At 39.2% G+C, this 56,029-nt stretch carries 72 protein-coding genes and 2 other annotated features (1 of these 74 cut by a window edge); of the genes, 2 read left to right on the forward strand and 70 right to left on the reverse strand.

The genetic code is table 11. The features are described from left to right. Nucleotides 1-133: 133 nt before the first annotated feature. Nucleotides 134-352 carry a hypothetical protein gene (locus tag AC3WTI_RS27450; protein ID WP_000900296.1) on the reverse strand — a complete coding sequence of 73 codons (219 nt, stop codon included), beginning with the start codon at nt 350-352 and terminating at the stop codon, nt 134-136. A 159-nt stretch (nt 353-511) separates the two neighbouring features. Here AC3WTI_RS27450 and pdaB point away from each other — a divergent pair, with 159 nt between their 5' ends. Next, complete coding sequence (gene pdaB, locus AC3WTI_RS27455) at nt 512-1,276, forward strand: polysaccharide deacetylase family sporulation protein PdaB (protein WP_097842105.1); 765 nt, start codon at nt 512-514, stop codon at nt 1,274-1,276. Between the two features lie 91 nt (nt 1,277-1,367). Here pdaB and kbaA read toward each other — a convergent pair whose 3' ends face one another. Beyond that, nucleotides 1,368-1,979, reverse strand: a complete 612-nt coding sequence (gene kbaA, locus AC3WTI_RS27460; RefSeq protein WP_492304478.1) for a KinB signaling pathway activation protein KbaA — start codon at nt 1,977-1,979, stop codon at nt 1,368-1,370. 139 nt (nt 1,980-2,118) lie between these two features. Here kbaA and gerD point away from each other — a divergent pair, with 139 nt between their 5' ends. After that, nucleotides 2,119-2,736: a spore germination protein GerD gene (gene gerD, locus AC3WTI_RS27465; RefSeq protein ID WP_097842106.1), complete on the forward strand. Its 618-nt coding sequence runs from the start codon at nt 2,119-2,121 to the stop codon at nt 2,734-2,736. Nucleotides 2,737-2,789: 53 nt separating this feature from the next. Here the strand turns inward: gerD and AC3WTI_RS27470 are convergent, their stop codons facing one another. From AC3WTI_RS27470 to mcsB, 68 genes are all read right to left on the reverse strand, one after another. Next, nucleotides 2,790-3,857 (reverse strand): Mrp/NBP35 family ATP-binding protein, encoded by a 1,068-nt coding sequence (locus tag AC3WTI_RS27470; RefSeq protein WP_087955359.1) that lies wholly within the window; start codon nt 3,855-3,857, stop codon nt 2,790-2,792. A gap of 142 nt (nt 3,858-3,999) precedes the next feature. Further along, nucleotides 4,000-4,713, reverse strand: coding sequence for an N-acetylmuramoyl-L-alanine amidase CwlD (gene cwlD / locus AC3WTI_RS27475; RefSeq protein WP_087955358.1), 714 nt, complete (start codon nt 4,711-4,713; stop codon nt 4,000-4,002). A 66-nt stretch (nt 4,714-4,779) separates the two neighbouring features. After that, nucleotides 4,780-5,208, reverse strand: coding sequence for a DUF2521 family protein (locus AC3WTI_RS27480; RefSeq protein WP_048526371.1), 429 nt, complete (start codon nt 5,206-5,208; stop codon nt 4,780-4,782). Nucleotides 5,209-5,370: 162 nt separating this feature from the next. Continuing rightward, nucleotides 5,371-5,763, reverse strand: coding sequence for a 30S ribosomal protein S9 (rpsI, locus tag AC3WTI_RS27485; protein ID WP_098582993.1), 393 nt, complete (start codon nt 5,761-5,763; stop codon nt 5,371-5,373). Nucleotides 5,764-5,784: 21 nt separating this feature from the next. After that, nucleotides 5,785-6,222: a 50S ribosomal protein L13 gene (gene rplM, locus AC3WTI_RS27490; RefSeq protein WP_001260793.1), complete on the reverse strand. Its 438-nt coding sequence runs from the start codon at nt 6,220-6,222 to the stop codon at nt 5,785-5,787. Nucleotides 6,223-6,374: 152 nt separating this feature from the next. Continuing rightward, entirely contained in the window at nt 6,375-7,118 is a 744-nt protein-coding gene (gene truA / locus AC3WTI_RS27495; protein WP_097842111.1) for a tRNA pseudouridine(38-40) synthase TruA, read from the reverse strand. 14 nt (nt 7,119-7,132) lie between these two features. After that, nucleotides 7,133-7,927 carry an energy-coupling factor transporter transmembrane component T family protein gene (locus AC3WTI_RS27500; RefSeq protein ID WP_001186532.1) on the reverse strand — a complete coding sequence of 265 codons (795 nt, stop codon included), beginning with the start codon at nt 7,925-7,927 and terminating at the stop codon, nt 7,133-7,135. After that, complete coding sequence (locus tag AC3WTI_RS27505) at nt 7,915-8,796, reverse strand: energy-coupling factor ABC transporter ATP-binding protein (protein WP_000406519.1); 882 nt, start codon at nt 8,794-8,796, stop codon at nt 7,915-7,917. The genes AC3WTI_RS27500 and AC3WTI_RS27505 overlap by 13 nt, the downstream gene beginning before the upstream one ends. Continuing rightward, entirely contained in the window at nt 8,772-9,614 is an 843-nt protein-coding gene (locus AC3WTI_RS27510; protein WP_142305940.1) for an energy-coupling factor ABC transporter ATP-binding protein, read from the reverse strand. The genes AC3WTI_RS27505 and AC3WTI_RS27510 overlap by 25 nt, the downstream gene beginning before the upstream one ends. Nucleotides 9,615-9,717: 103 nt before the next feature. Further along, nucleotides 9,718-10,080 (reverse strand): 50S ribosomal protein L17, encoded by a 363-nt coding sequence (rplQ, locus tag AC3WTI_RS27515; protein ID WP_000331490.1) that lies wholly within the window; start codon nt 10,078-10,080, stop codon nt 9,718-9,720. A gap of 35 nt (nt 10,081-10,115) precedes the next feature. Then, complete coding sequence (locus AC3WTI_RS27520; RefSeq protein ID WP_000569643.1) at nt 10,116-11,060, reverse strand: DNA-directed RNA polymerase subunit alpha; 945 nt, start codon at nt 11,058-11,060, stop codon at nt 10,116-10,118. Nucleotides 11,061-11,240: 180 nt separating this feature from the next. Then, complete coding sequence (gene rpsK, locus AC3WTI_RS27525; protein WP_000101798.1) at nt 11,241-11,630, reverse strand: 30S ribosomal protein S11; 390 nt, start codon at nt 11,628-11,630, stop codon at nt 11,241-11,243. Nucleotides 11,631-11,654: 24 nt separating this feature from the next. Next, the gene (gene rpsM / locus AC3WTI_RS27530; RefSeq protein WP_000090788.1) at nt 11,655-12,020 is read right to left on the reverse strand and encodes a 30S ribosomal protein S13; all 366 of its coding nucleotides are present in this window, start codon (nt 12,018-12,020) and stop codon (nt 11,655-11,657) included. A gap of 21 nt (nt 12,021-12,041) precedes the next feature. Beyond that, the gene (gene rpmJ / locus AC3WTI_RS27535; protein ID WP_000868344.1) at nt 12,042-12,155 is read right to left on the reverse strand and encodes a 50S ribosomal protein L36; all 114 of its coding nucleotides are present in this window, start codon (nt 12,153-12,155) and stop codon (nt 12,042-12,044) included. 35 nt (nt 12,156-12,190) lie between these two features. Beyond that, the gene (infA, locus tag AC3WTI_RS27540; protein ID WP_001029884.1) at nt 12,191-12,409 is read right to left on the reverse strand and encodes a translation initiation factor IF-1; all 219 of its coding nucleotides are present in this window, start codon (nt 12,407-12,409) and stop codon (nt 12,191-12,193) included. Nucleotides 12,410-12,477: 68 nt separating this feature from the next. Further along, nucleotides 12,478-13,224 (reverse strand): type I methionyl aminopeptidase, encoded by a 747-nt coding sequence (map, locus tag AC3WTI_RS27545; RefSeq protein WP_000582539.1) that lies wholly within the window; start codon nt 13,222-13,224, stop codon nt 12,478-12,480. After that, nucleotides 13,224-13,874: an adenylate kinase gene (locus AC3WTI_RS27550; RefSeq protein WP_048526368.1), complete on the reverse strand. Its 651-nt coding sequence runs from the start codon at nt 13,872-13,874 to the stop codon at nt 13,224-13,226. The genes map and AC3WTI_RS27550 overlap by 1 nt, the downstream gene beginning before the upstream one ends. Before the next feature lie 56 nt (nt 13,875-13,930). Continuing rightward, nucleotides 13,931-15,232 (reverse strand): preprotein translocase subunit SecY, encoded by a 1,302-nt coding sequence (secY, locus tag AC3WTI_RS27555; protein WP_000490117.1) that lies wholly within the window; start codon nt 15,230-15,232, stop codon nt 13,931-13,933. Next, nucleotides 15,232-15,672, reverse strand: coding sequence for a 50S ribosomal protein L15 (rplO, locus tag AC3WTI_RS27560; RefSeq protein ID WP_000766080.1), 441 nt, complete (start codon nt 15,670-15,672; stop codon nt 15,232-15,234). Before rplO ends, secY begins: the two co-directional genes overlap by 1 nt. Nucleotides 15,673-15,705: 33 nt before the next feature. Next, nucleotides 15,706-15,888, reverse strand: a complete 183-nt coding sequence (gene rpmD, locus AC3WTI_RS27565) for a 50S ribosomal protein L30 (protein WP_001085234.1) — start codon at nt 15,886-15,888, stop codon at nt 15,706-15,708. A 13-nt stretch (nt 15,889-15,901) separates the two neighbouring features. Continuing rightward, nucleotides 15,902-16,402 carry a 30S ribosomal protein S5 gene (gene rpsE / locus AC3WTI_RS27570; RefSeq protein ID WP_000554646.1) on the reverse strand — a complete coding sequence of 167 codons (501 nt, stop codon included), beginning with the start codon at nt 16,400-16,402 and terminating at the stop codon, nt 15,902-15,904. Between the two features lie 21 nt (nt 16,403-16,423). Continuing rightward, nucleotides 16,424-16,786 (reverse strand): 50S ribosomal protein L18, encoded by a 363-nt coding sequence (rplR, locus tag AC3WTI_RS27575; protein ID WP_000628818.1) that lies wholly within the window; start codon nt 16,784-16,786, stop codon nt 16,424-16,426. A 31-nt stretch (nt 16,787-16,817) separates the two neighbouring features. Beyond that, nucleotides 16,818-17,357 carry a 50S ribosomal protein L6 gene (gene rplF, locus AC3WTI_RS27580; protein WP_000086558.1) on the reverse strand — a complete coding sequence of 180 codons (540 nt, stop codon included), beginning with the start codon at nt 17,355-17,357 and terminating at the stop codon, nt 16,818-16,820. Nucleotides 17,358-17,389: 32 nt separating this feature from the next. Next, on the reverse strand, nt 17,390-17,788 hold the full coding sequence (gene rpsH, locus AC3WTI_RS27585) for a 30S ribosomal protein S8 (protein ID WP_000245511.1): 399 nt from the start codon (nt 17,786-17,788) through the stop codon (nt 17,390-17,392). Nucleotides 17,789-17,817: 29 nt separating this feature from the next. After that, nucleotides 17,818-18,003, reverse strand: coding sequence for a 30S ribosomal protein S14 (gene rpsN / locus AC3WTI_RS27590; RefSeq protein WP_001085700.1), 186 nt, complete (start codon nt 18,001-18,003; stop codon nt 17,818-17,820). Nucleotides 18,004-18,036: 33 nt separating this feature from the next. Further along, nucleotides 18,037-18,576 (reverse strand): 50S ribosomal protein L5, encoded by a 540-nt coding sequence (rplE, locus tag AC3WTI_RS27595; RefSeq protein WP_001080829.1) that lies wholly within the window; start codon nt 18,574-18,576, stop codon nt 18,037-18,039. Between the two features lie 26 nt (nt 18,577-18,602). Then, the gene (rplX, locus tag AC3WTI_RS27600; RefSeq protein ID WP_000558200.1) at nt 18,603-18,914 is read right to left on the reverse strand and encodes a 50S ribosomal protein L24; all 312 of its coding nucleotides are present in this window, start codon (nt 18,912-18,914) and stop codon (nt 18,603-18,605) included. Between the two features lie 38 nt (nt 18,915-18,952). Beyond that, nucleotides 18,953-19,321 carry a 50S ribosomal protein L14 gene (rplN, locus tag AC3WTI_RS27605; RefSeq protein ID WP_000615912.1) on the reverse strand — a complete coding sequence of 123 codons (369 nt, stop codon included), beginning with the start codon at nt 19,319-19,321 and terminating at the stop codon, nt 18,953-18,955. 43 nt (nt 19,322-19,364) lie between these two features. After that, on the reverse strand, nt 19,365-19,628 hold the full coding sequence (gene rpsQ, locus AC3WTI_RS27610) for a 30S ribosomal protein S17 (RefSeq protein ID WP_000004106.1): 264 nt from the start codon (nt 19,626-19,628) through the stop codon (nt 19,365-19,367). A 20-nt stretch (nt 19,629-19,648) separates the two neighbouring features. Continuing rightward, nucleotides 19,649-19,849 (reverse strand): 50S ribosomal protein L29, encoded by a 201-nt coding sequence (gene rpmC / locus AC3WTI_RS27615; protein ID WP_000855718.1) that lies wholly within the window; start codon nt 19,847-19,849, stop codon nt 19,649-19,651. Next, nucleotides 19,839-20,273 carry a 50S ribosomal protein L16 gene (gene rplP / locus AC3WTI_RS27620; RefSeq protein WP_000928969.1) on the reverse strand — a complete coding sequence of 145 codons (435 nt, stop codon included), beginning with the start codon at nt 20,271-20,273 and terminating at the stop codon, nt 19,839-19,841. The genes rpmC and rplP overlap by 11 nt, the downstream gene beginning before the upstream one ends. A gap of 1 nt (nt 20,274) precedes the next feature. Then, nucleotides 20,275-20,934 carry a 30S ribosomal protein S3 gene (rpsC, locus tag AC3WTI_RS27625; RefSeq protein ID WP_000529956.1) on the reverse strand — a complete coding sequence of 220 codons (660 nt, stop codon included), beginning with the start codon at nt 20,932-20,934 and terminating at the stop codon, nt 20,275-20,277. Nucleotides 20,935-20,937: 3 nt separating this feature from the next. Continuing rightward, a complete protein-coding gene (gene rplV, locus AC3WTI_RS27630) occupies nt 20,938-21,279 on the reverse strand; it encodes a 50S ribosomal protein L22 (RefSeq protein WP_001148024.1) in 342 nt (113 codons plus the stop codon). A gap of 17 nt (nt 21,280-21,296) precedes the next feature. Further along, a complete protein-coding gene (gene rpsS / locus AC3WTI_RS27635; RefSeq protein ID WP_000124454.1) occupies nt 21,297-21,575 on the reverse strand; it encodes a 30S ribosomal protein S19 in 279 nt (92 codons plus the stop codon). Between the two features lie 60 nt (nt 21,576-21,635). Next, the gene (rplB, locus tag AC3WTI_RS27640) at nt 21,636-22,466 is read right to left on the reverse strand and encodes a 50S ribosomal protein L2 (RefSeq protein WP_000511582.1); all 831 of its coding nucleotides are present in this window, start codon (nt 22,464-22,466) and stop codon (nt 21,636-21,638) included. Between the two features lie 28 nt (nt 22,467-22,494). Further along, complete coding sequence (gene rplW / locus AC3WTI_RS27645; protein ID WP_001205558.1) at nt 22,495-22,785, reverse strand: 50S ribosomal protein L23; 291 nt, start codon at nt 22,783-22,785, stop codon at nt 22,495-22,497. Then, nucleotides 22,785-23,408, reverse strand: coding sequence for a 50S ribosomal protein L4 (rplD, locus tag AC3WTI_RS27650; RefSeq protein WP_001127258.1), 624 nt, complete (start codon nt 23,406-23,408; stop codon nt 22,785-22,787). The genes rplW and rplD overlap by 1 nt, the downstream gene beginning before the upstream one ends. Before the next feature lie 25 nt (nt 23,409-23,433). Beyond that, nucleotides 23,434-24,066 carry a 50S ribosomal protein L3 gene (gene rplC / locus AC3WTI_RS27655; RefSeq protein ID WP_048526367.1) on the reverse strand — a complete coding sequence of 211 codons (633 nt, stop codon included), beginning with the start codon at nt 24,064-24,066 and terminating at the stop codon, nt 23,434-23,436. A gap of 34 nt (nt 24,067-24,100) precedes the next feature. Continuing rightward, nucleotides 24,101-24,409, reverse strand: coding sequence for a 30S ribosomal protein S10 (gene rpsJ / locus AC3WTI_RS27660; RefSeq protein WP_001040596.1), 309 nt, complete (start codon nt 24,407-24,409; stop codon nt 24,101-24,103). Nucleotides 24,410-24,808: 399 nt separating this feature from the next. Further along, on the reverse strand, nt 24,809-25,996 hold the full coding sequence (gene tuf, locus AC3WTI_RS27665; protein ID WP_001029614.1) for an elongation factor Tu: 1,188 nt from the start codon (nt 25,994-25,996) through the stop codon (nt 24,809-24,811). Between the two features lie 117 nt (nt 25,997-26,113). Beyond that, on the reverse strand, nt 26,114-28,192 hold the full coding sequence (gene fusA, locus AC3WTI_RS27670) for an elongation factor G (protein ID WP_000090370.1): 2,079 nt from the start codon (nt 28,190-28,192) through the stop codon (nt 26,114-26,116). 208 nt (nt 28,193-28,400) lie between these two features. Then, a complete protein-coding gene (rpsG, locus tag AC3WTI_RS27675; protein WP_001137493.1) occupies nt 28,401-28,871 on the reverse strand; it encodes a 30S ribosomal protein S7 in 471 nt (156 codons plus the stop codon). A gap of 29 nt (nt 28,872-28,900) precedes the next feature. Next, the gene (rpsL, locus tag AC3WTI_RS27680) at nt 28,901-29,323 is read right to left on the reverse strand and encodes a 30S ribosomal protein S12 (protein WP_001142341.1); all 423 of its coding nucleotides are present in this window, start codon (nt 29,321-29,323) and stop codon (nt 28,901-28,903) included. A gap of 114 nt (nt 29,324-29,437) precedes the next feature. Further along, nucleotides 29,438-29,686, reverse strand: a complete 249-nt coding sequence (locus AC3WTI_RS27685) for a 50S ribosomal protein L7ae-like protein (RefSeq protein ID WP_016089671.1) — start codon at nt 29,684-29,686, stop codon at nt 29,438-29,440. A gap of 113 nt (nt 29,687-29,799) precedes the next feature. Next, the gene (gene rpoC / locus AC3WTI_RS27690) at nt 29,800-33,411 is read right to left on the reverse strand and encodes a DNA-directed RNA polymerase subunit beta' (RefSeq protein ID WP_087955356.1); all 3,612 of its coding nucleotides are present in this window, start codon (nt 33,409-33,411) and stop codon (nt 29,800-29,802) included. Nucleotides 33,412-33,448: 37 nt separating this feature from the next. Then, a complete protein-coding gene (gene rpoB / locus AC3WTI_RS27695; protein WP_029439122.1) occupies nt 33,449-36,982 on the reverse strand; it encodes a DNA-directed RNA polymerase subunit beta in 3,534 nt (1,177 codons plus the stop codon). Nucleotides 36,983-37,274: 292 nt separating this feature from the next. Further along, nucleotides 37,275-37,874, reverse strand: coding sequence for a class I SAM-dependent methyltransferase (locus AC3WTI_RS27700; protein WP_087955355.1), 600 nt, complete (start codon nt 37,872-37,874; stop codon nt 37,275-37,277). 76 nt (nt 37,875-37,950) lie between these two features. Then, the gene (gene rplL / locus AC3WTI_RS27705; protein ID WP_000159736.1) at nt 37,951-38,310 is read right to left on the reverse strand and encodes a 50S ribosomal protein L7/L12; all 360 of its coding nucleotides are present in this window, start codon (nt 38,308-38,310) and stop codon (nt 37,951-37,953) included. A 67-nt stretch (nt 38,311-38,377) separates the two neighbouring features. Continuing rightward, a complete protein-coding gene (gene rplJ, locus AC3WTI_RS27710) occupies nt 38,378-38,878 on the reverse strand; it encodes a 50S ribosomal protein L10 (RefSeq protein WP_000048716.1) in 501 nt (166 codons plus the stop codon). Between the two features lie 39 nt (nt 38,879-38,917). After that, nucleotides 38,918-39,061 (reverse strand) — a sequence feature (ribosomal protein L10 leader region). Nucleotides 39,062-39,110: 49 nt separating this feature from the next. Further along, complete coding sequence (rplA, locus tag AC3WTI_RS27715) at nt 39,111-39,803, reverse strand: 50S ribosomal protein L1 (protein ID WP_002020168.1); 693 nt, start codon at nt 39,801-39,803, stop codon at nt 39,111-39,113. 177 nt (nt 39,804-39,980) lie between these two features. Then, complete coding sequence (gene rplK, locus AC3WTI_RS27720) at nt 39,981-40,406, reverse strand: 50S ribosomal protein L11 (RefSeq protein ID WP_001085872.1); 426 nt, start codon at nt 40,404-40,406, stop codon at nt 39,981-39,983. A 167-nt stretch (nt 40,407-40,573) separates the two neighbouring features. Continuing rightward, complete coding sequence (gene nusG, locus AC3WTI_RS27725) at nt 40,574-41,107, reverse strand: transcription termination/antitermination protein NusG (RefSeq protein WP_000415794.1); 534 nt, start codon at nt 41,105-41,107, stop codon at nt 40,574-40,576. A gap of 131 nt (nt 41,108-41,238) precedes the next feature. Next, nucleotides 41,239-41,418, reverse strand: coding sequence for a preprotein translocase subunit SecE (gene secE / locus AC3WTI_RS27730; RefSeq protein WP_001241321.1), 180 nt, complete (start codon nt 41,416-41,418; stop codon nt 41,239-41,241). Nucleotides 41,419-41,450: 32 nt separating this feature from the next. Next, nucleotides 41,451-41,597 (reverse strand): 50S ribosomal protein L33, encoded by a 147-nt coding sequence (rpmG, locus tag AC3WTI_RS27735; RefSeq protein ID WP_002070160.1) that lies wholly within the window; start codon nt 41,595-41,597, stop codon nt 41,451-41,453. Between the two features lie 128 nt (nt 41,598-41,725). Continuing rightward, nucleotides 41,726-42,385 (reverse strand): RNA polymerase factor sigma-70, encoded by a 660-nt coding sequence (locus AC3WTI_RS27740; protein ID WP_000387198.1) that lies wholly within the window; start codon nt 42,383-42,385, stop codon nt 41,726-41,728. A gap of 67 nt (nt 42,386-42,452) precedes the next feature. Continuing rightward, nucleotides 42,453-42,965 carry an NYN domain-containing protein gene (locus AC3WTI_RS27745; RefSeq protein WP_000997883.1) on the reverse strand — a complete coding sequence of 171 codons (513 nt, stop codon included), beginning with the start codon at nt 42,963-42,965 and terminating at the stop codon, nt 42,453-42,455. Between the two features lie 3 nt (nt 42,966-42,968). Further along, complete coding sequence (gene rlmB, locus AC3WTI_RS27750) at nt 42,969-43,712, reverse strand: 23S rRNA (guanosine(2251)-2'-O)-methyltransferase RlmB (RefSeq protein WP_048526363.1); 744 nt, start codon at nt 43,710-43,712, stop codon at nt 42,969-42,971. Then, nucleotides 43,709-44,116 (reverse strand): Mini-ribonuclease 3, encoded by a 408-nt coding sequence (locus AC3WTI_RS27755; RefSeq protein ID WP_000564261.1) that lies wholly within the window; start codon nt 44,114-44,116, stop codon nt 43,709-43,711. The genes rlmB and AC3WTI_RS27755 overlap by 4 nt, the downstream gene beginning before the upstream one ends. Nucleotides 44,117-44,118: 2 nt before the next feature. Continuing rightward, nucleotides 44,119-45,516, reverse strand: a complete 1,398-nt coding sequence (gene cysS / locus AC3WTI_RS27760; RefSeq protein ID WP_016089674.1) for a cysteine--tRNA ligase — start codon at nt 45,514-45,516, stop codon at nt 44,119-44,121. Then, nucleotides 45,497-46,162, reverse strand: a complete 666-nt coding sequence (cysE, locus tag AC3WTI_RS27765; protein WP_087955352.1) for a serine O-acetyltransferase — start codon at nt 46,160-46,162, stop codon at nt 45,497-45,499. The genes cysS and cysE overlap by 20 nt, the downstream gene beginning before the upstream one ends. A gap of 138 nt (nt 46,163-46,300) precedes the next feature. After that, nucleotides 46,301-46,546: a binding site (T-box leader), on the reverse strand. Nucleotides 46,547-46,593: 47 nt separating this feature from the next. Beyond that, nucleotides 46,594-48,051 (reverse strand): glutamate--tRNA ligase, encoded by a 1,458-nt coding sequence (gene gltX, locus AC3WTI_RS27770; RefSeq protein WP_097842108.1) that lies wholly within the window; start codon nt 48,049-48,051, stop codon nt 46,594-46,596. A gap of 89 nt (nt 48,052-48,140) precedes the next feature. After that, complete coding sequence (gene ispF, locus AC3WTI_RS27775; protein ID WP_253621464.1) at nt 48,141-48,617, reverse strand: 2-C-methyl-D-erythritol 2,4-cyclodiphosphate synthase; 477 nt, start codon at nt 48,615-48,617, stop codon at nt 48,141-48,143. A 115-nt stretch (nt 48,618-48,732) separates the two neighbouring features. Continuing rightward, a complete protein-coding gene (gene ispD / locus AC3WTI_RS27780; RefSeq protein ID WP_087955350.1) occupies nt 48,733-49,413 on the reverse strand; it encodes a 2-C-methyl-D-erythritol 4-phosphate cytidylyltransferase in 681 nt (226 codons plus the stop codon). Nucleotides 49,414-49,429: 16 nt separating this feature from the next. Beyond that, nucleotides 49,430-50,539, reverse strand: a complete 1,110-nt coding sequence (locus AC3WTI_RS27785) for a PIN/TRAM domain-containing protein (RefSeq protein WP_087955349.1) — start codon at nt 50,537-50,539, stop codon at nt 49,430-49,432. A gap of 160 nt (nt 50,540-50,699) precedes the next feature. Next, complete coding sequence (gene disA, locus AC3WTI_RS27790; RefSeq protein WP_000392167.1) at nt 50,700-51,773, reverse strand: DNA integrity scanning diadenylate cyclase DisA; 1,074 nt, start codon at nt 51,771-51,773, stop codon at nt 50,700-50,702. Between the two features lie 3 nt (nt 51,774-51,776). Beyond that, the gene (radA, locus tag AC3WTI_RS27795; protein WP_061678381.1) at nt 51,777-53,153 is read right to left on the reverse strand and encodes a DNA repair protein RadA; all 1,377 of its coding nucleotides are present in this window, start codon (nt 53,151-53,153) and stop codon (nt 51,777-51,779) included. A gap of 96 nt (nt 53,154-53,249) precedes the next feature. Then, a complete protein-coding gene (clpC, locus tag AC3WTI_RS27800; RefSeq protein WP_000971179.1) occupies nt 53,250-55,685 on the reverse strand; it encodes an ATP-dependent protease ATP-binding subunit ClpC in 2,436 nt (811 codons plus the stop codon). A 22-nt stretch (nt 55,686-55,707) separates the two neighbouring features. Beyond that, nucleotides 55,708-56,029: the 3' portion of a protein-arginine kinase McsB gene (mcsB, locus tag AC3WTI_RS27805; protein WP_087955348.1), read on the reverse strand. 743 nt of this gene lie beyond the right edge of the window; only the last 322 of its 1,065 coding nucleotides appear in the window; its start codon lies beyond the right edge, outside the window; its stop codon occupies nt 55,708-55,710.

A 56,029-nucleotide genomic window follows, 5' to 3' on the forward strand; every position in this document is an offset into this window, starting at 1 on the left:
GACTTCCTTATGTTAACATCTTCATTTTTCAATGTCAACTAAGTTTTTCATTTTCTTTTTTGTCGTTTTCTGCGTTTGCGCATCAGCGACGGTTATTAATTTATCATATAATAACTACTAACGTCAACACTTTTTAATAAAAAGTTCTTTTTCTTACATAACGAATACATTCCTCTGCATTAGCGACTCTTCGAAACAAACAAAAGATGATTTTATATCTCTCTTCCATCGCTTTTTTTACAACGTCATGAATACGTTCATCTTCAAAATCAAATAAAAGTTCTTCTAACTCTCTCTTCAATATGTATTCCATTTCTTTTTTCTCTTCTTTCGTTAACATAAATCCAAGCAACTCATCACCTCAGTCATTTCTTACAGAGCAATAAACGTTCCACTCATTTTATTCTATCATCCATTATATCCACTACTTACGATATTAATCCCTTGTTCTCTTTTTTATATTTACAGCATATATGTAACTGAAAAGGATTGGACAAAGGGGCGTAATATTATGTTTTTCTTTTTTATTACGAGTAAAAGAAACTTTAAACACATTAGCTTAATAGTGATACTTTCCTTATTTACAGCATGGCTACTCTTTTTGAAAACATATTCACACGAATCTGCTTTTTCAACTGCTACCGGACCTAAAGTCATTTACAAAGGCGACACCTCCAGAAAACAAGTTGCATTTACGTTTGATATTAGTTGGGGAGACAAAAAAGCAATTCCAATCCTTGATACACTTAAAGAAAGAGATATTAAGAATGCAACTTTCTTCCTTTCTGCTGCATGGGCAGAAAGACACCCTGATGTTGTTGAGCGCATCATAAAAGATGGACATGAAATCGGTAGTATGGGGTACAATTACACGTCCTACACTTCTCTAGAGACAAATGAAATACGAAGAGATCTTTTGCGAGCACAAGATGTGTTTACAAAACTCGGTGTGAAACAAATCAAACTATTACGTCCACCTAGTGGAGACTTTAACAAAGCAACACTTAAAATAGCAGAATCACTCGGATACACTGTCGTCCATTGGAGTAATAACTCAAACGACTGGAAAAACCCTGGCGTAAACAATATCGTTTCCACCGTCTCTAATAATTTAAAAGGTGGAGATATAGTCCTATTACATGCATCCGATTCTGCCCTTCAAACAAATAAAGCTTTACCACTGCTTCTGCAAAAATTAAAGAGTGACGGCTATGAACAAATATCCGTATCACAACTTATTTCCAACACAAGTACGAAAAGTGAAGATGTACAATAATTTTTCACACATAAAAAGCTCTACTACCTTTCCTTTAGGTAATAGAGCTTTTTTTCATTCATAGAACCCTCCTGCGTAAAAACTCTCTCAATTAGACCGACTTGCTCGTCTTTCCAATTAAACGATGTAATATGAGTAACTGATATGCATTACATAATAAAAGTGGTATCACCATTAAATATAACCAATCTGTATCATTAATCCGAAGAGCTGGTACCCACTCAAGAATTGTTACAACAACCATAAAGAACAAAGCGGGCACGAATGCCATTTTGTTCGTTTCTTTACTTTTTATATAAGCAACAATGGCCCCAAACACAAATAATACACCTGCAACAAGTATGTTATTTCCTAATGAAACTTCCCCATTTGCAATCAATACAGATCTTAAATACACGAAATCAAATAAAACGAACGCAATAAAGAAGAGCTGCACTGTATTCCATAAAGAAGGTGACCTGAACATCCCTAGCCCAAAACGATGGATTGTTAAATAGGCAAAGAACCCCATTTGACTAATAACACTAAAAATGAATCCTACGCCCATCAACCAGAAGGAAACTGCTAAAATCTCCTTTCCGTCGAAATTTTGAAAAAATTTAGCGTACTTGTCCCACTCTAAAACAAACCCAATAATGACCGTACTAATCCCACCAAGAAACAACGTCGTAAAAAACAGTCGTACCCACTTGCGGCTATTCACAACACATCCCCCATTATCCTTATATTTCTAATCAAATTGTATCAATGACAATTTCAAAAAGCTAGCCATGTTCATGTATAAATTCCTTAAAGATATTTATATTAAAAAGAGAGAACTGTGCTGAAAGGAGTTCCAACTTATGAAACGGATGCTGCTCGTTTTGACTTCTGCTTTTCTATTTTTTGTACTTGTAGCATGTGCACAAGAAAAAGAGGCAAAGTCCGAACTTGATTATGATCAAACGAAGAAAATGATTGTTGATATTTTAAAAACTGATCAAGGTAAGAAAGCCATTCAAGATGTGTTAACTGATGAAAAAATGAAACAAGCACTCATACTAGATGAAACAGTAGTAAAGAAAACGATTGAAGATGCAATGGTATCCGACAAAGGGCAACAATTCTGGGAAAAGCTCTTTAAAGACCCTGAGTTCTCATCGAAATTCGCTAAAAGTATGGGAAAAGAACAAACAACCTTAATGAAAACATTACTAAAAGACCCTGAATACCAAGCAGGCGTTATAGAAATTATGAAAAACCCTGAAGTAGAAAAAATGATGCTACAAACGATGAAGAGCAAAGAATACCGCCAATATTTACAACAAGTACTAACAGAAACTGCCGAAAGCCCACTCTTCCAAGCTAAGATGATAGATATTATTAGTAAAGGTGTACAAAAGGCTGAAAAAAGTGGTTCTGATAAAAAAGAAGCAGGCGGTGAAGGTGGTTCTCAAGACGGTAAAAAGGAACAGCAGTAATTATAGTTATAATAATGAGTGGACAATATATGTATCGTCCACTCATTATTATTTTATTTTTGCGCAACAGCTGTTTTATCAATTACTGTCTCAGCTATCGTGCGATAAATAAGACCTGTCGTATGTGTATCCTCGTATACTGACGGCGCAAAATCTTCTTTATTCCAATCAGGTTGTTGAAGCGGGATTCGGCCAAGTACTTCTGTTTGAAGTTCTGTAGCTAATTTATCTCCTCCCCCTCTTCCGAACACATATTCTTTTTCACCAGTTGTTTTACTTTCAAAATACGCCATATTTTCAACAACGCCAAGAATACTATGTTCTGTACGTAAAGCCATAGCTCCAGCACGCGCTGCTACAAATGCCGCTGTTGGATGTGGCGTTGTGACAATAATCTCTTTACAAGCTGGCAACATCGAATGTAAGTCTAACGCAACATCACCTGTACCCGGTGGTAAATCTAAAACTAAATAATCCAAATCTCCCCACTCTACTTCTGTAAAGAAATGATTTAACATTTTCCCAAGCATAGGTCCTCTCCAAATAACCGGTGCATTATCCTCTACAAAGAACCCCATTGAGATTACCTTTACACCTAGACGTTCCACTGGGATGATTCTATCTCCTCTTACAACAGGACGTTTTTCTATCCCCATCATATCCGGTACACTAAACCCATAAATATCGGCATCAATGATACCAACCTTTTTCCCTAGACGAGCTAAAGCAATAGCAAGGTTAACAGACACTGTTGATTTTCCGACTCCACCTTTTCCACTCGCCACCGCTAAAAATGTCGTTTTTGAATTTGGTGACAATAAAGATTCCGTTTGCTCTTCTTCCTGTTCCGGTGCAAACTGAGCTAATTCTTCTTCTGTAAATTCTGCAAAGCGGAGCCCTACTGTTGCTGCTCCTAGTTCTTTTACTAACTTTACAATTCCAGATTGCAATTGCATTTGTTCCGCTGTACCAGTTTTTACGATTGCAATTTTAACACTTACATGTTCCTTCTCAGGCTTAACTGTTACCTCTTTAATTGCCCCTGTTTCTTTTAACGTTTTATGTAAAAACGGATCTACAATCCCTTCTAACGCTTCCACTACTTGCTCTTTCGTTACCATAATTAGCCCAGCCCCCTGTATGAAAAATAACGTAATGTTAATTTAATGTCTCTTTTTACTCTCAAAATAAATGCGTTTACATTTCCAGTATAACATATTTTCGGAAAACTTCGTTAACGAGAGAACTGCAAAAAAATCCTCCTTATTCTGGAGGATTTCCTTTTTCGGTGAAATAACGTAATATACCACGATATACTGCAGCCGCTACCTTTTGCTGATATTTCTCCGAATTTAACATATATCTTTCATTTACATTCGATAAAAAACCAGCTTCAATTAAAGCGCCTGGTGTTTTCGCATACTTTAATAAATACACATGAGAAATTGTTTTAGCAGAACGATTCGTATTCTCTAAACTCGTTCTCAATTCAGCTTGTATAAATTTCGCAGCACGTTCATTTTCAATCGAAGAGCGGTAATAGAACGTTTGTGCGCCTTTTGATCCACTACTAGTTAAAGCGTTTAAATGAATACTCGCAAAAAAGTCTACATCAGGTTTATTAATAATCTCTACACGCTTTTTTAAATCCTCTGCTTTACGTCTACTATATGATTTTGTACCTTTCTGAGCTAAATCATAATCTCCATCTCTCGTTAAAATTACTAACGCACCTTGCTCTTGTAAATAATCTTGCACCTTCTTTGTAATCTCAAGCGTAATATCCTTTTCTACAATATCCTTTCCACCAACTGCTCCTCCGTCTGGTCCACCATGCCCAGCATCTAATACGATTACTTTCCCTGATAAGGGTAAATTCCAAGCTCGCCACGATTTTGTAATTTGAAACTCTTGTTTGACTAAAAAAAACAAAACAACCGCAGCGAGTGCAAAAGAGATAATTCGAATTCTCTTCATACCTTTCCTCCTCCAGCTAGTCCCTCTAATTACTTATATGGGACAAGAGGAAAGTTTATGCTTGTCTTAATGAAGCTTTAATCGATATCTTCTTTCACCTTTTTCATATCCTTCCTGCCACCATAAGCCGATAAACTGCTGGCAAGATTCAAAAAGCAATTCCTCATCTTGTAACTTAATTTCACGCATAGTCATGCTCGCTAAAAATTGAAATAGTGTTTCCGTTAATTGTTGCTCTTCTTCTAAGGCTCTATATTTCACATCAAAGAACGATTCACCATAATAACCAAATTTACTATATCTCGCTCCTAATAAATACGATTCTATTCCTAATTCAATACAGTAATCTTCATACTGCCGATGAAGTTCCTGCATCTGAAAGGCATCTCTAATATTTGAACGTAATGTTTTTAATGATAATTCCCGCAGCATCTTCCGTTCATATTTCAACTGCTTTTCTTTTTGTTTTTCTTGTAAGCTGACAATGACATTCATAGTACTTATAAACCTCCCTAATACGTATTAGTCTAAACTTCTAAAGAAGAAGCATACGCGAGAGGATAGCACTAAAATATTCCAAACTACAAAAATTCCAAATGAGGAATGAAACATAAAAAAACCCCAACCAAGATGGTTGGGGTTTGTAGTTCGCAAAAATTAACGTTTTGAGAACTGAGGTGCACGACGTGCGCCTTTAAGACCGTATTTTTTACGCTCTTTCATACGTGCGTCACGAGTTAATAGACCTGCACGTTTTAGTGTTAGACGGTAGTCTGGATCAGCTTTTAATAAAGCGCGAGAAATACCGTGACGAATAGCACCAGCTTGACCAGTGTATCCACCACCATTTACGTTTACAAGTACATCGTAGTTACCTAAAGTTTCTGTTGCAACTAGAGGTTGTTTCACTACTTCACGTAATGCAGCAAATGGGATATAGTTTTCAAAATCACGACCGTTAATGATAACGCGTCCTTCGCCTGGAACTAGGCGTACGCGCGCTACTGAACTCTTACGACGTCCAGTGCCATAGTATTGAACCTGTGCCAAAGTAAGCCCTCCTTTAATTAATTATCCGCGAAGTTCGTAAACTTCTGGTTTTTGTGCTTGGTGTGGATGCTCTGCTCCAGCATACACGTTTAGTTTCTTAGAAACTTGACGGCCTAAGCGTCCTTTTGGAAGCATGCCTTTAATTGCAAGCTCTAACATTTGTACAGGGTAGTTTGTACGCATTTCTAGAGCTGTTCTTTGTTTAAGTCCACCTGGGTGGTTAGTGTGACGGTAGTAAATTTTATCGTTTAATTTATTACCTGTTAAATGAATTTTCTCAGCGTTAATAATAATTACATGATCACCCGTGTCAACGTGTGGTGTAAATGTAGGTTTGTTTTTACCGCGTAAAATGGATGCTACTTCACTAGCAAGGCGACCTAAAGTTTGACCTTCAGCATCAACCACATACCATTTACGCTCAACTTCGTTAGCTTTTGCCATAAAAGTCGTACGCATGTGTTTCCCTCCTCGTTATCTTTTCCATAGAAAAAATCTATTGTTTATCTTAAACACGATTTCCTTCCGGGGCTAATCGTGGTTTTAGAAACAATACCATATGTTATGATATACTTTTGAGTTTCTAATGTCAAGCAAATGTTACACCAGGATTAGTTGTTATAGTTTACCTGCCATAAGTAAAGCCCATGACCAGGAGCCATCTTTCCAGCAAACTGACGATTTTGTTTCTCTAGAATCTCTGGAATGCTATCTGGATCAAGCTTTCCTTGCCCTACGCTCAGTAACGTACCAACAATAATTCTGACCATATTATATAAAAATCCATTACCTACAAAACGAAAAATTAATTCATCATCTTGCTCAATTAGCTCAATTTCATAAATTGTTCTCACTTTATCTTTTTTGTCAGTTTTTGCCGAACAAAAAGAAGTGAAATCATGCGTTCCAATAAAATAAGGGATCGCTTTTCTTATAGAGTTTATTTCGAGCGGATATGGATATTGATATACGTAATTTCTACGGAATACGTCCGCAGTCTTTGATAATAACACACGATAACGATATTCTTTTCTCTCAACACCGTAACGCGCATGAAATTCTTCTGTTTTTTTCTCTACCTGTCTGATAACAATATCATCTGGCAACATTGTGTTTAATGCATTACCCCATTGCCACTCTTCAAGAGACAACGGTGTATCAAAGTGTATCACTTGTCCTTTAGCATGAACGGTAGAATCCGTTCTGCCCGATGCCTGAACACGAACAAGTTCTCCTTTATGCAATTTCTGCAAAGCTTTTTCAATCTCTTGTTGAACAGTACGATGCTGCGGTTGAATTTGATAACCACAAAAATGCATGCCATCATATGCAACCGTACATTTTATTCTATCCATTTCTCTATTCTCCATTACGATCGCACCCATGCCAAAATACAAGCTAAACAAAGTAAGCTTATAATCGTTACTGTATCACTTGTTTTCCAGCGTAGTTGCCTAAATTTAGTACGTCCTTCGCCACTTTGATATCCACGAGCCTCCATAGCAATTGCTAAGTCCTCAGCACGCTTAAAAGCACTGATAAATAGAGGAACGAGTAGGGAGATAATAGCTTTCATCCTATCTTTTATCGGTCCTCCTGCGAAATCAATACCACGTGACGATTGTGCCTTCATTATTTTACTCGTTTCATCCATTAATGTTGGAATAAAACGAAGAGAAATTGACATCATTAATGCGATTTCATGAACAGGAACTTTTATACGCTTCAACGGCTTTAATAACGTCTCCAAACCATCTGTAATCTCAATAGGTGTCGTCGTTAACGTTAATAATGTCGTCATTAAAATAATAACGAAGAATCGTATAGAAATGTATATCCCTTGCTCTAATCCTTTTTCATGTATCGAAAACCAACCAAGCTGGAATAGTACTTCCCCTTCTTTATTTGTAAAAATATGCAGGAAAAATGTAAAAAGAAAAATCCATAGAATTGGTTTTAAGCCCGAAAGTACATAACGAATCGGCACTTTTGCAAAAAATAAAGCAATGAGTGCATATAAAAATAAAAATCCATATGAAATCGCATTATTTGCTAAGAAAACAACAAATACATATAAAAAGACAATCAGCAGCTTCGTACGTGGATCAAGTTGATGAATAAGAGAATTCCCTGGAATATACCTTCCAATAATCAACTGCTGCATGATTCATGACCACCTTTTCGTAACACCTGCACAACTTCATGAGTAAGATCCTCTAAAGATAAGGTAGCCTTTGGGATTGAAATGCCAAACTTCTCTTCAATTGCACGTTTATACTTTAAAGACATAGGAAGATCCACGCCAATTTTCTCTAGTTCATCAGCATGTGAAAATACTTCCTCTGCACTTCCTTGCAAAAAGACCGTTCCTTTATGCATGACTACAATCTGCTCCGCATACTTAGCAGCATCCTCCATATTATGCGTTACAAGGATAACCGTAAGACCTTTCTCCTTATGCAGCTTATAAAACATCTCCATAAGTTCATTCTGCCCTTTTGGATCTAGTCCTGCTGTAGGTTCATCTAATACAAGCACTTCGGGTTCCATCGCCAATACGCCCGCTATTGCAACACGCCTCATTTGCCCACCACTTAACTCAAACGGTGAACGTGTTAACAGTTCTGGTTCTAACCCTACAAGTTCAATTGCCTCTCTTGCCTTTTGCTTCGCTTCTTCTACAGATACCCCAAAATTAGTAGGGCCGAAACAAATATCTTTCTCCACAGTCTCTTCAAACAACTGATGTTCTGGGAATTGAAAGACAACCCCTACCTTTTTACGTAGCGGCTTTAGCTTTTTTTCTTTCTTTCCTGCCGAAATGAAATGTTCACCAATTTGAACTGTGCCATTTGTCGGCTGCAATAAACCATTTAAATGTTGAATCATCGTCGACTTACCTGAACCAGTATGACCGATAATGGCATAATAGCCTCCACTTGGAAACGACACGTCTACATCATAAAGTGCGCGTCTTTCAAATGGAGTTTTATATTGATAACGATGTTCTACTTTTTGGAATGTAATCTCCAAAGTTCGTTCACCAAGCTTTCCATTGTAAGATGCGTATTTTGCAAGAGAATTTCATTTCTTTTTAATAATTCTGCTATTTTCACTGAAAATGGTACATCTAATCCAATTTCTTGGAGCATATGAGAGGATTTGAAAATTTGTTCTGGAGTTCCTTCCTCTAATATCTCTCCCTTATTTAAAATAATGACACGGTCTGATTGTGCCGCTTCTTCTAAGTCGTGCGTAATTGATAACACGGTAATACCTTTTTGATTAACAAGTTGTCTAACGGTTTCTACTACTTCACGTCTCCCTTGAGGGTCTAGCATTGACGTTGCTTCATCTAATATCAAAATAGATGGCTGAAGTGCTAAAACGCCTGCTATTGCCACTCGCTGCTTTTGCCCACCAGATAATGAATGAGGTTCATCATTAAGAAAATCTTCCATACGGACAAGTTTGAGAGCCTGATCTAATCTTTCTACCATCTGCTCTCTTGGCATTCCGATATTCTCTAAGCCAAAAACAACGTCGTCTAGCACTGTAGTTCCAACAAATTGATTATCTGGATTTTGAAATACCATTCCAATTTGTTTTCGAACATCCCATACCGTTTCCTCTGATAAAACCATTGTATCATTTACTGTAATAGTCCCTGCTTTCGGCAAAAACAAACCATTCAATAATTTTGCAAGTGTAGACTTCCCTGAACCGTTTTGTCCAATAATAGATACCCATTCTCCCTCATATAAGGAAAATGAAACATCTTTTAATGCATAAGTGGCTGCCCCAGGATATTGAAATGATATATTTTCTGTCCGAAGTTTCTCTTTTTTCAATACAAGGCACCCTTTCCTTCGACAAGTTAGCCTATTTTTATATTTAAAAAAAAGGGCCATGACCAGTTTCTTGAAAAGAACTGTCCTGCCCTTTTAATTATCATTATACTAACTCGATAATTACCATTGGTGCTGCGTCTCCGCGACGTGGACCAATTTTTGCAATACGAGTGTATCCGCCTTGGCGCTCAGCATAGCGTGGAGCTACATCAGCGAATAATTTTTGAAGTGCATCTTGACCAGTCTCAGCGTTAGCTACTTCATTGCGAATGAAAGCTGCTGCTTGACGACGAGCATGAAGATCTCCGCGTTTACCTAAAGTGATCATTTTTTCCACTACAGAACGAAGTTCTTTTGCACGAGTTTCTGTCGTTTGGATGCGCTCGTTGATAATTAAATCAGTAGCTAAGTCACGTAACATAGCTTTACGTTGCGCACTTGTACGGCCTAATTTTCTGTATGCCATTCGTAGTTCCCTCCTTTGTTGATGGGTTTAAATCCTCAGTCGTCTTTACGTAAACCTAAACCTAATTCCTCAAGTTTATGTTTAACTTCTTCTAAGGATTTACGTCCTAAGTTACGAACTTTCATCATATCTTCTTCTGTTTTGTTCGCAAGCTCTTGTACAGTATTAATTCCTGCACGTTTAAGGCAATTATAAGAACGAACAGAAAGATCTAGTTCCTCGATAGTCATCTCAAGAACTTTCTCTTTTTGATCTTCTTCCTTCTCAACCATAATCTCAGCATTTTGTGCTTCATCAGTTAAACCAACAAAGATATTTAAATGCTCAGTTAAGATTTTGGCACCTAAAGAGATAGCTTCTTTTGGCCCGATGCTTCCATCCGTCCATACATCAAGCGTAAGCTTATCATAATTAGCCACTTGTCCGACACGTGTCTTTTCCACTTGGTAAGTCACACGTGATACTGGAGTATAAATAGAATCAATAGGAATTACTCCTATTGGTTGATCTTCGCTTTTATTTGCATCAGCTGGCGTATACCCACGGCCACGCTTTGCAGTTAAACGCACGCGGAAATGCGCATCTTTTGCTAACGTTGCAATGTGTAAATCTGGATTTAAGATTTCTACATCACTATCGTGAGTAATATCAGCAGCTGTGACAATACCTTCGCCCTGCACATCAATTTCCAACGTCTTCTCTTCTTCAGAGTAGATTTTAAGAGCTAACTTTTTCAAGTTTAAGATGATCGTTGTAACGTCTTCTACTACGCCCTCAACTGTTGAAAATTCATGTAATACGCCATCGATTTGGATAGCAGTAACAGCGGCACCAGGGAGTGAAGATAAAAGAATACGACGTAAGGAGTTACCCAACGTAGTACCATATCCACGCTCAAGCGGTTCAATTACGAATTTACCATATTTAGCATCTTCGTTAAGTTCAACCGTTTCGATTTTCGGCTTTTCGATTTCAATCATTAACTAAACCCTCCTTCAAAACGTCGAAACCCCGGTTAAACAAAGGTACAACCCCTGTCTAACCGAAAGTCCCCCTTAGGCAGTTCCCGATTGTGCACAACAAGCGATGTTTCTGTACGAAATTTCTCGATAATGCATCATATCCATTATAGACAAAAGGGAAAATTCTATACAGAAAAATTACACACGACGACGTTTTGGTGGACGACATCCATTATGAGGAACTGGAGTAACATCTCTAATTGCTGTTACTTCTAGACCTGCAGCTTGAAGAGCACGAATTGCAGCTTCACGACCAGCACCAGGACCTTTAACAGTAACCTCTAAAGTTTTTAAACCGTGTTCCATTGCAGCTTTAGCAGCAGTTTCAGCAGCCATTTGCGCAGCGAATGGAGTAGATTTACGAGATCCACGGAAACCAAGTGCACCAGCACTAGACCAAGAAAGTGCGTTACCGTGAGTATCTGTAAGAGTTACGATTGTGTTGTTGAAAGTAGAACGAATATGAGCTATACCAGCTTCGATATTCTTTTTCACACGTTTTTTACGAGTGTTTGTTTTACGTGCCATTGTTAGTTCAACCTCCTTTACTTATTATTTCTTTTTATTTGCTACTGTACGACGTGGACCTTTACGTGTACGAGCATTGTTTTTAGAATTTTGACCACGAACTGGTAAGCCACGACGGTGACGAAGACCACGGTAAGAACCGATCTCCATTAGACGCTTAATGTTAAGAGATACTTCACGACGAAGGTCTCCCTCAACTTTAATACGATCGATGATATCACGGATACGTCCTAATTCGTCTTCCGTTAAATCACGAACTCGTGTTTCTTCAGAAATACCTGCTTCAGCAAGAATTTTTTCAGCAGTTGTGCGACCAATGCCGAATACGTAAGTTAAAGAAATAACAACGCGTTTGTCTCGAGGAATATCTACACCTGCGATACGTGCCATTACGAATGCACCTCCTTCTGATTAACCTTGTTTTTGTTTATGTTTAGGGTTTTCACAAATAACCATTACTTTTCCACGTCTACGAATAACTTTACATTTTTCGCAGATTGGTTTAACTGACGGTCTTACTTTCATGTCTCGAACCTCCTTAAAGATTACGGAGTGCTATATTATTTAAAACGGTACGTAATACGACCACGATTTAAATCGTACGGAGATAATTCTACCGTAACTTTGTCTCCTGGTAAAATACGAATGAAGTTCATACGGATTTTACCAGAAACGTGAGCCAATACGACATGCCCATTCTCTAATTCTACTTTGAACATAGCATTTGGCAACGTTTCAAGAACGGTACCTTCGACTTCAATTACATCATCTTTAGCCATTCAATAGTTCTCCCTTCTTCAAATCAGTAACATTTTACACTGCTCTGAAATCCCGGAGAGCCAGCTACTTATAAAGTGGTAAGGATTTCGTATCCTGCTTCTGTAAGAGCAATCGTGTGCTCAAAATGGGCACACCATTTACCATCTACCGTTACCACTGTCCAGTCATCAGATAGTGTTTTTACATATCGTCTTCCTTGATTCACCATCGGCTCAACACAGATGACCATTCCCGGCTTTAATCTAGGGCCTCTATTTGGTGGACCATAGTGCGGGATTTGAGGGTCCTCATGTAAGTCTTGCCCGATTCCGTGACCAACATACTCCCTAACGATCGAGAATCCATTCTCTTCAGCATGGGTTTGAACCGCATGTGAGATATTTGATAATCTCTCGCCTGGTTTTACTTGTTCTAGACCAAGATACAACGATTTTTCTGTGACATCAAGTAGCTTTTGAACAGATTCAGAAATGTTTCCAACTGGATACGTCCATGCAGAATCGCCATGGTACCCATTGTATTTCGCACCAATATCGATACTGATGATATCGCCCTCTTTGAGCTTGCGCTTCCCTGGAATTCCGTGTACAAGCTCTTCATTTACAGAAGCACATATGCTCCCCGGAAATCCGTTGTATCCTTTAAAAGATGGCGTAGCACCATATTTTTGAATCGTCTTTTCCGCTATTTGATCGAGCTCTTTCGTTGTAATTCCTGGAGTAATGTGCTGTTTCAACTCTTGATGAGTTAAAGCAACGATCCTGCCAGCTTCTCGCATGATTTCTATCTCGCGAGGAGTTTTGCAGATTATCATTACGCTAAGCCTCCGATGAGAACATCGATATCAGCAAATACTTTATTGATATCTTGCTCACCATTAATGCTTTGTAGGTAACCAAGCTCCTCGTAGAAATCAAGCAAAGGTTTTGTTTGCTTAATATTTACATCTAAACGATTTGCTACAGTTTCTTCATTGTCATCAGAGCGTTGATATAATTCGCCACCACATTTATCGCACACGTCAGCTTTTGCTGGCGCATTGAATTCTAAGTGGTAAGTCGCACCGCACTCTTTACAAATGCGACGGCCTGTAAGGCGTTTTAATAACAACCCTGAATCCACATTAATGTTTAAAACATAGTCGATTTTTTTGCCAAGATCTTTCATAATCTCTTCAAGAGCTGATGCTTGTGCAACAGTTCGTGGGAAACCGTCTAGTAAGAAGCCTTTTGCGCAGTCTTCTTGACTTAAACGTTCACGAACGATTCCGATTGTAACTTCATCTGGAACAAGTGCACCTTTATCAATAAAAGATTTTGCTTGTAAACCCATTTCAGTTTCAGCCTTCATAGCTGCACGGAACATATCTCCTGTTGAGATGTGAGGGATGTTATACTTGGCAACAATCTGTTCGGCTTGTGTACCTTTACCAGCACCAGGAAGCCCCATTAAAATTAAGTTCATCCTTGTTCCCCCTCAGAGTACATGAGCATGTAGGGAAGACAATACTTCCCACTTACTCACTGCTTGATAAACCCTTTGTAATGGCGTTTTACCAGTTGGCTTTCTAGCTGCTTCATTGTTTCTAAAGCAACGCCGACAACGATTAACATACTCGTTCCACCGATCTGTGCAGATGGAGGAAGATTTCCCAGCTTCGTAAAGATAACTGGTAAGATTGCAATCGCTGCTAGGAAAATTGATCCTACAAAGGTCAAACGATACAAGATTTTTGTTAGATATTGTTCCGTATTCTTACCCGGACGAATACCTGGAACATATCCACCTTGTTTGTTTAGATTCTCTGACATTTGCTCCGGATTAACCTGAACAAACGCATAGAAATATGTGAAGGCTACAATGAGCGCAACATATATGATCATTCCCACTGGGTGAGAATAGTTAAAGTTTGCAATAATCCACTGCGATACATCATGTTTCGGGAAGAACTGTGCAATAGTCGGAGGCGTAATTAAGAATGAAACAGCAAAAATTACTGGAATAACACCAGCACTATTTACCTTAAGGGGTAAATGCGTGTTTTGTGCTCCAGCATAACCACCATTTCCTCCTGTTACACGCTTCGCATATTGAATTGGGATCTTTCTAACAGCCTGTTGAATGAAAATAACACCCACAATAACTGCTAGCACAGCTAGTAAGATCAATGCAACTTTAACGATACTCATGAACAATTGATCTCCGATATTTTGAAACTGTTGCTGATACACTTGAGATATAACACTTGGGATCGCTGCGGCAATACCACCAAAGATAAGGATGGAAATACCATTACCTACACCTTTAGCTGTAATCTGTTCACCTAACCACATTAAAAATGCAGTACCAGCAGTCAGTACCGTAGCAATGTATAAATAAGTGCTCCAACCTGGATTCAAAATTAATTGCCCACCTACCATACCGTTAAAACCGATTGACATACCAAACCCCTGAATAAACGCAAGAACAATTGTAAAATAACGCGTGAATTGCGTTAGTTTACGACGGCCCATTTCACCTTGCTTCGACCATTCCGAAAATTTAGGAACAACATCCATCTGCAATAATTGCACGATGATGGATGCTGTAATATACGGCATGATTCCCATCGCAAAGATGGAGAAGTTTTTCAAGGCTCCACCGCCAAATGTATTTAGAATACCTAAAGCATTTAATTGATCTTGTGCTTTCAGTACGTCTCCATTTGTAAATGGCACGGGGATAAACGTGCCAATCCTGAATACGATTAACATCGCTAAAGTGAATAATATTTTACGTCTTATCTCAGCAACGCGCATAAAGTTGGAGATTGTACGAAACATTAGATCACCTCAACTGATCCGCCAGCTGCTTCAATTGCTTCTTTAGCACTTGAAGAGAACTTGTGCGCTTTAACAGTTAGTTTTTTCTCTACTGCGCCGCTTGCAAGAATTTTAACACCGTCGTTTAATTTGCTGATAACGCCAGTTTCCAGCAATAATTCAGGTGTTACTTCTGTACCATCTTCAAAACGATTTAACGTTGATAAGTTTACAATAGCAAACTCTTTACGGTTAATGTTTGTGAAGCCGCGTTTTGGTAAACGACGGAATAATGGAGTTTGACCACCTTCGAAGCCAAGACGAACACCGCCGCCAGAACGTGCGTTTTGTCCTTTATGACCTTTACCAGCAGTTTTACCGTTACCAGAACCGATACCACGACCGACACGGTTACGTACTTTACGAGAACCTTCTGCAGGTTTTAATTCATGAAGTTTCATTCCCAGGCACCTCCTTATATTAATGAGTTATCCTTAAGCTTCTTTTACAGTTACAAGGTGAGAAACTTTGTTGATCATACCAAGAATAGCAGGAGTTTCTTCCTTAACTACAGTTGAATTCAACTTTTTAAGACCTAAAGCTTCTACCGTCGCACGTTGATCTTGTGGACGACCAATTACACTACGAGTGAGGGTAATTTCTAACTTTTTCGCCATTTGTTTTCCCTCCTTAACCTAGTAGCTCTTCTACAGATTTACCGCGTAATTTTGCAACATCTTCAGCGCGCTTAAGTTCGCTTAATCCGTTCACAGTAGCGCGAATCATGTTGATTGGTGTGTTAGAACCAAGAGATTTCGAAAGAATATCTTGTACACCAGCTAATTCAAGGACCGCACGAACAGGTCCACCAGCAATAACACCAGTACCCTCAGCAGCAGGCTTTAAGAATACTTCACCAGCGCCAAAATGACCGTTGATTGTGTGTGGAATTGTTGTACCAACTAATGGTACAGCGATTAAGTTTTTCTTAGCGTCTTCGATAGCTTTGCGGATTGCGTCTGGTACCTCTTGTGCTTTACCAGTACCGAATCCAACATGACCGTTTTTATCGCCAACTACAACTAGTGCAGCAAAGCGGAAACGACGACCACCCTTAACAACTTTCGCGACACGATTTATCGTAACTACACGTTCTTCAAGTTCTAATTTACTTGGGTCAATGCGATGCATCAATTTTCCCTCCTTTGACCATTAAAATTGTAATCCAGCCTCACGAGCAGCTTCAGCTAGAGCTTTAACACGGCCATGGTATAAGTAACCACCGCGATCGAATACTACTTCTTTAACGCCTTTCTCTACAGCACGCTTAGCAACTGATTCTCCAACTTTCGTAGCAGCTTCAGTATTGCTAGTACCGTTAAGAGCAAGGTCTTTATCAAGAGTAGATGCACTTACTAACGTTACACCATTCACATCATCAATAACTTGAGCGTAAATATGTTGGTTAGAACGGAACACGTTTAAACGTGGACGCTCTGCAGTACCAGTAAGTTTAGCACGTACACGTGCATGTCTTTTCTTACGAGTCGCATTTTTATCAGCTTTAGTGATCATTCTTGTCACTCCTTTCTCTCACCTAACGGGTTTACTTAGCAGTTTTACCTTCTTTACGACGAACAACTTCGCCTTCGTAACGAATACCTTTACCTTTGTAAGGCTCAGGAGCACGTACAGCGCGGATGTTAGCAGCGAATTCGCCAACACGTTGCTTGTCGATACCTTTGATTACGATCTTTGTCGGTGCAGGTACTTCAACTTCAAGACCTGCTTCCGGAGTCATTTCTACTGGATGAGAATAACCTACGCTTAATACAAGTTTATCACCTTGTTTTTGGGCACGGTAACCAACACCGACTAATTCAAGTCCGCGTGCGAAACCTTCAGTTACACCTTCAACCATGTTTCCGATTAAAGCACGAGTTGTACCGTGTAATGCACGGTGTTCCTTCTGTTCAGATGGACGCTCAACTGTTAATGTATTCTCTTCAATTTTGATAAGCATATCAGCATTGAAAGTACGAGTTAATTCACCTTTAGGGCCTTTTACTGTTACAGTATTGTCTTCTGCAACTGTAATAGTAACACCTGCAGGGATTTCAAGAATCTTTTTACCAATACGAGACATGTGGTCACACCTCCGTTCGTTTTAAATATATATTACCAAACGTATGCTACTACTTCTCCACCAGTTTGTAATTGACGAGCGTCTTTGTCTGTCATTACTCCCTTAGATGTAGAAACAAGAGCGATACCTAATCCGTTAAGTACACGTGGTACTTCGTCAGCTTTAGCGTAAACGCGTAAGCCAGGCTTACTGATACGTTTTAATCCAGTGATTACACGTTCATTGTTTGCACCATATTTCAGGAAAATACGAAGGATACCTTGTTTGTTATCCTCGATGTATTCTACATCACGAATGAAACCTTCACGTTTTAAAAGTTCAGCGATCTCTTTTTTGATTTTAGAAGCAGGAACCTCTAATTTCTCATGACGTACCATGTTCGCATTACGGATGCGAGTAAGCATGTCTGCAATTGGATCTGTCATCACCATGTGTTTTACCTCCTTCCCATTTGTGGGTTTTACCAACTAGCTTTTTTAACACCAGGAATTTGACCTTTATATGCAAGTTCACGGAAACAAATACGGCAAAGTTTAAATTTGCGGTATACAGAATGCGGACGACCGCAGCGTTCGCAACGTGTATACTCTTGTACTTTAAACTTAGGAGTACGCTTTTGTTTCGCTATCATAGATTTTTTAGCCACGTTTTCGCCTCCTCTACTTAGCGTTGGCTTCCATTATTTTTGGAATGGCATACCGAATTGTGTTAACAGTTCACGAGCTTCTTCATCAGTTTTCGCTGTAGTAACGATTACGATGTCCATACCGCGGACTTTGCTTACTTTATCATAATCAATCTCAGGGAAAATAAGTTGCTCTTTAACACCTAATGTGTAGTTTCCACGACCATCGAATGATTTCTTAGAAACACCACGGAAATCACGTACACGTGGTAAAGAAACTGATACTAATTTGTCGAAGAACTCATACATTTGCTCGCCGCGTAAAGTTACTTTCGCACCGATTGGCATACCTTCACGAAGACGGAAACCAGCGATTGATTTTTTAGCACGAGTTACAACAGGTTTTTGACCTGCGATTTGTGTTAATTCTTCTACTGCATTGTCTAAAGCTTTTGAGTTAGATACCGCGTCACCAACACCAGTGTTGATTACGATCTTTTCGATTTTCGGTACTTCCATCACAGATTTATAGTTAAACTTGCTCACTAGAGCAGGAGTAATTTCCTTTTGGAACTTCTCTTTAAGGCGATTCAATGAAGTGACCTCCTTTCTTAAGAAAATTATTTATCTAATAATTCACCAGATTTTTTTGCAATACGAACTTTTTTACCATCTTCTACTTTGAAGCCTACGCGAGTAGGTTCACCTGTTTTCGGATCTAAAATCATAACGTTAGAAACGTGAATAGGTGCTTCTTTAGTAATAATTCCACCTTGTGGATTTAATTGAGATGGCTTAGAGTGCTTCTTAACGATATTGACACCCTCAACGATAACACGGTTTTGCTTTGGGAAAGCCACAAGGATAACGCCTTGTTTTCCTTTGTCTTTACCAGTGATTACCTGTACTTTATCACCTTTTTTTACATGCATCTTAATTCTGCACCTCCTTAGCAAGGCAATACCTTAAATTATAGAACTTCTGGAGCTAAAGAAACGATCTTCATGAAGTTGCTATCACGTAATTCACGAGCTACTGGTCCGAAGATACGAGTACCACGTGGGCTCTTATCGTCTTTAATGATAACCGCTGCGTTTTCATCAAATTTGATGTAAGAACCGTCCGGACGACGAGCTCCGCTCTTCGTACGTACTACTACTGCTTTAACAACGTCACCTTTTTTAACAACGCCACCTGGTGTTGCTTGTTTTACCGTAGCAACGATAATGTCACCAATGTTAGCATATTTACGACCAGAGCCGCCTAATACTTTAATTGTTAAAAGTTCACGTGCACCAGAGTTGTCAGCAACTTTCAAACGAGATTCTTGTTGGATCATGTTATGAAACCTCCCTTCGGACTAAAAATTCCGATTCGTCTATTTAGATAATAACCGCTTCTTCAACGATTTCAACTAAACGGAAACGCTTAGTAGCAGAAAGCGGGCGAGTTTCCATGATTTTAACGATATCGCCAAGTTTCGCTTGGTTTTGCTCATCATGGGCTTTGTACTTCTTAGAATACTTAACACGTTTTCCGTACAAGGAATGAGTTTTGTAAGTTTCAACTAAAACTGTAATCGTTTTGTCCATTTTGTCAGACACAACACGACCAGTATAAACTTTGCGTTGGTTACGTTCGCTCACTATGCAAACCTCCCCTCAATTTATCGATTAATTCCGATCTCTCTTTCACGAACTACAGTTTTCATACGAGCAATTGCTTTACGCACTTCACGAATGCGAGTTGGATTCTCTAATTGTCCTGTAGCAAGTTGGAAGCGAAGATTAAACAACTCTTCCTTTAAAGCTTTAACTTTTGTTTCGATTTCGGCAGTGGTTAATTCACGAATATCATTAGTTTTCATTAGATTCACCACCATTTTCTTCACGTTTTACGAATTTACATTTCACAGGTAACTTGTGAGCTGCAAGACGTAATGCTTCGCGTGCTACCTCTTCAGATACACCCGCGATTTCGAACATAATTTTCCCAGGTTTTACTACTGCTACCCAGCCTTCTGGTGCCCCTTTACCGGAACCCATACGTACTTCTAGAGGTTTTGCAGTGTAAGGCTTAGAAGGGAAAATTTTAATCCATACTTTACCGCCACGTTTCATGTAACGAGTCATTGCACGACGAGCAGCTTCGATTTGACGGTTTGTAATCCATGAAGCAGCTTGTGCTTGTAAACCGAATTCACCGAAAGCAATTTCAGTTCCACCTTTTGCACGACCACGCATTTTACCACGATGCTCTCTACGATATTTTACGCGTTTTGGCATTAACATATTATTTTCCTCCTTCCTCAGAAGCTTTCTTTTTTGTAGGAAGGACTTCTCCACGGTAGATCCATACTTTTACGCCTAATTTACCGTATGTTGTATCAGCTTCAACTGCTGCATAGTCAATATCAGCGCGAAGTGTATGAAGTGGAACAGTTCCTTCACTGTAAGATTCTGCACGAGCGATATCAGCTCCGCCAAGACGACCAGAAACCTGTGTTTTAATACCTTTAGCACCTGCACGCATAGCACGTTGAATAACTTGCTTTTGTGCACGACGGAATGATACACGGTTTTCTAATTGACGAGCGATGTTTTCGCCTACTAATTTAGCGTTAAGATCAGCTCTCTTAACTTCTAAAATGTTGATGTGTACACGCTTGCCTGTTAATTGGTTAAGAGCTTTACGAAGTGCTTCAACTTCAGTACCACCTTTACCAATTACCATACCAGGTTTTGCAGTGTGAATTGTAACATTTACACGATTTGCTGCACGTTCGATTTCTACTTTAGCAACAGCAGAATCTTTTAAGCGTACATTAATGTACTCACGGATTTTGATGTCTTCATGTAATAATGTAGCATAATCTTTCTCTGCGAACCAACGAGATTCCCAGTCACGGATAACGCCGACACGAAGACCAATTGGATTAACCTTTTGACCCATCGATTATCCCTCCTTCTTTTCTGATACCACAACTGTGATGTGGCTTGTGCGTTTGTTAATTTGGCTTGCACGACCCATTGCACGTGGACGGAAACGTTTTAACGTTGGACCTTCGTCAACGAAAACTTTCTCAACAACTAGGTTGTTAATGTCCATCTCATAATTATGCTCTGCATTTGCGATTGCAGATTTTAAAACTTTTTCTACAACTGGAGAAGCAGTTTTTGGTGTGTGGTTAAGGATAGCAATCGCTTCACCCACTTGCTTACCTCGGATTAAGTCTACTACTAAACGAACTTTACGAGGAGCAATACGAACTGTTCTCGCTACTGCTTTAGCTTGCATTGAAGTGCCTCCTCTCATTATCTTCTAGTTTTCTTATCGTCAGCAAGGTGACCTTTATACGTACGAGTTGGTGCGAATTCACCTAACTTATGGCCAACCATATCCTCAGTGATGTACACAGGTACGTGTTTACGACCATCATATACAGCGATTGTGTGTCCGATGAACTGAGGGAAGATTGTTGAACGGCGAGACCAAGTTTTAACAACTTGTTTTTGCTCAGATGCAACTAATTTTTCCATTTTGCTCATTAAGTGATCATCGACAAATGGTCCTTTTTTTAAGCTACGAGCCATTTTGGTGCCTCCCTTCGTGATTGGCGTACGGTTCTAGAAATGAACCGTACTACAATCCCATTATTTTTTACGACGACGAACGATGAATTTGTCAGACGCTTTGTTTTTCTTACGAGTCTTGAATCCAAGAGTTGGTTTACCCCATGGAGACATTGGAGACTTACGTCCGATTGGAGAACGTCCTTCACCACCACCGTGTGGGTGATCAACCGGGTTCATTACAGAACCACGAACTGTTGGGCGTTTACCTAACCAGCGAGAGCGACCTGCTTTACCGATTTTGATAAGTTCGTGTTGTTCGTTACCTACTTGACCGATTGAAGCGCGACAAGCAGATAATACAAGACGTACTTCACCAGAAGTTAAACGTACAAGTACGTATTTACCTTCTTTACCAAGTACTTGAGCAGATGTACCAGCAGAACGAACTAATTGTCCGCCACGACCAGGCTTAAGCTCAATGTTATGAACAACAGTACCTACTGGAATGTTGATTAATGGTAATGCGTTACCGATTTTAATGTCAGCTTCTGGGCCAGACATAACTTCCATACCTACTTCTAAGTTCTTAGGAGCAAGAATGTAACGTTTTTCACCGTCAACGTAGTTAATTAATGCGATATTCGCAGAGCGGTTTGGATCGTATTCGATCGTAGCAACGCGTCCTGGAATTCCATCTTTGTTACGCTTAAAGTCGATGATACGGTATTGACGCTTATGTCCGCCACCTTGATGACGTACAGTAATTTTACCTTGGTTATTACGACCAGCCTTCTTGCTTAAAGGAGCAAGTAATGACTTTTCGGGTCTGTCAGTCGTGATTTCAGCGAAATCATTCGTAGTCATATTACGACGACCGTTAGTAGTTGGATTATACTTTTTGATTCCCATCTCAATTTCCCTCCTTCTTTAGTAAGAATTAAACGCCTTGGAAGATTTCGATTTCTTTGCTGTCAGCAGTTAGCTTAACGATTGCTTTACGACGACGGCTAGTAAAACCAGCGTGACGACCAACGCGTTTTGCTTTCGGCTTGTAGTTCATGATGTTCACTTTTTCTACTTTAACACCAAAGATCGCTTCAAGAGCATCTTTAACTTCTGTTTTATTAGATTTAACGTCCACATCGAACGTGTATTTTTTTTCAGCCATCATTTCCATAGAACGTTCAGTGATAACTGGGCGCTTAATGATATCACGAGGATCTCTCATTATGCAAGCACCTCCTCTACTTTTTCCACTGCCGCTTTTGTCATGATTAGCTTATCATGATGAAGCACGTCTAAAACGTTTACGCCATCAGCAGTGATTACTGTTACTCCAGGGATATTGCGAGCAGATAACTCTACAGATTCGTTTGCATCAGCAGTTACGATAAGAGCTTTCTTCTCAACAGTTAATCCTTTAAGTACTGCTAGCATGTCTTTTGTTTTTGGTGCATTTAACACTAGGTCTTCAAGAACTACAATGTTGTTCTCAACTACTTTAGTAGCTAATGCAGATTTGATTGCTAAACGACGAACTTTCTTAGGAAGTTTGTACGCATAGCTTCTTGGTGTAGGTCCGAATACCGTACCACCACCACGCCATTGAGGAGAGCGGATAGACCCTTGACGAGCACGTCCAGTTCCTTTTTGACGCCATGGTTTACGACCACCACCGCGAACTTCAGAGCGAGTTTTTACTTTGTGTGTACCTTGACGTAAAGATGCACGTTGCATCATTACAGCTTCGAAAAGTACAGCTTCATTTGGTTCGATACCGAAAATAGCTTCAGCTAATTCGATTTCACCAACCTGTGAACCAGTTTGGTTATATACAGTAACTTTTGGCATTGGAATTCCTCCTTCCTATTGTGAATTATTTGCTAACCTTCACAGCGCCTTGAACAACTACAAGAGATTTCTTAGCACCTGGAACGTTACCTTTTACTAATAATAAGTTGCGCTCAGTGTCAACTTGAACGATTTCTAAGTTTTGGATAGTAACTTGGTCTCCACCCATACGTCCAGCAAGTTTTTTGCCTTTGAATACACGGTTCGGAGCAACTGGGCCCATTGAACCTGGACGACGGTGATAACGAGAACCATGAGACATAGGTCCGCGAGATTGTCCGTGGCGTTTGATAACACCTTGGAAACCTTTACCTTTAGAAATTCCTGTTACATCAACGATTTCACCTGCAGCGAATACGTCAACTTTTAGCTCTTGACCAACCTCTAATCCGTCCACGTCTGCATCGCGGATTTCGCGAATGAAGCGCTTAGGAGTTGTAGATGCTTTAGCAGTGTGGCCTTGTTCAGGTTTGTTAGTTAACTTTTCACGTTTATCTTCAAATCCTAACTGGATTGCATTGTAGCCATCAGTTTCAGTTGTTTTCTTTTGAAGAACAACGTTTGGATTAGCAGCGATAACTGTTACTGGGATTAACTCACCGTTCTCAGCAAATACTTGAGTCATACCGATCTTTCTTCCTAAGATTCCTTTGGTCATGAGTTACACCTCCTACATTTTTAAGTTATATAAATTATAGTTTGATTTCGATATCTACACCAGATGGTAAGTCTAAACGCATTAATGAATCTACTGTTTGTGGAGTAGGACTCACGATGTCGATTAGACGTTTGTGCGTGCGCATTTCGAATTGCTCACGAGAATCTTTGTACTTATGAACAGCACGAAGAATTGTGTAAACAGTTTTCTCAGTTGGTAATGGGATCGGACCGGAAACTGTTGCCCCAGAACGCTTAGCTGTTTCTACAATTTTCTCAGCTGACTGATCAAGAATACGGTGATCGTAAGCTTTTAAACGGATACGAATTTTTTCTTTTGCCATTATTTTCCCTCCTTCGTTCGCCTATTTCTAAAATAGACCTTCTCCATGGAAATTTCCCCACACCATGCCATGGCAAAGCGGCCGGGTGTGTCAGCAACCTTCCACTTCATCGCAGTCAAAGACCAACATTGTTTATTATACAATGTTATTCGTCTAGATGCAAGCATCTTTTTGTTTGCATCTGCTTTTCTCTACTTTTGCTATTATACATGGCACTTTAAAGAATTTCAAGTTTTCATCTCACAGAATTCATTTTACAGTTTCTGGGTTATATTTTATTGATTTTATATTACTATAGAAGAAACTCGTCAAAACATAAAAACATCATTTCATTCATTATATAAACACAAACAAAAACCCCAAGGGAAGATCCCTCGGGGTTTTTTATATCAGTTAAGATTACTCAACGATAGTAGCAACTACACCGTAACCTACTGTACGTCCACCTTCACGAATAGAGAATTTAGTTCCCTCTTCGATAGCGATTGGAGCGATAAGTTCGATAGTCATTTCGATGTTGTCACCAGGCATTACCATTTCAGTACCTTCTGGTAATTGGATGATACCAGTTACGTCAGTTGTACGGAAGTAGAACTGAGGACGGTAGTTAGCGAAGAATGGAGTGTGACGTCCGCCTTCTTCTTTAGATAATACGAAAACTTCAGCTTTGAATTTAGCGTGAGCTTTTACAGAACCGCTTTTTGCAAGTACTTGTCCACGTTGGATGTCTTCACGAGCAACCCCACGAAGTAAAGCACCGATGTTGTCTCCAGCTTGAGCTTGGTCAAGAAGTTTACGGAACATCTCTACACCAGTTACAGTTGTAGAAGCATTTTCTTCAGCAAGACCGATGATTTCTACTACGTCACCAACTTTAACGATACCGCGCTCAACACGACCAGTAGCAACTGTACCACGACCTGTGATAGAGAATACATCCTCTACAGGCATTAAGAATGGTTTGTCAGTTTCACGTTCTGGAGTTGGGATGTAAGCATCAACTTCAGCCATTAATTCAATGATTTTTGCTTCCCAATCAGCTTCTCCTTGAAGAGCTTTAAGAGCAGAACCTTTGATTACAGGAATGTCGTCGCCTGGGAATCCGTATTCAGATAATAGGTCGCGAACTTCCATTTCTACTAATTCTAATAATTCTTCGTCGTCTACCATGTCGCATTTGTTTAAGAATACAACGATGTAAGGAACACCTACTTGACGAGAAAGAAGGATGTGCTCACGTGTTTGAGGCATTGGGCCATCAGCAGCAGATACTACTAAGATACCGCCGTCCATTTGAGCAGCACCAGTGATCATGTTTTTAACATAGTCAGCGTGACCTGGGCAGTCAACGTGTGCATAGTGACGAGTTTCAGTTTCGTACTCAACGTGTGCAGTTGAGATTGTGATACCGCGCTCTCTTTCTTCTGGAGCAGCATCGATTTGATCGTATCCGCGTGCTTCAGCACCACCAGCTTTTGCAAGAACTGTAGTGATCGCAGCAGTTAATGTAGTTTTACCATGGTCAACGTGGCCGATTGTACCGATGTTAACATGGGGTTTAGAACGTTCGAATTTAGCTTTAGCCATTCTAAATTCCTCCTTAGTTTATATAGGTTATTTTATATTTAGGCTAGAAAGTGAAACTTGCGTCCCACTTTCTAAGCTTACATAAGTAGTTATACGTGAAGAATCGATAAAAATCAATTATTCACCTTTATTTTTTTTGATAATTTCTTCAGAAACAGACTTTGGTACTTCTTCATAGTGATCAAACACCATAGAGAATGTTCCGCGTCCTTGAGTGTTAGAACGTAATGACGTTGCATAACCGAACATTTCAGAAAGTGGAACCATAGCGCGAACAACTTGAGCGTTACCGCGAGCTTCCATACCTTCTACACGTCCACGACGAGATGTTACGTCACCCATAATGTCACCCATGTACTCTTCAGGAATTACAACTTCAACTTTCATCATTGGCTCAAGAATTACTGGGCTACATTTAGAAACCGCAGCTTTAAGTGCCATAGATGCAGCGATTTTGAACGCCATCTCAGATGAATCGACATCATGGTAAGATCCGTCAACTAATGCAGCCTTAATGTCAACTAGTGGATAACCAGCTAGTACACCATTTTTAAGTGCATCTTCAAGACCTGCTCCAACAGCTGGGATGTATTCACGAGGAACTACACCACCGACGATCTTGTTTTCGAATTCGAATCCTTTACCTTCTTCGTTAGGTTCAAACTCAATCCAAACGTGACCGAATTGTCCACGTCCACCAGATTGACGAGCGAACTTACCTTCAACTTTCGCAGCAGCGCGGAAAGTTTCACGGTATGCTACCTGAGGAGCACCAACGTTTGCTTCAACTTTGAATTCACGGCGCATACGGTCAACGATGATATCAAGGTGAAGTTCACCCATACCAGCGATGATTGTTTGGCCAGTTTCTTGGTCAGTGTGAGCACGGAATGTTGGATCTTCTTCAGAAAGCTTAGATAATGCTGTACCCATTTTATCTTGGTCAGCTTTTGATTTTGGTTCGATAGCTACAGAGATAACTGGCTCTGGGAATTCCATAGACTCAAGGATAACAAGGCTCTTCTCGTCACAAAGAGTATCACCAGTAGTAGTATCTTTTAAACCTACAGCAGCAGCGATATCACCAGCGTAAACTGTTGAAATCTCTTCACGGCTGTTAGCGTGCATTTGTAGGATACGACCTACACGCTCACGCTTACCTTTAGTTGAGTTTTTCACGTATGATCCAGAGTTTAACACACCAGAGTACACACGGAAGAACGTTAACTTACCAACATAAGGGTCAGTCATGATTTTGAATGCTAAAGCTGCGAATGGTTCTTCATCGCTAGACTTACGTTCTACTTCTTCATCTGTATCCGGAAGAGTACCTTTAATAGCAGGTACATCTAATGGAGATGGTAGGTAGTCGATAACTGCGTCTAACAGAATTTGAACACCTTTGTTTTTGAATGCAGAACCACAGATTACTGGGAAGAATTCTACAGAAGTTGTAGCCTTACGGATACCAGCTTTAAGCTCTTCTACAGTGATTTCTTCACCTTCTAGGTACTTCATCATCATTTCTTCGTCAAGCTCAGCTACCGCTTCAATAAGCTTTCCACGGTATTCTTCAGCTAGTTCTTTGTGCTCTTCAGGAATTTCAACACGTTGAATGTCTGTTCCTAAATCGTTACCGTACATGTAAGCACATTCTTCAACAAGGTCAATGATACCATTGAACTCATCTTCAGCACCGATTGGTAACTGAATTGGGTGTGCGTTTGCTTGTAAACGATCGTGGATTGTTCCTACAGAGTATAAGAAATCTGCACCGATTTTATCCATTTTGTTAACGAATACGATACGAGGTACGCCGTAAGTAGTAGCCTGACGCCAAACAGTTTCTGTTTGTGGTTCTACACCAGATTGTGCATCAAGTACTGCTACCGCGCCATCAAGTACGCGTAAAGAACGTTCTACTTCTACTGTGAAGTCTACGTGACCTGGAGTGTCAATGATGTTTACACGGTGACCTTTCCATTGTGCTGTAGTTGCAGCAGAAGTAATTGTGATACCACGCTCTTGCTCTTGCTCCATCCAGTCCATCTGAGATGCACCTTCGTGAGTTTCACCGATTTTGTGAATACGTCCTGTGTAGTACAGAATACGCTCAGTAGCTGTTGTTTTACCAGCATCGATGTGAGCCATGATACCAATATTACGAGTGTTTTCTAAAGAGAACTCTCTTGCCATTTGGTGTCTTGCTCCTTCCATATATGGATTGGATTTTTTTATTTTAAGTAGCAAAAAAGCCACTTTATATTGTTACACATGTCAGTATGTCCAGTACCCTCATTATGTAAAACGAGCGCCCAACGAAAGGGAGAGGCATTCTCCCTCTCCACACTTCCATAAGCGACAAATAAAGCGGTTTATGCTTACATTTATTTTACGTTGAATCCTACCAACGGTAATGAGCAAATGCTTTGTTAGCTTCTGCCATTTTATGAGTGTCTTCACGTTTCTTAACAGATGCACCAGCGTTGTTAGCTGCATCTAAGATTTCGTTAGCAAGACGCTCTTCCATAGTTTTTTCACCACGAAGACGAGCGTAGTTTACTAACCAGCGAAGACCTAAAGTTGTACGGCGTTCTGGACGAACCTCAACTGGAACTTGGTAGTTAGCACCACCAACACGACGAGCGCGTACTTCAAGAACAGGCATGATGTTCTTAAGAGCTTGCTCGAATACTTCCATTGGCTCTTTACCAGTACGTTCGCTTACGATATCGAACGCATTATAAAGAATTGTTTGAGATTTACCTTTTTTACCGTCAACCATCATTTTGTTGATAAGGCGTGTTACTAGCTTCGAATTGTACATTGGATCTGGTAACACGTCACGTTTCGCAACAGGTCCTTTACGAGGCATATTGAGTTCCTCCTTTCATTTTAAAGTTATTATTTTTTAGCAGGTTTTGGTCTCTTAGTACCATATTTAGAACGTCCTTGCATACGTTTGTCAACACCAGCTGTGTCAAGCGCACCACGAACGATGTGGTAACGTACCCCCGGTAAATCCTTTACACGACCACCGCGAATTAATACTACGCTATGCTCTTGTAGGTTATGACCGATACCTGGGATGTAAGCTGTAACCTCGATACCGTTTGTTAAACGTACACGAGCGTATTTACGTAACGCTGAGTTAGGTTTCTTTGGAGTCATTGTACCAACACGAGTACATACACCACGTTTTTGAGGTGCAGAGATATCAGTTGATTTTTTCTTTAAAGAGTTGAACCCTTTGTTTAACGCAGGTGATTTAGATTTCCATACTTTATCAGTACGACCATTTCTCACTAATTGGTTAATAGTAGGCATTTGATTATCCTCCCTTCGCATGTTTGTATGACCACATATCCAGGTGGTTCATTATTAGTTGAAAACAAAGTTTTTGCAAGGGAGAGCAAATGCTCTCTCCTCACAAAAACAGTTTTAACTTATTATTCCTATTGCTGAAGCTCCCACTTGAATCCCCGAAACTTTTCCAAGTTTACGAACTGATTCAACTTTGGTTATGGGTATGTTATGTTGCAATGCAGTACGAATGATAACATGGGTTAACCGCATATCAGCATCTTCCGCAATGACAACTTCTTTAACTATACCATTTTTGATTGCCTCCAATGTGCGTTTATGACCAACGACTACATTTTCAGCATTTGACACTTTTTGATAAGACATATAAATATCCTCCAAAGCATCGTTCAGGAGCAACCTTGCTTATAGTAACATTTTGACTCATACAATGTCAACTAGGATTAACTGTTTTTATACAAAATTTACGACGGAAAATTTTACTGTTCCACGTAAACTTCATCGTTTTCTACATTCACGTCGTCTTGTGTTGTTTTTACAAGATCCACTTTGCGATAACGATTCATACCTGTTCCAGCAGGAACAAGTTTACCGATAATAACATTTTCTTTCAATCCTAGAAGCTCATCGCGTTTACCCTTAATCGCTGCATCAGTTAAGACACGAGTTGTTTCTTGGAACGATGCTGCAGATAAGAATGAATCTGTTTCAAGTGAAGCTTTTGTAATACCAAGTAGAACAGGTCTAGCTGTTGCTGGTTGTTTACCTTGCAGTAACACCTTCGCATTCGCATCAGTAAACTGATGGATATCTAGTAATGTTCCTGGTAATACATCTGTTTCACCTGCATCACTTACACGAACTTTACGTAACATTTGGCGTACCATTACTTCTACGTGCTTGTCACCAATTTCTACCCCTTGCATACGGTATACTTTTTGAACTTCACGTAATAAGTATTCTTGAACTGCCGTAATGTCCGTTACTTTTAGTAATTCTTTCGGATCAATAGAACCTTCTGTTAACTCTTTACCGTGGCTAATTTGCTGTCCTGGAATTACTTTCAGACGAGCACCGTAAGGAATAGCATACGTACGAGCTTCAACTTCACCCTGTACAACTACTTCTTGGCGATCTTTAACATCGTTGATCGCTGCGATAACACCGTCGATTTCACTGATAACAGCCTGCCCTTTCGGATTACGAGCTTCGAAGATCTCTTGGATACGAGGTAAACCTTGAGTGATATCATCTCCGGCAACCCCACCTGTATGGAACGTACGCATCGTTAACTGTGTACCTGGCTCACCGATAGATTGAGCTGCGATAATACCTACCGCTTCCCCAACTTCTACGTCTGTTCCAGTTGCTAAGTTACGACCGTAACACTTCTTACATACACCATGGCGAGTATTACACGTAAACGCTGAACGAATGTTTACAGTTTCAACACCCGAGTTTTCAACGATATGAGCGATATCTTCAGTAATTAATTGATTTTCAGCAACTAATACTTCACCTGTTTCAGGATGTTTTACAGTTTTTCTTGCAAAACGTCCAACAAGACGATCATATAGTGACTCAATAACTTCATTACCCTCTTTAATCGCACCAATTAATAAACCGCGATCTGTTCCACAGTCATCTTCACGAACGATTACATCTTGTGCAACGTCAACAAGACGACGTGTTAAGTAACCAGAATCGGCAGTTTTAAGTGCTGTATCGGCAAGACCTTTACGCGCACCATGCGTAGAGATGAAGTACTCAAGTACTGTTAAACCTTCACGGAAACTTGATTTGATCGGAAGTTCGATGATACGACCAGATGGATTGGCCATCAGACCACGCATACCAGCAAGCTGAGTAAAGTTAGATGCGTTACCACGGGCACCGGAATCACTCATCATAAAGATTGGGTTGCGTTTATTCAAGGACTTCATCAGTTTTCCTTGGATAACATCTTTTGCATTACTCCAAATAGAGATAACGCGATCGTAACGTTCTTCTTCCGTGATTAAACCGCGACGGAATTGTTTAATTACATTATCTACTTTTGCTTGTGCTTCGTGGAGAATTTCATCTTTTTCGCCTAATACAAGAATGTCAGATACCCCAACTGTAATACCAGCTTTTGTAGAGTATTTGAATCCTAAGTTTTTCATACGGTCAAGCATGCGAGACGTTTCTGTAATTTTGAAACGTTTAAATACTTCCGCAATGATGTTACCAAGGATTTTCTTGCTGAATGGCGCCACTTCTTCGCGACTAGCAATAATTTCTTTAATGTTCGCACCTTTTTCAACGAAATACTTCGCTGGTGTTTCTTTTTCAAGGTTTGAATTTGTTGGTTCATTAATATAAGGGAACGACTCTGGTAAGATTTCGTTAAATATTAATTTACCAACTGTTGTTAATAGAAGCATGCTCTTTTGCTCTTCAGTAAATGTTGCGTTGTTTACTGCACTTGCAGCAACTGCAACACGTGTATGAAGATGTACATATCCATTTTGGTATGCAAGTAATGCTTCGTTTGCATCTTTGAAGACCATACCTTCACCGATTGCACCTTCACGCTCAAGTGTTAAGTAATAGTTACCTAATACCATATCCTGAGATGGAGTAACAACTGGTTTACCGTCTTTCGGGTTCAAGATGTTTTGTGCCGCTAGCATAAGAAGACGAGCTTCTGCTTGTGCTTCTGATGATAAAGGTACGTGAACGGCCATTTGGTCACCGTCAAAGTCCGCGTTGTATGCAGTACATACAAGTGGATGAAGACGGATCGCGCGACCTTCTACTAATGTAGGTTCAAACGCCTGGATACCAAGACGGTGAAGTGTTGGTGCGCGGTTTAGGAGTACTGGATGTTCTTTAATCACAGATTCTAAAACGTCCCAAACTTCAGGTTGTACACGCTCGATTTTACGTTTCGCACTCTTAATGTTGTGTGCTAATCCTTTTTCAACTAACTCTTTCATTACGAAAGGTTTGAACAGTTCAAGCGCCATCTCTTTCGGTAATCCACATTGGTACATCTTTAAGTTCGGTCCTACAACGATTACAGAACGGCCAGAGTAGTCAACACGTTTACCTAATAAGTTTTGACGGAAACGTCCTTGTTTACCTTTAAGCATGTGAGATAGTGATTTTAATGGACGGTTACCTGGTCCAGTTACTGGACGGCCACGACGACCATTATCGATTAATGCGTCTACAGCTTCTTGTAACATACGTTTTTCGTTTTGAACGATGATGCTTGGTGCACCTAAGTCCAATAGACGTTTTAAACGGTTGTTACGGTTAATTACACGACGGTATAAGTCGTTTAAGTCAGAAGTAGCAAAACGTCCACCATCTAACTGTACCATTGGGCGTAGTTCTGGTGGGATTACTGGTAGAACATCTAAGATCATCCAAGATGGCTCATTTCCAGAGTTACGGAATGCTTCTAATACTTCTAGACGTTTAATAGCACGAGTACGGCGTTGTCCTTGTGCTGTTTTTAATTCTTCTTTTAAGAAGTCTACTTCTTTATCTAAATCGATGTCTTGCAATAGCTTTTTAATCGCTTCTGCACCCATAGCAGCTTGGAATGTGCTACCATATCGATCACGATATGCACGGTATTCTTTTTCAGAAAGTAATTGCTTCTTATCAAGTGGTGTATCTCCACTTTCTGTTACAACATAAGAAGCGAAATAAATTACTTCTTCAAGCGCGCGAGGGGACATGTCTAAGACAAGTCCCATGCGGCTCGGGATACCTTTGAAATACCAAATATGAGATACAGGAGCAGCTAATTCGATATGACCCATACGTTCACGACGTACTTTTGCACGCGTTACTTCAACGCCACATCGATCACAAACTACACCTTTATAACGTACACGTTTGTATTTTCCGCAATGACATTCCCAGTCCTTTTGTGGTCCGAAAATACGCTCACAGAACAAGCCGTCTTTTTCAGGCTTTAACGTACGATAGTTAATTGTTTCTGGTTTCTTAACTTCACCGTATGACCAAGAACGAATCTTGTCAGGTGAAGCAAGTCCAATCTTCATATATTCAAAGTTATTTACATCTATCAAGGGGCCTACCTCCCTTTTAGTCTACAGGTTATCCCAATTATTCCTTAGTTGTCTCAACTTCGACATTCAATTTATCTGCTGATTGATGATCATCGTCATCTTCCGTATCACGCATTTCAATTTCTGTATCGTCGCTAGACATCATTTTAACGTCCATACCTAAACTTTGCAGCTCTTTAATCAATACTTTGAATGATTCAGGAACGCCTGGTTCTGGAACATTTTCGCCTTTAACAATTGCTTCATACGTCTTAACACGTCCAACAACATCATCAGACTTCACTGTTAAGATTTCTTGAAGAGTATAAGCAGCACCGTAAGCTTCAAGTGCCCAAACCTCCATCTCACCGAAACGCTGTCCACCGAACTGAGCTTTACCTCCAAGAGGTTGCTGCGTTACAAGTGAGTATGGTCCAGTAGAACGAGCATGAAGTTTATCGTCAACCATGTGCGCAAGTTTGATCATATACATGACACCAACAGATACGCGGTTATCGAATGGTTCACCAGTACGTCCGTCATACAGGATTGTTTTCGCGTCATTTGCCATACCAGCTTCTTCAATCGTGCCCCAAACATCTTCCTCACGAGCACCATCGAATACTGGTGTTGCAATGTGAATGCCAAGGTATCTTGCTGCCATACCAAGATGAAGCTCTAATACCTGACCGATATTCATACGAGATGGTACCCCTAATGGGTTTAACATGATATCGATTGGCGTACCGTCTGGTAAGTAAGGCATATCTTCTTCTGGTAAAATACGAGAAATAACACCTTTGTTACCGTGACGTCCGGCCATTTTGTCACCTTCAGAAATTTTACGTTTTTGAACGATATATGCACGTACAAGTTGATTCACGCCTGGTGGCAATTCATCGCCATCTTCACGGTTGAATACTTTTACGTCTAAGATAATACCGCCACCACCGTGTGGTACACGTAGTGATGTATCACGTACTTCACGTGCTTTTTCTCCAAAGATAGCATGTAATAGACGTTCTTCAGCTGTTAATTCTGTTACACCTTTAGGTGTTACTTTACCAACAAGTAAATCTCCATCTTTTACTTCTGCACCAACGCGAATGATACCGCGCTCGTCAAGGTTACGTAATGCGTCTTCCCCAACGTTTGGAATGTCACGTGTAATTTCTTCTGGTCCAAGCTTCGTATCACGAGCTTCTGATTCATATTCTTCAATATGAATAGAAGTGTACACATCGTCTTTTACAAGGCGCTCACTCATGATGATCGCATCCTCGTAGTTATAACCGTCCCAAGTCATGAAGCCAACAAGCACGTTACGTCCAAGTGCTAGTTCACCTAATTCCATAGAAGGACCATCCGCAAGGATTTCACCTTTTACAACTTCATTTCCAACACTTACGATTGGACGTTGGTTGTAACAAGTTCCTTGGTTAGAACGAATGAATTTTTGCATTTTGTAGCGATCTAAGTCGCCTTTTACTGTTTGACCGTCAACTTCTACATAGCGACGTACCCAAACTTCACGTGCTTCTACGCGCTCAACAACACCAGGATGTTTACAGATTACTGCAGCACCTGAGTCTTTTGCTGATACGTACTCCATACCTGTACCTACAATCGGAGATTCCGGATTCATTAACGGAACCGCCTGACGTTGCATGTTCGCTCCCATAAGTGCGCGGTTAGAGTCATCGTTTTCTAAGAACGGAATACAAGCTGTCGCTGCCGACACTACTTGTTTTGGAGATACATCCATGTAGTCGATGCGTTCTCTATTTGTCACAATGTTTTCACCACGGAAACGAGCTACGATATCTTCACTTAGGAATTCACCTTCATCAGATAATTTCATATTCGCTTGGGCTACAACATAGTTATCTTCTTCATCTGCCGTTAAGTAATCAACCTGCCCTGTTACAAGACCAGTTTCTGGGTCAACACGACGGTATGGTGTTTCAATGAAACCAAACTCATTTACTTTCGCGAACGAAGATAATGAGTTAATCAAACCGATGTTTGGTCCCTCTGGTGTTTCAATCGGACACATACGACCATAGTGAGAGTAATGAACGTCACGCACTTCAAAGCCTGCGCGCTCACGCGTTAAACCACCGGGTCCTAATGCAGATAGTCTTCGTTTGTGAGTTAACTCTGCTAATGGGTTTGTTTGGTCCATGAACTGAGATAACTGAGAACTTCCGAAGAACTCTTTAATAGATGCAATAACAGGACGAATATTAATTAGTGCCTGTGGTGTAATTGCATTTGTATCTTGGATCGACATTCTCTCACGAACAACACGTTCCATACGAGAAAGACCGATACGGAATTGATTTTGTAATAGTTCTCCAACAGAACGCAGACGACGGTTTCCTAAGTGGTCGATATCATCTGTATCCCCTACTTTGTATAGTAGGTTGAAGAAGTAACTGATAGAAGCAAGGATATCACCTGGTGTGATGTGTTTTACATCACGAGTAATATTCGCATTACCAATTACGTTAATTACGCGCTCGCCTTCTGACTCAGGAGCATAAATCTTAATAGATTGCAGCTCAACATCGCCTTCTACCACTCCACCCATTGGTTTCGCTGTTTTGAATCCAATGTTTTTCTCTAAGTAAGGTAAAATGCGATCAAGTGTACGACGATCTAAGATTGTTCCTTCTGCCGCTAAAATTTCACCAGTTTCTGGATCCACTAATGTTTCAGCTAAACGTTGATTAAACAATCTGTTTTTAATGTGTAACTTCTTGTTGATCTTGTAGCGACCTACATTTGCTAAATCGTAGCGCTTTGGATCGAAGAAACGAGACACAAGTAAGCTCTTAGCATTTTCTACTGTTGGTGGTTCACCAGGACGTAGACGCTCATAAATTTCAAGCAATGCTTTTTCTGTGCTATCTGTGTTGTCTTTTTCTAATGTGTTGCTTAAGTATTCGTTATCACCTAAAAGCTCGGTGATTTCTTGATCAGAGCCAAACCCTAATGCGCGTAACAAAACAGTTACAGGAAGTTTACGCGTACGGTCAATACGCACATATACAACATCCTTAGCATCTGTCTCATACTCTAACCAAGCTCCGCGGTTTGGAATTACAGTAGCAGTAAAACCACGTTTTCCGTTTTTATCCACTTTGCCACTATAGTATACGCTTGGAGAGCGAACTAACTGGGAAACGATAACACGTTCTGCACCGTTAATTACGAATGTTCCAGTCTCTGTCATGAGTGGGAAATCTCCCATGAACACATCTTGTTCTTTTACTTCACCAGTTTCCTTGTTGATTAGACGCACTTTTACACGAAGTGGTGCTGCATACGTCACATCACGCTCTTTGCATTCGTCTACAGAGTATTTAGGTTCACCTAAGCTGTAGTCGATAAATTCAAGCGATAGATTTCCCGTAAAGTCTTCAATCGGAGAAATGTCTTGGAACATTTCTCGCAAACCCTCATCAAGAAACCACTGATAAGAAGAGGTTTGAATTTCGATAAGATTTGGTAACTCTAATACTTCACTAATACGGGCATAACTTCTTCGTTGGCGGTGGCGTCCGTATTGAACTAGTTGACCTGTCAACTGCTTCACCCCTCAAATCATGAGTATTATAAATGCACAAAAAAATTTGTGCAAAATCACAAATAAATACAACTACTGCTATTAGCGTAGTCTTTTTTCTCTTAAAGATAAATACGTTGAGTCTTTCTACCTGCTCAAAAAAGAAAAATGGCTTCTATAAGAAAACCATCATTCTGTTTCATAATCTGCTGATTTTACTATCTTTTCCAAGAGAAACAAAAATATACATCTTTCTCAACGCAGAAAATCATATATTGGCATTGTATAATGTTAACATAGCCAAAAATAACCGTCAACGTTTTTTTGATTTTATGATATAATATCCTTTTTTCTTTTCTACAACTTCGACTTCAGAAAATACTTCTTCTAGTTTTTTCAGCGCAGATGGTGCACCTTGCTTCTTTTGAATAACAATCCACAACTCTCCACCTGGAACTAAATGCTCTACAGCTTTTTCTAAAATCTCATGCACGATATCTTTACCTGCACGAATTGGAGGATTAGATAGAATAGCAGCATACATACCATCTACATTTTCATAGACGCTACTTTGAAAAATGTGTACATTTCCAATTCTATTGTTAGCGGCATTTTCTTTTGCAAGCTCAAGCGCCCTTTCATTCACATCCACCATGTGAACTTTACGGCCTTGAAACTCTTTCGCCAACGATAAACCAATCGGTCCATATCCACAACCTACGTCTAATATATCACCTTTAATATCCGGCACTTGAAACGCTTCAATTAAAAGACGAGAACCAAAGTCCACTTCGTTTTTCGAGAACACCCCACGGTCAGATAAGAAAGTAAATTGAGATCCACGAAGTGTAAACTCCCATCGCTTACGATCACTTTTACTAGAAGGGTCGTTAGAAAAATAATGGTCTGCCATATGGCCACCTCTCTTCTTTACAGTTAAAAAAAAAGCTCGCATGAGAGCGAGCTTTTTTTAAAGCATCAAAAGTTAATTACTTAACTTCTACAGCAGCGCCAACTTCTTCAAGTTTAGCTTTGATTTCTTCAGCTTCTTCTTTAGCAGCAGCTTCTTTGATTACTTTTGGAGTGTTGTCAACTAATTCTTTAGCTTCTTTTAAGCCAAGACCAGTGATTTCACGAACAACTTTGATAACTTTGATTTTTTGTGCACCAGCGCTAGTTAGTTCCACATCAAATTCAGTTTTCTCAGCAGCAGCTTCTCCAGCGCCACCAGCAACAGCTACAGGAGCAGCAGCAGTTACGCCGAATTCTTCCTCGATAGCTTTTACTAAGTCGTTAAGTTCTAATACAGTCATAGATTTAACTGCTTCAATGATTTGTTCTTTAGTCATTGTAAATATCCTCCCTTAAATAGGTTTGTATTGTTTTATCGATAATACGTAATTATCTTTTAAAAAATTAAGCGCCTTGCTCTTCCTTTTGGTCTGCAACTGCTTTAGTAGCAAGTGCAAGGTTACGGATTGGAGCTTGAAGAACGCTAAGAAGCATAGAAAGTAAGCCTTCACGTGATGGAAGAGTAGCGATAGCTTTAACCTCATCAAGTGTTACAAGTTTACCTTCGATTACGCCCGCTTTAATTTCTAAAGCTTCATGATCTTTAGCGAAGTCGTTTAATACTTTCGCAGGAGCAACTACATCCTCGTTACTGAACGCGATTGCGTTTGGTCCTGTTAAGAATTCATTTAACTCAGCCATTTCAGCAGATTCTGCAGCACGACGAGTTAGAGAGTTTTTGTAAACTTTGAACTCAACGCCAGCTTCACGTAATTGCTTACGTAATTCTGTTGCTTCAGAAACTGTTAAACCACGGTAGTCAACAACGATTGTAGATTTACTAGCGCGAAGTTTGTCCGCGATTTCAGTTACAACTTGTTGTTTAGTTTCGATTACTTTGCTCATGTTATTACACCTCCTGTAGATTATATAGAAGATGTACCGAAAGTGCACTAAAAACCTCCATGCCCAACTTGTAGACATGGAGGCATATAGTCACAGAAAAAAATTCCGTTTCGTATATTAACACCTAGGTAGGAAATTAAGTCTATCGACACCTACTGTCTACGGTACACTAATTAAATTCACAACATAAATGATTATATAAAAACTTCTTTATGAAGTCAACTTCCAAAATTTACGCTAATGTAGAAACGTCTACACGTACGCCAGGTCCCATTGTAGAAGCAACTGTTACGTTCTTCATGTAAGTACCTTTTGCAGCAGCTGGCTTAACTTTTTGTAAAGTGTCAGCAATTGTTCTGAAGTTTTCTACTAATTTAGCATCTTCGAAAGATACTTTACCGATTGGAACGTGGATGTTACCAGCTTTATCAACGCGGTATTCAACTTTACCAGCTTTGATTTCGTTAACAGCTTTAGTTACATCGAAAGTAACTGTTCCAGTTTTTGGGTTTGGCATTAAACCTTTAGGTCCTAATACGCGACCAAGTTTACCAACTTCACCCATCATGTCAGGAGTTGCTACTACTACATCGAAATCGAACCAACCTTGTTGGATTTTACCGATGTAATCAGCATCGCCTACGAAGTCAGCTCCAGCAGCTTCAGCTTCTTTAGCTTTTTCGCCTTTAGCGAACACTAATACACGTTGTACTTTACCAGTACCGTGTGGAAGAACAACTGCGCCACGAATTTGTTGGTCAGCTTTCTTAGGGTCAACACCTAAACGGAATGCAGCTTCTACAGTTGCATCAAATTTAGCTGTGTTTGTTTTCTTTACTAATTCTACTGCTTCTGTTGCAGAGTAAGCAGCTGCACGATCAACAAGCTTTGCAGCTTCTACGTACTTTTTACCTCTTTTAGCCATTTTTATTTCCTCCTCGAATGTGGTTTTAGCGGAATAACCTCCCACGTTTACGCTTATTTTCAGGTATAACCTGAGGATGCGCGCCATCCATTTATTTAAAAACGATAATCATTTACGATAATAAAGGTTGCGAATTGGAATTCCAGACCCGCAACCTTTTTTAAAAAACAAATCGAATTAGTCTTCGATAACGATGCCCATACTGCGTGCAGTACCTTCAACCATACGCATTGCAGCTTCTACGCTAGCAGCGTTAAGGTCAGGCATTTTAGTTTCAGCGATTTCGCGTACTTTATCACGCTTAACAGTTGCCACTTTATTACGGTTTGGTTCACCAGAACCAGACTCAATACCAGCTACTTTCTTAAGAAGAACAGCAGCAGGAGGAGTTTTAGTAATGAAAGTGAATGAACGGTCCTCAAATACCGTAATTTCAACAGGGATGATAAGACCAGCTTGATCAGCTGTACGAGCGTTAAACTCTTTACAGAAGCCCATGATGTTAACACCTGCTTGTCCTAATGCTGGACCAACTGGTGGAGCTGGGTTAGCTTTACCTGCAGGAATTTGAAGCTTTACCATTTTAATTACCTTTTTAGCCACGAGACACACCTCCTTAAGTCCGTGATGTGGTCAATTGGACAGTGATTTGCCCTCCCACGTCATATTTTATCTGTAAGGATAAAATCTTTCAAAAAACGTCTCCGATAACGAAGACGTACTGACTTAAAAGATATTATCACTTTTTACAATTCATTTCAAGTTTCATTTTATAATTTTTCAATTTGATGGAAGTCAAGCTCAACTGGAGTCTCGCGACCAAACATGTCCACAAGCACGCTAACCTTTTTCTTCTCCACATCAATTTCTTCAATAGCACCTGTATAATCTGCGAATGGTCCCTCATTTACACGCACTGTCTCATGAAGTTCAAAGTCGAAATCAACCACTTCATTGTCCATTCCCATATGTTTCATAATGGTAACAACTTCCTCTTCTAATAGAGGTGATGGTTTAGAACCTGAACCAGAAGAACCAACGAACCCAGTCACACCTGGTGTGTTACGTACAACATACCAAGAGTCATCAGTCATGATTAATTCTACTAATACATAACCTGGGAACACTTTTCTTTTCATTAATTTTTCTTTACCGTTTTTCATTTCTACTTCTACTTCTTCCGGGACAACAACACGGAAAATTTTATCTTGCATACCCATTGATTCTACACGTTTCTCTAGGTTTGCTTTTACTTTATTTTCATATCCAGAATAAGTATGGACAACATACCAACTTTTTTCCATTCATTTAGGACGAGCGTCCTTCCCTCCCTGACGTACATTTTTTTGCGCAAATGAAAAAACCCGTTCACCGGGCTTTTACACAGTTCTTATAAATAACATTATATCATGGATAAGTGCTTCTTATTCAAGAATTAACCAAGAATTAACCGAATTAAAGAAGAAATGCCCATATCAACCACTGCGAAGAAAATCGCAAAGAAGACAACTGTAGCAATAACAGTCGCTGTTGAACGGAGTAATTCATCTTTTTTAGGCCAACTTACTTTTTTCATTTCGCGACCTACATCGCCGAAAAAGTTCGTTAAACGCATCTACGGGACCTCCAGTGTATTATTTCAATTATTTATTTTGTTTCCTTGTGAACTGTATGCTGATTGCATGTTTTACAGAATTTCTTTATTTCAAGTCGCTCTACTGAGCTCGTATCTTTCATCGTAGAGTAGTTTCGATTTTTACACTCTTCACATGAGAGTACAACTTTTTTCCTCATTAGTTACACCAACCTTGTAACATTATGTCCCTAAAAATGTATCATACAACAAAAGACAATGTCAATGTCATGCCTTTTGTACTCTCCACAAAAAGAAAACAGGTGATTTTTTACACCTGTAGCACTTGTTATGAATTTAGAGTGGTACTCTCTCTCATTTCCATATATCGTTCCAATTTCCGCTTCACCCTCTGTAAAGCATTATCAATAGATTTCACATGTCTATTTAACTGTTCCGAAATCTCTTGATAAGAACGACCATCTAAATATAAAGAAAGCACTTTTCTTTCTAAATCGCTTAATAATTCAGATATTTTAGATTCTATGTCTGTATATTCTTCCTGACTTATAATCATTTCTTCAGGATCAGTTACCTTCGCTTCCGAAATAACATCTAATAATGTCCGATCAGATTCCTCATCATAAATCGGTTTATCTAAAGACACATACGAATTTAACGGAATATGCTTTTGCCTGGTTGCTGTTTTAATAGCGGTAATAATTTGTCGAGTGATACACAGTTCAGCAAATGCTTTGAATGAAGACAGCTTGTCCTCTTTATAATCACGAATCGCTTTAAACAACCCAATCATACCCTCTTGAACAATATCTTCTCGATCGGCACCCACTAAGAAATAAGATCTCGATTTCGCGCGAACAAAGTTCTTATATTTGTGAATCAAATATTCTAGAGCGTCAGTATTACCTTTTCGAACTAACTCAACGATTGCCTCATCTTCTAAATCACGAAATGTAACGTCGCCTACACTTACGAAGCCTGCTTCCACCTTGATCCCTCCGACCGCTATTTATTTAGCAATATTATACAGTAAAAAGACAAAGAGCGTCAATGCTTCAACGCTCTCCTCTTCTTAATTTTTCTAATTTTTCTGTAATATCTTTACTAAATATCTTTCGCATGGCGGGTTGCTTCTCTTTTGTGTCTTGTGTACGTCTTCTTACTTGTTGCTCCATCGCTTGTACTTCTAACTCTAACTCACGTGCAGATTTCCGAAGAGCACCTTGCGCAAATATAACCCACTGCTCCGTATAATCAGAAGTTGCAACATATATTTGCGTATTTATATTTCTAAGTTCAATTGCAAGTTGCTCTATCTTTTCATCTGCAGTTTGATTCTTCCTCGTGAATATAACTTCCACACGCGATTGTTTCATCTTTTTTTCAATACCGTGGACTGTATACGCATCGAAGACTATCATTACCTTTGTACCTGTGTAACCTTGATAATCCGCCATCTTATCAATCAGTGCATCTCTTGATGATTGCAAATCTACATCCCGTAGTTTCTTCAAGTCTCCCCAAGCTCCAATAATGTTGTAACCGTCAACGATTAAAATATCGTTCATTTTTTATTTACCAATTTCGTTACGTTTACGATATACCTCATACATTAACAAACTTGCGGCTACTGAAGCATTTAAGGATGTAACTTTACCAACCATCGGTAAAGTAATTAAGAAATCACATTTTTCACCAATAATACGACTCATACCTTTTCCTTCACTTCCAATTACTAATCCAATTGGCATTGTACCATCTAAATTACGGTAATCCGTTTTCCCTTTTGCATCTGTACCAGCAATCCAAAGTCCACGCTCTTTTAATTCATCGATTGTACGAGATAAATTCGTTACGCGCGCAACAGGAATATATTCAATTGCTCCAGTAGATGCCTTGGCAACTGATGCTGTAAGTCCTACCGCTCTTCTTTTCGGAATAATAATTCCATGAGCGCCTGTTGCATCCGCAGTACGCATAATAGAACCTAAGTTATGCGGATCTTCAATTTCATCTAAAATTAAGAAGAACGGATCTTCATTACGCTTCTCTGCTACTTTAAATAGATCTTCTAACTCAGCATATTGATATGCAGCCACTTGAGCAATTACACCTTGATGGTTCCCCTCAACTAATTGATCTAACTTCTTCTTTGGCGCATGTTGTAAAATAATCTTATTTTCTTTCGCTAGCGCTAGTACAATTTGCACTTGTCCTTTGGCAGCACCTTCCGCGATCCAAATTTTATTAATATCTCTTCCTGATCGTAACGCTTCAATTACAGGGTTACGTCCGATAATATATTCACTACTCATGATGATGTGCCCCCTTCCTTTTCTTCTAAAACAGCAATTGCCTTATATACAATTTCGTCTAATCTTTCACGATTATTTAATAAGTGATGATAACCAATAAGCGCTTCAAAGGCTGTACTATGTCGATATGTTTGTACATCCGTATTTTTCGGAACAGTACCTGAATTGGCATTACGCCCTCTTCTTAGTACCGCTTCTTCTTCTTCAGTTAAAAATGCTGTCTCTAATAAATGATAAACAACTTTCGCCTGTGCTTTTGCCGAAACAAAGCTTGTCCCTAATCGATGTAATTGATTAGGACGAACTTTCCCTTTTTGAAGTAGGTGATAGCGGATATATTGTTCATACACCGCATCACCCATATATGCTAACGCTAAGCTGTTTAATTGCTTTGCATCAATCATTCTTATCCTCTTTTCCATCTTGTACCTTGAGCGGTATCTTCTAAAATAATATTACGATCTTTTAAATCATCGCGAATTTGATCTGATAATGCAAAATCACGATTTTTACGAGCTTCAATACGTTTTTGAATAAGCGCCTCAATTTCTTCATCGAGTAACTCTTCTTGCGCTAATTCTAACCCTAAAATATCAAATAATGTTTCAAGTTGTTTTACGTATGCTTCAATTACTACTGTAGACGTATGTTCTTCCAGTAAATATTGATTCGCATGATTTGCTACATTATATAACTCAGTGATTGCATTAGCTGTATTGAAGTCATCATTCATCGCTTCTTCAAATGCAGTCTGGAATTTTTCCAGTTCAGCTAACCATTTCTCATTATGATCTGTTAAATCCGTACTACTTTCCATACGGTGTTTCAAGTTACCGTAAGCCGTTTTAATTCTTTCCAGCCCGTTATTTGTGCTTTGTAATAACTCTTCACTGAAATTAATTGGATGACGGTAATGTACTGATAGCATAAAGAATCTAATTAACTGCGGATCATATTGCTTAATGATATCGTGAACTAAAATGAAGTTCCCAAGTGACTTAGACATCTTCTCATTATTAATATTAATATATCCATTGTGCATCCAATAACGTGCAAATGTTTTTCCTGTTAACGCCTCAGATTGCGCGATTTCATTTTCATGATGAGGAAATGCCAAATCTTGACCACCAGCGTGAATATCAATTGTGTCCCCTAAGTATTTACGCGCCATTGCCGAGCATTCGATATGCCAACCTGGACGACCTTTCCCCCAAGGACTTTCCCAGAAGATTTCTCCTTCTTTCGCCGCTTTCCATAAAGCAAAATCAAGAGGGTCTTGTTTCTTTTCTCCTACTTCAATGCGCGCGCCGTGACGTAAGTCTGCAATTGGTTGATGAGATAGTTTACCGTATCCTTCGAATTCCTTCGTTCTAAAGTACACATCACCTTCTGATTCATATGCATATCCTTTATTCACAAGTTCCTGAATAAATTCAATAATGATATCCATATTTTCCGTTACACGCGGATGAACCGTTGCATGTTTGCAACCTAGTGCCGTTACATCCTCAAAGTACGCTTCAACGAAACGGTCAGCAATTGTTGGCACATCTTCACCTAACTCATTTGCTGCTTTAATTAATTTATCATCTACGTCTGTAAAGTTAGATACATACTGCACATCGTATCCTTTATATTCTAAATAACGGCGTACCGTATCAAATACCATAGGTGGTCTTGCATTCCCAATGTGAATGTAGTTATAAACTGTAGGTCCGCATACATACATCTTTACCTTATTTTCTTCTAATGGAGTAAACTCTTCCTTTTGACGTGTTAATGTATTATAAATGTGAATAGTCATTTTTATCCTCCCTTTCTACCTTTACTTCAAGTTGTTTTTTCAATTTATCAAGTTCTACTTCCATAACCTTTAATTTATCAAAAATTGGGTCTGGAAGATCAGAATGATTTAATTCTTGACCGATCTTTACTCCATTTTGAATAACGACCCGGCCAGGTATACCTACAACTGTAGAGTGTGCAGGGACTTCTTTTAATACGACAGATCCTGCTCCAATTTTAGAATTCTCTCCAACTGTAATAGAACCTAGTACTTTGGCACCTGTTGCAATTAATACATTATCCTGAATTGTAGGATGCCTCTTTCCCTTTTCTTTACCCGTACCACCTAATGTAACCCCTTGATAGATCGTTACATTATCACCAATTTCGCACGTCTCTCCAATTACAACCCCCATTCCATGGTCTATGAAAAAACGACGACCAATTGTTGCTCCTGGATGAATCTCAATGCCAGTAAAGAAACGACTAACTTGTGAGATCCAACGTGCAATAAAGAAGAAATTCTTTTTATAAAAAGCATGTGCAATTCTATGGGCCCAAACTGCATGTAATCCAGAGTAAGTCAAAATGACTTCGAAATAACTTCTTGCCGCTGGATCCTGTTCAAAAACGACTTCAATATCTTCCCGAAGCCTCTTAAACATCGACGTTCCCTCCCCTTTATCGGCTGCTTTTTCGAGCGAACTAACTCCCTACTTATCTCCCTAAATCTTTATACACGCGGATAAAACTTATACTCACACCCAGTTTTACGGTATAAAAAAAGACGCCTCTGTCATATTGACAGAGACGCCTTATAAGCGCGGTTCCACTCTGTTTAGGCTAAAAAAGCCTCAAACTCATCTCTGATAACGGTGTACACCGCTTCTGCTTACTTTACGCCCTTAGACGTTTCGCAAAACAATTTGCTGTTCAGCAGAAGACTCGAAGGGGCATTTCAAAAATCCGCTTATAAACCACTTCCAGCCTAAAGGTGGTTCTCTCTGTAAAAAGCCTGATTTTCTACTTCTCCTTCTCGTCGCTTTTCCTTATTAGGTTTTAAGTATACTTATTATATTTCTAAACCTAGAAAATGTTAACCAATTACTTTTTGAAGACGATTTAAAACTTTTTCTTTTCCAAGAAGTGCAATAGCATTAGGAAGCTCTGGTCCATGTGTTTGGCCAGTCGTTGCAACACGGATTGGCATAAATAAGTTTTTACCTTTATGACCTGTTTCCTTTTGAACTGCTTTAATAGCCGCCTTAATTGCTGCAGGTTCCATCGCTTCTAGTGCTTCTATTTGACCAGCAAATGCACGAAGTACTTCTGGTACTTGTTCACCTTTTAATACTTCTTGTCCTTCTTCTTCATGATCAACATGATCTTTGAAGAACATTTCAGAAAGCTCTACAATTTCAGCTCCAAAGCTCATTTGTTCATGATATAACGCAATTACATCACGAATCCAAGCTTGTTCTTGTTCAGTTAAAGTTTCACCTATACGTCCAGCTTTCACTAAATGCGGTAAGCTTAATTCTACCACCGTATCTAAATCTTGCTTTTTCATATATTGGTTGTTCATCCATTTTAGCTTTTGAGAATCAAATAATGCAGGTGATTTTGATAAACGAGCTGCATCAAACATTTTGATAAACTCTTCTTGAGAGAAGATTTCTTCTTCTCCTACTGGCGACCAACCTAGTAATGCAATAAAGTTAAAGATTGCTTCTGGAAGATATCCAAGCTCTTTATATTGCTCAATAAATTGAATAATAGATTCATCGCGCTTACTTAATTTTTTACGGCTTTCATTTACAATTAAAGTCATATGACCGAATTGTGGAATATCCCAACCGAAAGCTTCATAAATCATCATTTGTTTTGGCGTGTTTGAAATATGGTCATCACCACGAAGTACGTGTGTAATTTCCATTAAGTGATCATCTACTGCTACTGCAAAGTTGTAAGTTGGAATTCCATCTTTTTTCACGATAACGAAATCACCGAAATCATTTGAGTGGAATGCAACTTCATCTTTTACAATATCTTTAAATGTGTAATCACGGTCAGCTGGTACACGGAAACGAATACTTGGAATACGTCCCTCAGCTTCAAATTCCTTCACTTGCGCTTCAGTTAAATTACGGTGGTTACCTGCATAACGAGGTGTTTCACCACGAGAGATTTGCCCTTCACGTTCTGCTTCTAGCTCTTCTTCTGTCATATAACATTTGTAAGCTAAGCCACGCTCTAATAAATCTTCATATAATTTTTTATAAATATCTAAACGCTCTGTTTGACGATATGGTCCAAATTCACCACCAACATCAACACCTTCATCCCAGTCCATACCGAGCCATTTCAAGTATTTTAATTGGCTTTCTTCTCCACCTGCAACATTACGTTTTACATCAGTATCTTCAATACGAATAATAAACTTACCATCTTGATGACGAGCAAATAAATAATTAAATAATGCCGTACGCGCATTTCCGATATGTAAGTGTCCTGTTGGACTTGGCGCATAGCGCACTCTCACTTGCTTTTCCATAATTGGTACACCTTCCATTCTTAATGTCAACACATTCTATAATTGTACACCAAACAAATGTGATTATCCATCTTACGAATTAAAAACCATTATTTTTTCTGTAATAAAACAACTGCTTGAGAAGCAATTCCTTCTTCTCTACCTGTAAATCCTAATTTTTCTGTTGTTGTTGCCTTTACATTGATATTATTAATAGATGTTTCTAATAGTTCACTAATGCGTTTACGCATACTTTCAATATGTGGTGCCATTTTTGGCTTTTGAGCAATAATTGTACAATCTAAATTTCCTAATTCATAACCTTGGTCACGCACAAATTCCCAAACCTTTTGCAGCAATACAGCTGAATCAGCATCCTTAAAGGCAGGATTTGTATCTGGGAAATGTTTTCCGATATCTCCTGCTGCAATCGCACCTAAACATGCGTCCGCGATTGTATGTAACAATACATCTGCATCAGAATGACCAATTAATCCTTTCTCATGGGGAATTGTAATCCCGCCAATAATTAATGGTCTACCTTCCGCGAATTCATGCACATCAAAACCTTGTCCAATTCGAAACATTCTTTACATCCTCCTCGAGCTAAACTACTGAGCTTTATGATTCTATATTATATCGCTATCTTTATAAAGAAAAGCCCGGCTGTTGCCGAGCTTTTCTTCGCTATAATCATTGCTATCATTTCTTTTGAACGTGAAGAAAACTTTCAGCAATTAGTAAATCCTCTGGAGTCGTCACTTTAATATTATAGTAACTCCCCTCTACTACACCTACTTGCTTCCCGATGCGTTCTACAAGACTTGCATCATCTGTACCAAGGAAAAAGCTCTGCTGCGCGCTTCTATGAGCTTCTAATAAAAGAGAAACAGCAAATCCTTGCGGTGTTTGTACAGCTTTAAGCTGAGATCTTTCTACTGTTTCGACAACAACACCCTGCTCTACTTTCTTAACGGTATCTTTCACTGGCACTGCACAAATGGAAGCTCCATGTTTTTCTGCTGCAGTTAATACATCTTGAATCACTTTATTCGTTACGAACGGTCGTGCACCGTCATGTACAAGAACATACTCAACCTCACTCGTATGCTGAATCGCGTTATACACACTATCTTGTCTTTCAGCTCCACCTTGAATAAATTGTACTGGCTTTTCAACCGGATACTTCTGCATTAACTCTTCAAAATATGGGCGCTCTTCTTCATTAATTGCCATAATAATATTTTTACATGCCTTATCCTTTTCAAAAGCACGTAACGTATGCACAATAATTGGTACTTCATTAATAAGTAAGAACAACTTATTTTTGCCAGCACCCATCCGCTTTCCTTGACCAGCTGCTGGAATAATTAATGTATACATATTAATAATCCTCTACTTATAATGCTTTTTCTAATAATTTACGTTTGGCGAAAATCATACGACCTGCCGATGTTTGTAACACACTCGTAACAAGTACATCGAGTTGTGAACCTACATATTCTCTACCATCTTCTACTACAATCATCGTGCCGTCATCTAAATATGCAACACCTTGATTTTGTTCTTTACCATCTTTTACAACATAAACACTTAGTTCTTCACCTGGGAGTACAACAGGTTTAATTGCATTAGCTAAATCGTTAATGTTTAAAACTGTTACCCCTTGTAATTCAGAAACTTTATTTAAGTTGAAATCATTCGTTACTACCGTTCCACCAGTGATTTTCGCCAACTTTACAAGTTTGCTATCCACTTCTTGAATATCATCGAAATCGCCTTCATAAATTTCTACCGGAATCGGCATCTCTTTTTGAATACGATTTAAAATATCTAATCCTCTGCGACCACGATTACGCTTTAAAGCATCAGAAGAATCGGCAATGTGCTGAAGCTCTTCTAACACGAATTGTGGAATGACAATTGTGCCTTCTAAAAACTTCGTTTGGCAAATATCAGCAATACGTCCATCGATAATTACACTCGTATCGAGAATTTTCCAGTGAGTTGTAGATTCTTCTACCTCTGTTTCAGCTTCTTCATTCTCACTATTATTATTTTTCTTCTTCCCACGTTGTGGTAATGTAAATAACCCTAGCAATTCATTCCTCTTTTTAAATCCTACTTGGAATCCTAAATACCCAAGTAAAAGAGTAAAGAACACTTGCAACACTGTACTAATAACTGGAATTGTAAATTCACGAATTGGGATTAAAATTAAATATGCAACAATAAGGCCAGAGATTAAACCTAATGTACCAAATAAAACATCTGCTACAGGCGCCTTTACAAGAGCCTCTTCAATATGCTTAATAAGTTGAACAATATAATCTACAAGCCAAAATGTTGTTAAAAATAAAATAATTGCACCAATAATTGCACGAGCATACGATCCTTCCAATAAAGGAACGGCACCGATGTCTAATACATTAATAACTTTTGGGATTAAGTAAATCCCCAACGCTCCCCCAATTACTAGAAAGAAGAGCTGTACAATCCGTTTTAACATCCAACCACCTCCTACTCATTATTAACCATTGTTTCGCTAATCAAAACGCCGAATGCAAAAGCGGACGTGTTTTTTTATAAATAGTTTTATTTACCAATATATCATATCATATACCAAAAGTGTTCTAGTGTCGTTATATTATGGAATCAATGTAATATTCTTAATTGTGTCTACTCATATAGAGATGCTCTTGGATTCTTTTTAGACCTTCTCGTATTTTCTTCGCCCTGACTTCCCCAATTCCTTCCACATCATCTAATTCATTAATAGTTGCCCGACAAACACCTTGCAAAGTTTTAAATCGATTAATTAAATTTTCAATGATAAGTGGTGGAACGCGTGAAATCTTACTGGTGATTCGGTATCCTCTTGGTGTCACACTTTCTTCTAAACTCGTTTGTCCCGGGTATCCAAGCAATTTAACTAAATCGCTATCCTCTAGAAGTTGTGTATTCGCAAGATCTTGTAATTTTTTCAAAATTTGATGATGGTCTTGTGTTTTTTCTTGATAGTAATCTTTAATTAATAACGCTGCTTCTGCCTCTAAATCAGCTAGTAGTTCGGTAAGTTGCAAACGAATTAACCTACCTTCTGTTCCTAGTTCATGAATATAGCTTAATATTTCATTTTTAATACGCAGTACCATTTCAACACTATGTAAAACATGAACTACTTCGGACATTGTAACGACTTCTTCAAATTCCAGAATACCCAAATTCGTAATCCCATCATTCCATACAGCCTTATATTTTTCTAGCGTTTGAATAGCTTGGTTTGCCTTTGTTAAAATAACACCTATGTCTTTTAGTGTATAACGTAAATTCCCTTGATATAGCGTAATTACGTTACGTCTTTGTGAAATAGCCACTACAAGGCTACCTGTCTGCTTTGCTACACGCTCCGCTGTTCGGTGGCGCATACCTGTCTCAATAGAGTCGATAGATGACTCTGGAACTAACTGTGCGTTCGCAATTAAAATTTTACTTCCAGTTTCATTCAAAATAAGTGCCCCATCCATCTTTGCTAATTCGTATAAACTAGCAGGAGAGAATGCACAATTAATATGAAAACCTCCATCAACAATACTTTTAATCTGCTCATTATATCCAAGGACAATTAATCCCCCTGTTTGTGCGCGAAGTACATTATCTATCCCTTCGCGCAGTGGTGTTCCCGGGGCAACAAGTTGTAAAATATTAATCATACTTTTGACACGTTGCTTGTTTTCTTCCATAGCCTAGCCTCCTAATGTCAAACGAAGCGCTTCTCCTAAATTGGATACACCTACTACCTCAATCCCATCAGGAATTGTCCATCCTCCTAAATTTTTTCTAGGAATAATAGCGCGTTGAAATCCTAATTTAGCTGCTTCTTGTACACGTTGTTCAATTCTTGATACTCTTCTTATTTCTCCAGTTAATCCTACTTCTCCTATTACTGCATCAGTTGGTGCCGTAGATTTATCTCTAAAACTTGAAGCTATACTTAAAGCCACAGCTAAATCAATTGCTGGTTCATCTAACTTCAGACCACCTGCTACTTTTAAATATGCGTCTTGGTTTTGCAATAATAAACCTGTTCTTTTTTCTAATACTGCCATAATAAGCGATACACGGTTATGGTCAATTCCCGTTGCCATTCTTCGAGGGTTTCCAAAACTAGTAGGGGAGATTAATGCTTGTATTTCTACTAAAACTGGTCGTGTTCCTTCCATTGAGGCAACCACTGTTGACCCTGCAACCCCAACTGGTCTTTCCTCAAGGAAAATTTCAGAAGGATTTAATACTTCCGCAAGGCCAAGTTCTTTCATTTCAAAAATACCCATTTCATTCGTGGAACCAAAACGATTCTTCACAGCTCGCAAAATACGATATGTATGATGACGGTCTCCTTCAAAATAAAGAACTGCATCGACCATATGTTCTAACATACGAGGTCCTGCAATTGCTCCCTCTTTTGTCACATGTCCAACGATAAAAATAGGGATCCCTTTCGTTTTTGCAAGTTTCATTAATTCCGCGGTACATTCACGTACTTGCGCCACACTTCCTGGTGCCGACGTTACCTCAGGTAAATGTATCGTTTGAATAGAATCAATAACAACAAAGGCTGGATTCATTTCTTCAATGTGTGCTGCAATTCGCTGCAAATCGGTCTCTGATACAACGAATAGATTGCTACCATTTACATGTAAACGGTCCGCACGCAGTTTAATCTGTTTTGCTGATTCTTCACCCGATATATATAGTACATCATATGAAGAATCTGCTAATTGCGATGATATTTGTAATAGTAACGTTGATTTTCCAATCCCAGGGTCACCACCAATAAGTACTAAGGACCCATCTACAATCCCGCCACCAAGCACGCGGTTAAATTCTTGAAATTTTGTTTCAATACGCGCCTCAGACTTTGTTTCTACTTCTGTTAGACGTCTTGGTTTTGTTACTTCTGATTGAATCGCATTGGCATAATTAAGGCGCCTTGATGATACAACTGGTTCCATCTCTTCAACAAGCGTATTCCATTGACCACACCCAGGGCATTTCCCCATATATTTTGGTGACTGATACCCACACTCTTGACATGTGAATTTTGTTTTCTTTTTAGCCATATCGTTTTATATTTCACTTCACTTTCATCTATAAACAGTTTATCCTTCTCGTACAAGAAAGAGGGCTATCTCGTAGCCCTCTTAGTTTGTCTATACTTATTTTACCTTTTCAGCACTATGAATGACAAATGATTCTCCTTCAACATCAAAGATAACTTTTTGTCCTTTCTCAATAGCACCTTTTAAAAGCTCTTCCGACAGTCTATCTTCTACATGCTTCTGAATTGCTCTACGAAGTGGGCGAGCACCATACTCTCGGTCGAATCCTTTATCAGCAATAGCTGAAATTGCTCCTTCAGTTAAATGCAATTCAATTTCTTGCTCTTTTAAGCGGTTCACTAACTGATTTACCATAAGTGTTACAATCTCTTGAATATGTTTTTTCTCAAGCATATGGAACACGATAATTTCATCAATACGGTTTAAGAACTCTGGACGAAATGCCTTTTTCAGTTCATCCATTACTTTACCCTTCATATCTGAATAATCGCGGCTCTCATCTTGTACGTTAAATCCAAGATGTTTATTACGTTTTAACGCCTCTGCACCAACGTTAGATGTCATAATAACAATTGTATTACGGAAATCAACTGTACGCCCTTTAGAATCTGTTAAGCGACCATCTTCTAATACTTGTAGTAAAATGTTAAACACATCAGGATGAGCTTTCTCTACTTCATCTAATAAGACAACTGAATATGGCTTACGGCGAACCTTTTCTGTTAATTGTCCACCTTCTTCATATCCAACATATCCTGGAGGAGATCCAACCAAACGAGAAGTAGAATGCTTCTCCATGTACTCAGACATATCGATGCGAATCATTGCATCCTCATCACCGAACATAGATTCTGCTAACGCTCTTGCTAGCTCTGTTTTACCTACACCTGTTGGTCCTAAGAAAATAAATGAACCAATCGGACGTTTCGGATCTTTCAATCCAGCTCTAGCACGACGAACAGCTTTCGCCACAGCTACTACCGCTTCATCTTGACCAATAACACGATCGTGAAGAATCGATTCTAAGTTTAATAATTTATCAGTCTCTGTTTGTGCAAGTTTAGAAACTGGAATACGAGTCCACGTAGAAACGACATTTGCAATATCTTCTACTGTCACTTCTGAATTTTCTTTTCCTTGTTGCTCTTTCCATTGACGCTTCGTATCTTCTAACTTCTCACGTAAGCGTTGTTCCATATCGCGTAAGGACGCAGCTTTTTCAAATTCTTGGCTTTGTACAGCTGCATCTTTTTCTTTTCTAATTTCCTCAAGCTTCACTTCAAGCTCTTTTAGATTTGGTGGTGTTGTATAAGAGCGTAAACGAACCTTTGAAGCAGCTTCATCAATTAAATCAATTGCTTTATCTGGTAAGAAACGATCTGTAATATAACGATCTGAAAGCTTTACAGCTGCATCAATTGCATCATCTGTAATAGACACGCGGTGATGTGCCTCATAACGATCACGTAAACCTTTCAAGATTTGAGTTGATTCATCTAAACTTGGCTCATCAACGTGAATTGGTTGGAAACGTCTCTCTAAAGCCGCGTCTTTTTCAATATATTTGCGATATTCGTCTAACGTTGTCGCCCCAATACATTGTAACTCTCCGCGTGCTAAAGATGGTTTTAAAATGTTCGATGCATCAATAGCACCTTCTGCTCCACCTGCACCAATTAATGTATGAAGTTCATCAATAAATAGAATGATATTTCCCGCTTGGCGAATTTCATCCATTACTTTCTTCAAACGATCTTCAAATTCACCACGATATTTCGTTCCAGCTACCACTGTACCCATATCTAGTGTCATAACGCGCTTATCTCTTAAAGTTTCAGGAACTTCATTATTTACGATTTGTTGTGCTAATCCTTCTGCGATTGCCGTTTTACCTACACCAGGCTCTCCAATTAACACGGGATTATTTTTTGTTCTACGGCTTAAAACTTCAATTACACGTTGAATTTCTTTACCACGCCCAATAACAGGATCTAAACGATTTTCACGTGCAACAACCGTTAAATCACGCGCTAAGCTATCAAGTGTTGGTGTATTTGCATTTGTTGAAGAACCACCTTGGTGACCTGAACTTGCTTCATTACTTCCAAGCAGTTGCAATACTTGTTGTCTTGCCTTATTTAGGCTAACACCTAAGTTATTTAAAACTCGTGCTGCTACACCCTCACCCTCACGGATTAAACCGAGTAGGATATGTTCTGTTCCAACGTAAGAATGACCTAACTTACGAGCTTCATCCATAGACAATTCAATAACCTTTTTAGCACGCGGTGTATAATGTACAGTTTGAGAAGCTTCTGTTCCGCGCCCAATTAATGCTTCTACCTCTTTTTGAACTTTCTCTGGACTTAATCCAAGAGCAATCAACGCTTTTGCTGCAATTCCTTCACCTTCGCGTACAAGCCCAAGTAAAATATGTTCTGTTCCAATATTATTATGCCCAATGCGAATTGCTTCCTCTTGAGATAAAGCTAATACTTTCTGTGCTCTTTCTGTAAATCTTCCAAACATCATAGAAATCGCCTCCTACTTGCGCTTAGTTTTTTTCAATACGTAATCGCTCACGGATTAAGGTTGCTCTTCGATAATCTCTTTCTTCTGGTCCTAAGGGCCCTCCTGCATATTGTTGTAAAATGCCCGGTTGTGTAAGAACCATTAGCTCAGTCAAAATATTTCTCGATACACCTTTTATATATCCTAAATCAATACCAAGTCGTACATCTGATAAGCAAGTGGCCGCTTCCGCAGATTGAATTAACCGACTGTTTGCTAGTATGCCATAAGAGCGATAAACTTTGTCTTCAAGCTCAATACTTGAATTTTGTACAATTAATTCTCTAGCCATTTTTTCTTGCTGT

The organism is Bacillus sp. EB106-02-03-XG38 (assembly GCF_058792175.1).

What these genes read in the sequence shown, in the direction of transcription:
- pdaB (WP_097842105.1), top strand. Translation starts at nt 512, where the DNA reads ATGTTTTTCTTTTTTATTACGAGTAAAAGAAACTTTAAACACATTAGC.
- gerD (WP_097842106.1), top strand. Translation starts at nt 2,119, where the DNA reads ATGAAACGGATGCTGCTCGTTTTGACTTCTGCTTTTCTATTTTTTGTA.
- AC3WTI_RS27470 (WP_087955359.1), bottom strand. Translation starts at nt 3,857, where the DNA reads ATGGTAACGAAAGAGCAAGTAGTGGAAGCGTTAGAAGGGATTGTAGAT.
- cwlD (WP_087955358.1), bottom strand. Translation starts at nt 4,713, where the DNA reads ATGAAGAGAATTCGAATTATCTCTTTTGCACTCGCTGCGGTTGTTTTG.
- AC3WTI_RS27480 (WP_048526371.1), bottom strand. Translation starts at nt 5,208, where the DNA reads ATGAATGTCATTGTCAGCTTACAAGAAAAACAAAAAGAAAAGCAGTTG.
- rplM (WP_001260793.1), bottom strand. Translation starts at nt 6,222, where the DNA reads ATGCGTACGACTTTTATGGCAAAAGCTAACGAAGTTGAGCGTAAATGG.
- truA (WP_097842111.1), bottom strand. Translation starts at nt 7,118, where the DNA reads ATGGATAGAATAAAATGTACGGTTGCATATGATGGCATGCATTTTTGT.
- AC3WTI_RS27500 (WP_001186532.1), bottom strand. Translation starts at nt 7,927, where the DNA reads ATGCAGCAGTTGATTATTGGAAGGTATATTCCAGGGAATTCTCTTATT.
- rplQ (WP_000331490.1), bottom strand. Translation starts at nt 10,080, where the DNA reads ATGGCATACAGAAAATTAGGCCGTACAAGTGCGCAACGTAAAGCTATG.
- AC3WTI_RS27520 (WP_000569643.1), bottom strand. Translation starts at nt 11,060, where the DNA reads ATGATTGAAATCGAAAAGCCGAAAATCGAAACGGTTGAACTTAACGAA.
- rpsK (WP_000101798.1), bottom strand. Translation starts at nt 11,630, where the DNA reads ATGGCACGTAAAACAAACACTCGTAAAAAACGTGTGAAAAAGAATATC.
- rpsM (WP_000090788.1), bottom strand. Translation starts at nt 12,020, where the DNA reads ATGGCACGTATCGCAGGTGTAGATATTCCTCGAGACAAACGCGTTGTT.
- rpmJ (WP_000868344.1), bottom strand. Translation starts at nt 12,155, where the DNA reads ATGAAAGTAAGACCGTCAGTTAAACCAATCTGCGAAAAATGTAAAGTT.
- infA (WP_001029884.1), bottom strand. Translation starts at nt 12,409, where the DNA reads ATGGCTAAAGATGATGTAATTGAAGTCGAAGGTACCGTTCTTGAAACG.
- map (WP_000582539.1), bottom strand. Translation starts at nt 13,224, where the DNA reads ATGATAATCTGCAAAACTCCTCGCGAGATAGAAATCATGCGAGAAGCT.
- AC3WTI_RS27550 (WP_048526368.1), bottom strand. Translation starts at nt 13,874, where the DNA reads ATGAACTTAATTTTAATGGGGCTTCCTGGTGCTGGTAAAGGTACACAA.
- secY (WP_000490117.1), bottom strand. Translation starts at nt 15,232, where the DNA reads ATGTTTCGTACAATCTCCAACTTTATGCGCGTTGCTGAGATAAGACGT.
- rplO (WP_000766080.1), bottom strand. Translation starts at nt 15,672, where the DNA reads ATGAAACTTCATGAATTAAAACCTGCAGAAGGTTCTCGTAAAGTACGT.
- rpmD (WP_001085234.1), bottom strand. Translation starts at nt 15,888, where the DNA reads ATGGCGAAAAAGTTAGAAATTACCCTCACTCGTAGTGTAATTGGTCGT.
- rpsE (WP_000554646.1), bottom strand. Translation starts at nt 16,402, where the DNA reads ATGCATCGCATTGACCCAAGTAAATTAGAACTTGAAGAACGTGTAGTT.
- rplR (WP_000628818.1), bottom strand. Translation starts at nt 16,786, where the DNA reads ATGATCACTAAAGCTGATAAAAATGCGACTCGTAAGAAAAGACATGCA.
- rplF (WP_000086558.1), bottom strand. Translation starts at nt 17,357, where the DNA reads ATGTCTCGTATTGGTAAAAAGATTCTTGAAATCCCTGCAGGTGTTACT.
- rpsH (WP_000245511.1), bottom strand. Translation starts at nt 17,788, where the DNA reads ATGGTGATGACAGATCCAATTGCAGACATGCTTACTCGCATCCGTAAT.
- rplX (WP_000558200.1), bottom strand. Translation starts at nt 18,914, where the DNA reads ATGCATGTAAAAAAAGGTGATAAAGTACAGGTAATCACTGGTAAAGAC.
- rplN (WP_000615912.1), bottom strand. Translation starts at nt 19,321, where the DNA reads ATGATCCAACAAGAATCTCGTTTGAAAGTTGCTGACAACTCTGGTGCA.
- rpmC (WP_000855718.1), bottom strand. Translation starts at nt 19,849, where the DNA reads ATGAAAACTAATGATATTCGTGAATTAACCACTGCCGAAATCGAAACA.
- rplP (WP_000928969.1), bottom strand. Translation starts at nt 20,273, where the DNA reads ATGTTAATGCCAAAACGCGTAAAATATCGTAGAGAGCATCGTGGTAAA.
- rpsC (WP_000529956.1), bottom strand. Translation starts at nt 20,934, where the DNA reads ATGGGTCAAAAGGTTAATCCAATTGGTCTTCGTGTCGGCGTTATCCGT.
- rplV (WP_001148024.1), bottom strand. Translation starts at nt 21,279, where the DNA reads ATGCAAGCTAAAGCAGTAGCGAGAACAGTTCGTATTGCTCCTCGTAAA.
- rpsS (WP_000124454.1), bottom strand. Translation starts at nt 21,575, where the DNA reads ATGGCTCGTAGCTTAAAAAAAGGACCATTTGTCGATGATCACTTAATG.
- rplB (WP_000511582.1), bottom strand. Translation starts at nt 22,466, where the DNA reads ATGGGAATCAAAAAGTATAATCCAACTACTAACGGTCGTCGTAATATG.
- rplW (WP_001205558.1), bottom strand. Translation starts at nt 22,785, where the DNA reads ATGAGAGATCCTCGTGATATCATTAAGCGCCCAGTTATCACTGAACGT.
- rplD (WP_001127258.1), bottom strand. Translation starts at nt 23,408, where the DNA reads ATGCCAAAAGTTACTGTATATAACCAAACTGGTTCACAGGTTGGTGAA.
- rplC (WP_048526367.1), bottom strand. Translation starts at nt 24,066, where the DNA reads ATGACCAAAGGAATCTTAGGAAGAAAGATCGGTATGACTCAAGTATTT.
- rpsJ (WP_001040596.1), bottom strand. Translation starts at nt 24,409, where the DNA reads ATGGCAAAAGAAAAAATTCGTATCCGTTTAAAAGCTTACGATCACCGT.
- tuf (WP_001029614.1), bottom strand. Translation starts at nt 25,996, where the DNA reads ATGGCTAAAGCTAAATTCGAACGTTCTAAACCCCATGTTAACATCGGT.
- fusA (WP_000090370.1), bottom strand. Translation starts at nt 28,192, where the DNA reads ATGGCAAGAGAGTTCTCTTTAGAAAACACTCGTAATATTGGTATCATG.
- rpsG (WP_001137493.1), bottom strand. Translation starts at nt 28,871, where the DNA reads ATGCCTCGTAAAGGACCTGTTGCGAAACGTGACGTGTTACCAGATCCA.
- rpsL (WP_001142341.1), bottom strand. Translation starts at nt 29,323, where the DNA reads ATGCCTACTATTAACCAATTAGTGAGAAATGGTCGTACTGATAAAGTA.
- AC3WTI_RS27685 (WP_016089671.1), bottom strand. Translation starts at nt 29,686, where the DNA reads ATGTCTTATCAAAAAGTGTCAAATGCTGAAAATGTAGTCGTTGGTCAT.
- AC3WTI_RS27700 (WP_087955355.1), bottom strand. Translation starts at nt 37,874, where the DNA reads ATGGCAGACCATTATTTTTCTAACGACCCTTCTAGTAAAAGTGATCGT.
- rplL (WP_000159736.1), bottom strand. Translation starts at nt 38,310, where the DNA reads ATGACTAAAGAACAAATCATTGAAGCAGTTAAATCTATGACTGTATTA.
- rplJ (WP_000048716.1), bottom strand. Translation starts at nt 38,878, where the DNA reads ATGAGCAAAGTAATCGAAACTAAACAACAAGTTGTAACTGAAATCGCG.
- rplA (WP_002020168.1), bottom strand. Translation starts at nt 39,803, where the DNA reads ATGGCTAAAAGAGGTAAAAAGTACGTAGAAGCTGCAAAGCTTGTTGAT.
- nusG (WP_000415794.1), bottom strand. Translation starts at nt 41,107, where the DNA reads ATGGAAAAAAGTTGGTATGTTGTCCATACTTATTCTGGATATGAAAAT.
- secE (WP_001241321.1), bottom strand. Translation starts at nt 41,418, where the DNA reads ATGCGTTTAACGAACTTTTTCGGCGATGTAGGTCGCGAAATGAAAAAA.
- rpmG (WP_002070160.1), bottom strand. Translation starts at nt 41,597, where the DNA reads ATGAGGAAAAAAGTTGTACTCTCATGTGAAGAGTGTAAAAATCGAAAC.
- AC3WTI_RS27745 (WP_000997883.1), bottom strand. Translation starts at nt 42,965, where the DNA reads ATGAACGATATTTTAATCGTTGACGGTTACAACATTATTGGAGCTTGG.
- rlmB (WP_048526363.1), bottom strand. Translation starts at nt 43,712, where the DNA reads ATGAGTAGTGAATATATTATCGGACGTAACCCTGTAATTGAAGCGTTA.
- AC3WTI_RS27755 (WP_000564261.1), bottom strand. Translation starts at nt 44,116, where the DNA reads ATGATTGATGCAAAGCAATTAAACAGCTTAGCGTTAGCATATATGGGT.
- cysS (WP_016089674.1), bottom strand. Translation starts at nt 45,516, where the DNA reads ATGACTATTCACATTTATAATACATTAACACGTCAAAAGGAAGAGTTT.
- cysE (WP_087955352.1), bottom strand. Translation starts at nt 46,162, where the DNA reads ATGTTTAAGAGGCTTCGGGAAGATATTGAAGTCGTTTTTGAACAGGAT.
- gltX (WP_097842108.1), bottom strand. Translation starts at nt 48,051, where the DNA reads ATGGAAAAGCAAGTGAGAGTGCGCTATGCGCCAAGTCCAACAGGACAC.
- ispF (WP_253621464.1), bottom strand. Translation starts at nt 48,617, where the DNA reads ATGTTTCGAATTGGACAAGGTTTTGATGTGCATGAATTCGCGGAAGGT.
- ispD (WP_087955350.1), bottom strand. Translation starts at nt 49,413, where the DNA reads ATGTATACATTAATTATTCCAGCAGCTGGTCAAGGAAAGCGGATGGGT.
- AC3WTI_RS27785 (WP_087955349.1), bottom strand. Translation starts at nt 50,539, where the DNA reads ATGTTAAAACGGATTGTACAGCTCTTCTTTCTAGTAATTGGGGGAGCG.
- disA (WP_000392167.1), bottom strand. Translation starts at nt 51,773, where the DNA reads ATGGAAGAAAACAAGCAACGTGTCAAAAGTATGATTAATATTTTACAA.
- radA (WP_061678381.1), bottom strand. Translation starts at nt 53,153, where the DNA reads ATGGCTAAAAAGAAAACAAAATTCACATGTCAAGAGTGTGGGTATCAG.
- clpC (WP_000971179.1), bottom strand. Translation starts at nt 55,685, where the DNA reads ATGATGTTTGGAAGATTTACAGAAAGAGCACAGAAAGTATTAGCTTTA.